This is a genomic window from Pontibacter rufus (genome assembly GCF_015694705.1).
GTDB lineage: Bacteria > Bacteroidota > Bacteroidia > Cytophagales > Hymenobacteraceae > Pontibacter > Pontibacter rufus.
Map to the genome: position 1 here is coordinate 287,821 of NZ_JADQDR010000004.1, position 57,671 is coordinate 345,491.

Genomic DNA, 57,671 nt, shown 5'->3' on the forward strand with positions numbered 1-57,671 from the left:
TCCTCGATTTTAAAGCCAATGGCAGCCAGGCTTACACGGTAGATTACTACAACTGGATTTCGGCCGGCAGCCTCCGTATCGGTTTTTCCTTCCTGATTGATCAGCTCACGCTGCTGATGCTGTTGATGGTAACCGGCATTGGCTTCCTTATCCATTTATACTCGGCCGGCTACATGAGCCATGACGAAGGCATCGGCAAGTTCTTCTCGTTCCTGAACCTGTTCATGTTCTCGATGCTGCTGCTGGTGATGGGCTCTAACTACGTGATGATGTTCGTGGGCTGGGAAGGCGTGGGACTTTGCTCCTACCTGCTGATTGGTTTCTGGAACAAGAATACCAACTATAACAATGCCGCCAAAAAAGCCTTCATCATGAACCGCATCGGCGACTTAGGCTTTCTGCTGGGCATCTTCCTCATTTTTATCACTTTTGGCAGCGTAAGCTATCCACAGGTATTTGCCGAGGCCAGCAAACTGACAGGACTGGATACGCCGGTAATGATTGGCATTACGATGTTCCTGTTTATCGGGGCGATGGGTAAGAGCGCACAAATTCCGCTGTTTACCTGGCTGCCCGATGCGATGGCAGGCCCGACGCCGGTTTCTGCCCTGATACACGCCGCTACGATGGTAACGGCCGGTATTTACATGGTAATCCGCTCCAACGTACTCTTTATACTTGCCCCTACTACGCTGGAAGTGATTGCCATTATCGGTGCGGCTACGGCCCTGCTGGCAGCTACCATTGGTCTGGTGCAGAATGACATCAAAAAGGTGCTGGCTTACTCTACCGTTTCGCAGCTGGGCTACATGTTTCTGGCGCTGGGCGTGATGGCCTTCTCCTCTTCTATGTTCCACGTGCTGATGCACGCGTTCTTTAAGGCGCTGCTTTTCCTGGGTGCGGGTTCTGTGATTCATGCCATGAGCAACGAGCAGGACATGCGCCGCATGGGCGGTTTGCGCAAAGCGCTGCCTGTTACATTCATTACTTTCCTGATTGGTACGCTGGCCATTTCCGGTATTCCGCCGTTTGCCGGTTTCTTCTCTAAAGATGAGTTGCTGGCGCACGTATTCGAACATAACAAAATTTTGTGGGGCGTAGGCGTACTGGCATCTTTCATGACGGCTTTCTATATGTTTCGTGCTTTGTTCCTGACTTTCTTCGGTAAATTCCGTGGCCCCGAGGAACAGAAGCATCATCTCCACGAATCGCCTGCTGTGATGACGGTTCCGCTGATTGTGCTGGCCATACTTTCTACCATTGGTGGTTTCCTGGGCATTCCGGAAGTGTTTGGGGCAGAACATGTGCTGGGCGATTACCTGGCACCGCTTTATACTTATGCACGCAGCATCAACCCGGCAGCTTTTGAAACAGGTGCGGTTTCGCATGAACTGGAGTTTATACTTATGGCCGTTTCGGTAGGCGTGGCGGTACTGGCGATTATTATTGCCTACTTTATGTACATCAAAAAAGAGGAAGTGCCTGCTGAAGAAAATGCGCGTCTGGCTCCTGTGCACAACCTGCTATACCAAAAATATTATATCGACGAGTTGTATAACTCGCTGATCGTGCGCCCGGTAATGTGGCTCTCCAATGCTGTGCACCGCCTGGTGGATGTAATTGTGGTAGACGGTATTGTGAACGGCGTAGGCAGGATGGTTATACTTAGCGGCCGCACTTTACGGTATGCGCAAAGCGGCGCCATCGGGTTTTACCTGCTCGTGATGGTGTGCAGCATCGCTCTGATTTTATTTTTAAACTTCTTTATCGGATAAGGCTCTCAGAAGATGATTACAGCTCTATTACTTTTCTGGCCTGCCCTCGCTGCACTGCTGGTGTTGCTTGTAAAAGGACAAGGTGCCAAGAAAGTGGCTTTTATTGCAGCGCTTGTGGAGTTTGCCCTGGCGCTTTTCGCTACCTCGGTCTTTAACAGCCAGAGCGGCAGCTTCCAATTCGCGCTAAACGTACCGTGGGTGCCGAGCGCAGGCATCGGCTTTATCATCGGCATGGATGGTATCAGCCTGCTGCTGGTGTTGCTGACGACGTTTCTGGTGCCGTTGATTATACTTTCTTCTTTCAAGCACAATTACAAAGACCCAGGCGTTTTCTATGCGCTCATCCTGTTTATGCAGACGGGCCTTATTGGCGTGTTTGTCGCTTTGGATGCCTTCCTGTTTTACTTTTTCTGGGAGCTGGCGCTCATTCCCATCTACTTTATCTGCGCTATTTGGGGAGGTGAGCGCCGCATTCCGGTTACGTTTAAGTTCTTTGTGTACACGATTTTCGGGTCGCTCCTTATGCTGGCTGCTTTCGTGTATTTATACTTCCAGACCGGGGCCACAGCTACATCCGCCCATTCATCCAGCCTGCTGGCCTTTTATGATCTGGCGCTGAACAGCAGTGCACAGGGCTGGATTTTCTGGTTCCTGTTCATCGCTTTCGCTATTAAAATGCCCGTGTTCCCATTCCATACCTGGCAGCCGGATACTTACGCCGAATCTCCCGCACAAGGCACGATGCTGCTCTCGGGCATCATGCTGAAAATGGGTATTTACGGCGTGCTGCGCTGGCTGCTGCCGGTGGTGCCCCTTGGCGTAAGCCAGTGGACGGAAGTGGTGCTTATACTTTCCATCATCGGCATCGTGTACGCTTCTGTCATTGCCATCCGTCAGCGCGACCTCAAACGCCTGGTAGCTTATTCTTCCATTGCGCACGTAGGCCTGATTTCAGCAGGTATCTTCACTTTGAACGAACAGGGCCTGCAGGGCGGCGTGATTCAGATGCTGAGCCACGGCGTGGTGGTAACAGGTTTGTTCTTTATCATCGACATCATCTATAGCCGCACCAACACCCGCGAGATTGCGAGCCTGGGCGGCATTACGCAAACCACGCCGGCGCTTTCTATCTGCTTTATGGTGCTGATATTAGCTTCCATTGCGCTTCCGCTTACAAGTGGTTTTGTGGGCGAATTCCTGCTGCTGTCGGGTGTATACCAGTACAACGGCTGGATGGGTGCTGCGGCGGGTTTAACGATTATACTGGGAGCCGTCTACATGCTGCGCATGTTCCAGGGCGTGATGTTTGGTACAAAATCAGAAACGACCAACAGCTTTGCCGACCTGACTCTTAATGAGAAAGCCGTGCTTATTCCGCTGGTGGTGCTGGTGTTCTGGATTGGTTTGTTCCCCAACACGTTCCTGAGCATTTCGGAGCCGGCGGTGCATACCCTGCTGAATGTAATTAAGCGCTAAAAAGCGCTCGAATCAGGATAACGAGTTTTACAGGATATAAACGACATGACTTCAATCATACTTTTATCCATCTTCGGCATCATTAACCTCTTCGTGGGCTTTATGAAGTCAAAGCGGATATTGCTGCCTCTGTCGCTGCTGTTTCTGGCAGTAGTGTTTGGTGCCAACCTTTTTAGCTGGAACGAGGCGCAAAGCTATTTCAACCACATGCTCACCATCGACAACTATGCGGTGGCTTTTACAGGTATTATGGTTTTGGCTACGCTGCTGCTGCTCCCTTTCTCGCAACATTATATAGAAGAAGCGAACGAGAACCTGGCTGAATTTTACTCGTTGCTGTTGTTTTCGCTGGTAGGTGCCATTATGATGGTGAGCTACGAAAACATGCTCATGCTGTTTATCGGTATCGAGATTCTGTCTATTGCCATGTATGTGCTGGCCGGCAGCGATAAGAGACGCCTGCGTTCTAACGAAGCTGCGCTGAAATACTTCCTGATGGGCGCCTTTTTTACGGGTGTGCTGCTGTTTGGTATTGTGCTGATATACGGCGCCACCGGCTCCTTTTACCTGACTGACATTGCCGCCACTGCTGCCGTAAACGACGGCACAGTAAACGCCATGTTCACGCTGGGCCTGTTGCTGCTCGTGATTGGTATTTCCTTTAAGATATCTGCAGCGCCTTTCCACTTCTGGGCGCCGGATGTGTACGAAGGTACGCCTACGCTCTTTACCTCTTACATGTCTACAGTAGTGAAGATAGCGGGCGTGGCGGCTTTTTATAAGTTAATGGCTGCTGCTTTTGCCGCTTCTTATGCCGCCTGGTTTCCGACGCTTATTGCTATTACCGTGCTCACGCTGGTAGTTGGCAATATCGGGGCTGTGGTGCAGACAAACTTTAAACGTATGCTGGCCTACTCCAGCGTGTCGCACGCAGGTTATTTGCTGATGGCGCTGGTTGCCTTTAACGAGCGTTCAGATGCTTCCATCCTGTTTTACTCGCTCTCATACGCGCTGGCCACCATTGTTGCTTTTGCTGTACTACAGTATGTTTCAGAGCAGCGCAACGGCGACGAAACCTACGCCGCTTTTAACGGTTTAGGCAAAACAAATCCATTGCTGGCTTTTGCTATGACAGTGGCCATGTGCTCGCTGTCAGGCATTCCGCTTACAGCCGGCTTCTTCGGAAAGCTTTTCGTGTTCACCGCCGTTGTGCAGGATGCCAGGCTGATGTGGCTGGTAGTGGTTGCCGTACTGATGGCCGCTGTCGGTATCTACTATTACTTCAAAGTAGTCATTGCCATGTACATGCAGCCTGCCGCCGATGCCGCAAAAATCCGTATCGGCAGCTTCGCTTCGTTCATGCTGATTTTTATCACCGTATTTACCATCCTGTTAGGTATAGCGCCTGCACTGGTAAGCGATTTGCTGTAAAAGCGCTTCAAGTATAAATCAAAAGCGGCTGCCTTTAACCAAGGCAGCCGCTTTTGGTTTATAGCTTGCCAGACACTCGCAGGAACTGCGCACGCTGCGAGGTCTTTGATGCCACCTTCGCTCAACTCTGGGCGAGCGAAGGCGGGCAATTTATACTTCAGCTATACTTCCACAAACGCAAAAAAGCCTGCTTCCTTAATGGCAGCAGGCTCTCAGGTATAAGCTTAAAATTATTGCAGGCTCACAGTACAACCGGCCTTACCGTGGCAAATTCTTTAGGCGTATATGCAGTTCGTCCAGTTGGTCCTGCGAGATGGGCGAGGGTGCGTCTATCATTACATCACGACCTGAGTTATTTTTCGGGAAAGCGATGTAGTCGCGGATAGAATCGGAGCCGCCAAACAGCGAACAAAGCCTATCGAAGCCAAATGCAATGCCGCCGTGGGGCGGCGCGCCATACTCAAATGCATTCAGCAGGAAACCAAACTGCGCTTCCGCCTCTGCATTTGAGAAGCCCAGCAGGCGGAACATTTGCTCCTGCAACCTGCGGTCGTGGATACGGATAGAGCCCCCGCCCACTTCCACGCCATTAATTACCATGTCATAGGCGTTGGCACGCATGTTACCAGGCCGGTCGTCTATCAGTTCGATATCTTCTGGTTTTGGCGCTGTAAAAGGATGGTGCATGGCATGGTAGCGCTTGGTATGCTCGTCCCACTCCAGCAGCGGAAAGTCTACAACCCAGAGCGGAGCAAACACATTCTTATCGCGCAGGCCCATTTGAGAGCCCATCTCCAGGCGCAGTTCGCTCAGGGCTTTGCGTGTCTTATCTTTTGGCCCGGCAAGTATAAGCAGCAGATCACCCGGCCTGGCATCAAAAGCCCAGGCCCAGGCCTGCAGATCTTCAGCCGAAAAAAATTTATCCACCGACGACTTTATGCTGCCATCCTCCCCTACGCGGGCATACACCAGACCCGTAGCGCCCACCTGCGGGCGTTTTACAAATTCTGTCAGCTCGTCCAGCTGCTTCCGGGTATAGCCGGCCGCGCCTCTGGCATTGAAACCTACCACCAACTCCGCCTCATCAAACACTTTAAAACCGCGGTGCCTGGCCAGGTCGTTCAGTTCCACAAAACGCATATCAAAGCGCGTATCGGGTTTATCAGAGCCGTAGTATTGCATGGCATCGGCGTACGTCATGCGGGGCAGGCGGTCAATGTGGATGCCTTTCACCTCCTCAAACAGATGCCGGATCAAGCCCTCAAATCTTTTCAGGATGTCTTCCTGGGTTACAAAAGAGAGCTCGCAGTCTATTTGCGTAAACTCCGGCTGCCGATCGGCACGCAGGTCTTCATCGCGGAAGCACTTCACGATTTGGTAATACTTGTCGAAACCGGCTACCATCAGCAACTGCTTAAAGGTTTGCGGCGATTGCGGCAAAGCATAAAAGTCACCGGGGTTCATGCGGCTGGGCACCACAAAGTCGCGGGCGCCTTCGGGCGTGGATTTTATCAGCACAGGCGTTTCCACTTCAATAAAGTAATGGCTATCCAGGTAGTTACGCACGGCGCGCATCATGCGGTGGCGCAGTTCCAGGTTGTGGCGAACCGGCGCACGGCGCAGGTCCAGGTAGCGATACTTCATGCGCAGATCATCGCCGCCGTCGGTCTCGTCTTCAATCAGGAAAGGTGGTAATTTGGAAGGATTCAGCACCTCCAGCCTCGATACCTTGATTTCTATTTCGCCGGTAGGCATCTTATCGTTCTTAGAGAACCGCTCAATAACTTTGCCTACGGCTTTTACAACATACTCGCGGCCAAGGCTGCGGGCTTGGTCCAGCAAAGCGGGCGGCGTAATGCCCTCTTCAAAAGTAAGCTGCGTAATGCCGTAACGATCGCGCAGGTCAATCCAAAGCATGCCGCCTTTGTCGCGCAGGCGTTGTACCCAACCGGTAAGTATAACATCTTCGCCTACGTTGTAGATACGTAGTTCGCCGCAAGTATGAGTTCGAAGCATAGTATAATTTCTATTGATGTATGAGGCACAAATTTAATAAAATAAATAGCTTAGAAATGAGATTGCGCCGGCAGCCTGCATTTGTTTTGTTTACGGCCAGAGCATCAGGTTCCCGGGCAGGCATGCCGCACCTGTCTTCCTCCTGTTTCCCACCCGTTTGTTGTTGTTCTCCAATGTATAAACTGTAAAGTGTGGGCTTGTGTTTTTAATGTTGATACCAAGTAGCTTACTTTGATAAAAAATCACGACGATAAATGATAAAACACATGACACCCTGACAAAGATTTTCAGGCATAAGCAACTGAATGCAAGTAGCTTTTACATTCATCGGACTTCATTTATACTTCAGGCTAATTTCCTCCTTATACTTACCATTCAAAACACAGCAGCAGGCGCGTTTGTATCTATAGATGAGGCAGCGCTGTTTTGTAACCTGGTGCAGGCGTAGTAAACCGAATTGATACAGAACCAAACAACCCGCTTTATATGAAACCACGCATAGAAACTTTAGCCGAAAAGAAATTAATCGGGAAACGAATGGCAATGTCTTTTTCCGATGATAAAACAGTTGAACTGTGGAAAAGCTTTATGCCGGGACGAAAAGAGATTCTGCATAGTACCGGTACAGAACTTTACGGGATGCAAGTATACGAACAGTCGTATTTTAGTGATTTTAACCCAAGCCGGGAATTCGAGAAATGGGCGGCCATTGCAGTAGCAGACTTTGACATCGTACCTGACGGCATGGAGCCCTTTATTTTGACAGGCGGACAATATGCTGTTTTCATACACAAAGGAGCAAGCACAGATAACAGCACGTTCCGGTATATTTTTACAAGCTGGCTGCCTCATTCAGACTACCTGTTAGATGACCGGCCACATTTGGAAGTATTGGGAGAAAAGTATAAAAATGGCGATCCAAACTCTGAAGAAGAAGTATGGATACCCATTAAACCGAAACCATAACTTCCGCTCCTGGCAAGTCGCGGCAAAATGGCAGCCGGCATATCAGCCAGGAAGCCATACTTGCTAAGTATGGCTTCCTGGTTTTTATACATTGCTATTTATCAGCTACTAAAAAAGTCCGCCAAGCTTATCCCCCAAACCGCCGGGCAGTTTATCTTTCAGGCTACCACCCAGCATGCCCATTATATCCGACTGTCCCAATCCTTCGCCGCTTACTTTACCGCTCAGTTTGTTCATGATAAAAGTGATGACAAAAGGGCCCGCCTGGTTGGCTATACTTGCCGGAATGCCCAGTTTGGTTGTCAGATCGCTTACATAGCTGTTAATCATACCGTTTATGCCCGAGCTGTCCATAGGGCCTTTGTTCCCTTTCAGCACATCCATAATGCCGCCCATGTTGCCGCTGGTTGCCTGCTGCTTGAGGCCCTCTTTTACGTGCTCCTGTGCCAGATCTACCGATTTGCTGGCTGTATCGGGCTGTAACTGAAATTTGTTCTGCAGCTCACCGGTAAGTTGTCCTTTTATACCGTTAATTAATTGCTCTAACATATCTTTATACTTAGGTGATGGCGCTGCTTACTTGCAGCACCTTATCTGATATAACGGCAAGGGAGTTGAATAAGATACTGCCGCAGACACCGCACAGGAAAGTATCGCTATACCGCAGATTTGGCAAAATAATTGTACCTGTGGCTGAAACCGGATTTTTTGTTTCAGAGTTTTATAGCTTTACCGATTGAAAACTTACATATGCGATATTTAACCTTTTTAGCTTTTTTCTTGATTACGGGTGTGGCGCCGGCACAATCCAGGCTCCGCAAAGTAGAGATCAGTAAAGAGATCAGCGCCATGTTGCCCCAGGATTTTACGCTGCTGTCTGACGACTGGATTGCCCGCAAGTACCCTGCTCCTGTTAAGCCACTGGCTGTATACTCAGATCCAAACGGCCGGATAGACTTTAGCGTAACCCAAAAGCCATCGCAGTTTAAGCCACAGGATTTAAAAATGCTCCTCGCGTTTTACAAGGCCAACCTCCTGGAAACTTTTACCAAAGTAGATTTTATCCGCCAGGAAGTAACCCAGGTAAAAGGAAAGGATTTTATCGTTTTTGAGTTTGTGTCTACGCTGGCCGATGAGCGTGCAGGCAGCAGCCTGGCGCCGGTGCAGAAGTATAGCATCATTGAATACACCATCCAGAACGGCCAGCTGCTGATATTTACGCTGCACACGCCCCTGAATATGAAAAATGAGTGGCAAAATACCGTCCGCGACATCATGGCATCTGTGAAAGTACAGTAGCAGTACTGCCTGTTTATAGCTTTTTCAGGAAGCCTCTCCTTTTTTGGGAGAGGCTTTTTTTATACCTTGGAGCTAGGTATCACTTAAATATGGAAATAAGACAAGCAACTTATCAGGATGTTGAAGGAATCATAAAGCTACAGTTGGAAGTCGCTGAATACCATAGAAAGCTGGATTCGGTATATAAGTTTCAGGATGATATAGCTGAACAATTTCGCATTTATGTTACTTCATTGATTAACAATGAAAAGTCTGCTGTATTTATAGCCTTCGCAAAGGAAGAAATAGTTGGATATGGAATAGCTGCTATAATAGATGAAAATCCATTGTTTAAATATCCAAAGTATGCCATGATTGAAGAGATGGGCATTTCAGAAAATTTCAGAAGCAAAGGATGTGGTCAGATGTTATTGGAAAGTATTTTCAACTGGCTTCATCTGCACGAAGTTGAAGATGTTAGGTTGAAGGTGCATAACAGAAATAAAGGAGGAATAAACTTTTGGGAGAAGGTAGGATTTAAAACAGAAATGTATAACATGAAAATGTCTTTGAATAAGAGGTAGTGCTAAAGAAGTAATGCTATGCCCTCGTCCCTGCCTCTGCCGGGATGTGCATTATCGGGAGGCATCCCGCCTCGTTTAATACCTGCTGATTACTCCAGCGGCCAAAGGCCGTCTTATACCTCACACCCTGATGGCTATCGGGACGAGAGCATAGCACTACTTCTTTAACACTATCGGAAAATGAAAGCTAAACAATTAATAAGTGGTATTTATAAGTATAGGGACAAAAGACCTAAAGTATAAAAATCATTGTGAATCGATGTGCTATACTTGTTTTGAACTTCCTTTCATACTTATGCCTGATTCCGTACGGCTACTTACTTATAACAGAATTCATACTTTAAATTAAGGCCTGAACTCCGCATTAGAACCATATTTTATACTTATACTAAGCAGCTGAACAAAATCAAATAGATGTAATGTATGATCATCTGAAAGTTAGCACATCAGCACATTACTAAATTAGCACATTAACTTATGGCTACAGACTTTTTATCTATCTACAGCGACGACCATTTTATGCAGCAGGCATACCTGCAGGCTCAGTATGCCTTTGAGGAAGGCGAGATTCCGGTTGGGGCCGTAATTGTAGCCAACAACCGCATTATTGCCCAGGCCTATAACCAAACCGAAAAGCTGAACGATGTAACCGCCCATGCCGAAATGCTTGCTTTTACAGCCGCTGCCGAGTACCTGGGCAACAAATACCTGCACGACTGCACCCTGTACGTAACCGTGGAGCCCTGCGTGATGTGCGCCGGGGCCAGCTACTGGGCGCAGCTAAAGCGGGTGGTTTTCGGAACATCGGAGCCCAAGCGCGGTTATAGAAGAGTAGGCAACCTGCTGCATCCCAAAACGGAGATGGTGAGCGGCATTATGGCCCAGGAATGTGCCGATCTGATGGCTTCGTTCTTTGCAGGTAAAAGAAATTAACTAACTTTGATACCAAGACGTACAACTTAGTAACATGTACGAACATCAATTTTCTTACTTATAAACCTATAAAACTATGGCTTTCGAACTTCCGAAATTACCTTACGCTTACGATGCTCTGGAGCCGCACATTGATGCGCGCACCATGGAAATCCATTATACAAAACACCACAAAGCCTATACTGATAACCTGAACAAGGCCATCCAGGGCACCGATTTGGAAAACAAATCCATTGAGGAAATTATGCGCAGCGTGGCCGGAGACAACAAACCCGTGCGCAACAATGGCGGCGGTTATTACAACCACAATCTCTTCTGGACCATTCTTTCGCCTAACGGCGGCGGTCAGCCATCCGGCGAACTGGCAAATGCCATTAACGAATCGTTTGGTTCTTTTGATCAGTTTAAAGAGAAATTCAACGCTGCTGCGGCAACGCGCTTTGGTTCGGGCTGGGCCTGGCTGTGCGTAAAAGATGGCAAACTGGAAATATGCTCTACCCCTAACCAGGACAACACCCTGATGCCATTTGCAGAAGGTTGCGGCGGACAGCCCATTCTGGGACTGGATGTGTGGGAGCACGCCTATTACCTTAACTACCAGAACCGCCGCCCCGATTACATCAACGCTTTCTGGAATGTGGTAAACTGGGATGAAGTAACCCGCCGCTACAACCAGGCGAAGTAGTCTTATTCAGTCACCAGGCTGTATACATCAACTGCTAAATTCCTGAAGCAGGCAAACAAAAAGCCCTGCCGTTAATTAACGGCAGGGCTTTCTGTTTATTAAAACTAGTGGCTATGAAGAGTTCCTGGAGCAGCTTTATATTTCTATAAGTTATACTTACTGCACCTTATCGTGCGTGGCTTTATATGCTGCCAACCCGGCATCCAGAAACTGCACGAAGTTGTTTACACTTAAATCGTAAGCAATGGGCGTAACGAGCACATCTTCCTGCGCATCCATCAGCACATAGTATGGCTGCGCGTTTACATTGAACTTTGTGATCTGGTAGTCTGCATACTTCTTGCCGATAGTGGTTTTCTCTTTCTGATCGTAGGTACTGGTATAGCGTTCGTTCTGCGGCAGCTCGGTTTTATCATCCACATACAGTGCAGCAATAATGTAGTTGTCGCGCAGGCGCTGCAGCACTGCCGGGTCCGACCATACGTTGGCTTCCATCTCGCGGCAGTTCACGCAGCCATGGCCTGTAAAATCAATAAAAATGGGCTTGCCTTGTGCAGCAGCACATTTTTTGGCCTGCTCTAAATCAAAATAACCTTTCAGGCCATGGGGCAGCTCAAAGATATCGCCATACTTAGGTGGGTCGCATAGTTCGCTGGCGCTGGCTGCAGCGCCACCTCCCCCGTTCTGGCGGATAATGGTATTCAGATCGAAGTCGTTGCTGGACTGCGGCGGCAGGTAACCCGAAAGCGCTTTGAGCGGTGCCCCGAACATGCCCGGCACTAAGTATACCACAAAGGCGAAGGTAGCAATGGCTAAAAACAGCCGCGGCACACTTATATACTTCAGGTCGGAATCGTGCGAGAACTTGAGCTTGCCCAGCAGGTAAAAACCCATCAGGGTAAAAATTACCACCCAGAGCGCAATGTACACTTCCCGATCCAGAATGCCCCAATGGTATACCTGGTCGGCTATACTTAAGAATTTAAGCGCCAGCGCCAGTTCAATAAAGCCCAGCACCACTTTCACCGCATTAAGCCAGCCGCCTGATTTAGGCAAGCCGCTCAGCCACGACGGGAAAATGGCAAAAAGCGTAAATGGCAGCGCAAACGCCAGCGAGAAGCCAAACATGCCTGCAATTGGCCGGATGGTTTCGCCTCCGGCAGAAGCCACCAGTATGCTACCTACAATCGGGCCGGTGCAGGAGAAGGAAACCAGCGCCAGCGTAAAAGCCATAAAAAACACGCCAATCCAGCCGCCTTTATCTGCCTGGGCATCTACTTTGGTCAGGAAAGAGCTTGGGAGCGTAATCTCGAACAAGCCGAAAAACGACATGGCAAAGATGATGAAGACAAAGAAAAAAAGCAGATTGGGCAGCCAGTGCGTGCTGAGGAAATTGGCGCCATCGGCTCCAAACAACCGCGCGACAACTGTACCGATAATGGTATAAATGGCAATGATGGAGAGGCCGTAAAACAGCGCTTTGATGATAGCCTGACCACGGGAACTGCTGCTCCCGGTAAAGAAGCTTACTGTCATGGGCACCATTGGGAACACGCAGGGTGTAAGCAGTGCCACCAGGCCCGAGCCAAAGGCGACGAGCATAAAAGCCCATAAGCTGCCGCTGTTAATATTTGCTTCGGACATAGCAACAGAAGCAGCTAATGTTGCTGGCGCTGCACTTACTGCGGTACCAGCAACTGTATCGGCCAAAGGGGCTACGGTTTGCGTTACTGTGTCCTGAGTTTCAGCGGCTGCACTTTCTTCTGTAACAGCTGGCGCAGCATCAGGCGCGTCGTCCTGATTCGTTTGCTGCGGTGTTGCCGCAGGCATTTTTTGCGCGGGCACAGGCGGGGCCTGTGTTTTGGATGGCTGTGCTGCACCCGTTACTGTTATCTGCTTGTTTGTGAACGAGAATTCGTCATCAAACGGAATACATTTGCCGTCTACGTCGGTACATACCTGATACTCGTAAGTTCCTTTTACCTGCAGGTCAGGCTGCAGCACCCTTATTTTTTGCCGGAACTGCGCCGTGCCGGTAAAGTACGTATACTCCCCGCCCCACAGGTCATCATACTTCTTTTTGGGATGCACCGGCACAATTTTGCCCACCAGCTCATACGACGGATCTTTGGCAAACTTAAACTCCGTTACCATTGGGCCCAGTTCCGGGTCGAAATCAGAAGAATACAGGTACCAGTCTTTGTCGATGCGGACGTTAAAAATAAGTTCTACCTCCTCGCCCACCGCTACCTGCTTTTTAGATACGTCGTAGCTCCAGGTGGCGGGTTTCAGTATCTGCGCCTGCGCGGCTACTGCGAGCAGCCAGCACAACAGTACGGTTAGTACAGGCCTCATTGTATTATTTAAGTGCATGCTTTGTTGCTTCTGTCAAAATTACTGCAGGCAAAAGCGCTGCAGCGGGTTTTATGCTTGTATGTACTGCAAAAGTATGGAATTTTAGTGTGATACAGCACCCATACCTTTCTGTTGTATCATGGCTACAGGACAAACAACCGCTGGTGTATGCCTGATGTCGCCTTACCTGTTACAGAAAAATACATTACTACCTACCATGATGGCTTTTGCTTAACAATTCTATAGTTAAAACAGTGCAATTATAAAAAAGCACTGATATAAAGTATTCTACCCCTCATCGGGGATGTTCTGAGAAAGTTGAAGCAGGTAGCAGTGCCTGCTATAACACCGATTTACTCCAGATCAAAGACAACAGCACAATGGTATGATTTGTTTATTTTCCGGCACTTTTCCAGCTGTATCGTCTTAGCAGACTGACACTTACCAGGTGCCTATACGCCAACAGTTTCTCTCTGCCGCTTGCCTGGTATAGGAGACAAACCCAACTAAAAGTTAATATTTTAAAATTTTTATATAAAAACATTCAAATTGTATAATATATATTGTATTTATTCTTACTTTTGCCACACTGTAATATTTAAAGTTTTATTTAGGTTATACTTTCATCCCTGCAGAACAAGATTTTACTTCTGTAACGGGGCGGCTTACAAAACAACAGCCTTGGCAAACGCCGCACAGGCATGTATACTTTACCAGAGAAGCAAACGCATTAACAGGATTATACTTACTAATATGGAGAACTTTTACACAAAAGAGAATCAACTGATGTTAAGAACAGAGTGCGGCAGGGAATACGCCAACATGTTTAAAGCAACCCAACTGATACGCGACGAGCGCCATACTTTTCATGTGGTGTACCGTACGTATGCTGACGAATACATTTACTCTTTCTGCAATCCTTTCCAGGACACGGGCTCAGACAATACGTACCGCCTGATTTCTGAAGAAGAGGCAAAACGCATTTTTATGCAGCGTCTCTCACAGCAAAATGCCCGCGAATTGTTTAATTCTTATCAGCCTGGCGCCCATACAACCAGGGCATAATTTCCCATTCACCTGTTTGCCCTATTTAGAAAGCGCCTGATGGCGCTTTTTCTTTTTGCCCTTTCTGCACCAAATGACATAGAAAACCGATATATTTAAGTGCCGCAGCAGCAGAGGCAGCGCACCGGTATATCCAGGTCGCCTCCGGCAAAGCATACTATTACTGCAAAAGCACGTACTTTAGGTTAACTTTACACCGTGCAGGTTAACAATCCCGATCCACTCTATGGCTTTAGACATCTTAATTACCATACTGCTTGTATTGCTCAACGGCTTTTTTGTGGCCGCCGAATTTGCCCTTGTTAAAGTCCGATCTTCTCAGATTGAGCTGCGGGCGCAGGCAGGCAACTCGATGGCCAAGATGGCTCAGAACATGCTCACGCACCTCGACGCGTATCTTTCTGCCACACAGCTGGGTATTACGCTAGCGTCGCTGGGCCTGGGTTGGATTGGAGAGAGTGTGGTGTCGCGGCTCGTTCTCAATGTAATGGACGTTTTTGGCTATAAGGGCGGCGAAGCGCTGGCCCATAGTATAGCACTGCCTATCTCGTTTGCCATTATTACGGTGCTCCATATCGTGTTCGGAGAACTTGCGCCTAAATCGCTGGCCATACAGCGTTCAGAATCTACAGCGCTGGCAGTATCTTTTCCCTTACGCTTCTTTTATATTGTATTCAGCCCCTTTATCTGGCTGCTCAATGGCTTTGCCAATGCAGTAGTCAGGATGATGGGCATACAACCCGCACATGGCACCGAGGTGCACTCAGCAGAAGAACTGCGCCTGCTGTTTGAGCAGAGCGTGGAAAGCGGCGCCATACAGGACTCACAGCATGAGCTCATCGAAAACGTGTTTCAGTTTAACGAGCGTATGGTGAAGCAGATACAGGTGCCCCGCACCAGGATGGTGGCCATTGATGTAAACATTCCGGAACAGGAGCTGATGGAAGTAATCTTTAACGAAGGCTATTCGCGCCTGCCTGTGTACGGCGGCAACATCGACAACATCGTGGGTATCCTGTATGTAAAAGATATTCTGAGTATCATGCGCCTGGGCGAGCCGATTGTAATTGAAAAGCTGATACGCCCCGCATACTTTGTGCCCGAAACAAAAAAAATCAACCTGCTGCTAAAGCAGTTTCAGCGCCGCCACATGCACATGGCCGTTGCCACCGACGAATTTGGCGGCGTATCCGGCATCGTCACCATCGAAGATATAATTGAGGAACTGGTGGGCGAGATACAGGATGAGTATGACGAGGAACCGCCTGTTGTGGAAGAGGTCGGGGAAAACGCCTATAAAGTAAACGGCTCCGCCGCTATCTCAGATGCCAACGACTTTTTGCCCTACCCGCTGCCCGAAGGCGAAGATTACGAAACAGTTGGCGGCATGGTAAACGTGCTGTACGGCCAGATTCCGGAGGACATCAGTGAAGCGGCGCAGTTCCACGAATATGAGATAAAGGTACTTGAGCGCTCGGAGCGCAAAGTGGAATGGGTGCTGCTAACGGTGCGCCACCCGGAGGAAAGCGAGGAAAACAGCAGCCGGTAATGCCGCGCGGCAATTTTATACTTCTGCCGTAAACCAGCTGCTATACATTACATAATTGCCGGCTACCCTGCTGAGCCCTTCTACCTGCTCCGGGCTCAGTTGCTTTACTTTCCGGGCAGGTATGCCTGCATAAATCCACCCCGATTCGCATACGGTGTTCTCCAGCACGATAGCGCCTGCCGCTATAATGCAGTGCTGCTGCACCAGCGCATTATCCATCACAATCGAGCCCATTCCTACCAGCACATTATCCTCTATAGTGCAGCCATGCACTATGGCGTTGTGCCCCACAGATACATTATTGCCAATGGTGGTAGCAGCTTTCTGGTAGGTGCAGTGGATCACGGCCCCATCCTGGATGTTGGTTTTGTCACCGATGCGGATGCTGTTCACGTCGCCCCGGATTACGGCGTTGAACCACACAGAGCAGTCGTTGCCCAACTGCACATCGCCTACCAGCGTGGCGTTTTCGGCAATAAAACAATTTTCACCCATCTGCGGCTTCACGCCTTTTACTGGAAGTATAACTGGCATCTTTTTGAATTACGAATGAATAATTACGAATTACAAATGAATTTCTGCTGGCGCAGGTCTTAAGCGCAGCCTCACTTGTGTCTTTTAATATTAGCAAGTCTTCAGACTTGCGTAAGCCAACCACATCAGCAGATGCAGGTTAATTTATACTTGCGTAGTATACTTAAAACAGATTCCTATACTTGCACTAGCTCCAATCATAGTTTCGCCAGTCTGAAGACTGATGAGCATACATGAAGCACAAGTGACGCTGCGCTGAACACTTGCGCCAGCAGAGGTTTTGAATTACGAATTAACAGCATCTCCTCCTTCAGCCTCAGCAATACTTAAGGGCAAATTTTAAAGTCTGGCATCTAACGTCTAAAATCTAGTTTCTAACCAGCAACCGCTTCCAGGTGCCTTTGTATAAATTGTACCTGAGTGTGCCGGGCAGGGCTTTCCAGAAGTATTTATTTACCTCAACGGCAAAGCTGGGCTGCATGTAGCAGTTGATCGTGCAGCCTTCGCAGGCCGGCAACCGGCCTTCCTGTTGCTTCAGTGCCGCTACTTCCCGGCTTAAGTATAACTCATACAGTTTGCCATTAATCGGAAAGCTTTTGGTACCCAGGTGGTAGCAGGGCAGCACCAGATCGTTCTCCGGCGAGATAACCAGCGTAGTACTGGCAGCTTTGCAAACCGGCTTGTCTGTGTGGTTGCCCCCGTCGCGACGCAGTTGTATAAATCCTTCGTTCAGGTATACCTGCTTTCGTTTGCCAAACGCGCTCAGGTAATCCAGTTCTGCTTCTGTCAGCCTATCGCCGGTAGCTACGGTGTTATACTCAAAAGCCGGGTTAACAATCAGCAGCAGCTTGTTCGGAAGTATGATTTCCCGGTATACTTTCTCTAACTGGTGCAGGTTGCTCTTAAACACGGTAAACAGGATATCGGGCCGCTCTCCCAAAGCCTTTGCCACCCCGATCGACTCCATCACAAAATCAAAACAAGCCACGCCCCGGCCGGCATCATGCGCCGCCTTCTCTGCCGAGTCCAGCGAAAAGTGCAGCATGTCTACTTTGCCCTTCAGTCTTGCAGCCATTTTAGGGTACAGCAATCCGTTGGTAGTAAGTGTTGTAATAAAGCCCATGTCATGCGCCATACCGAGCATCTGATCCAGTTGGCGGTGCAGCAGCGGTTCGCCGCCCGTAAAATCTACCACCTGCACGCCCAGCCGTTTGAGGTCGCGCAGGTTTTGCGCCACATCCGCTAACGTAATGTAAGGCGATGGTTTCTCCCAGATATCGCAGAATGCGCACTTAGCGTTACAGCGATAGGTAACGTAATAATTGCAAAGTACAGGTCTGGACCGGAGGCGCATGGCTGGGAGTAGTGATTTCAAAAGTAAGTATTATAAAGAAAGTATCAGTACAAAGACGGCGGTTTCCTTAGCTTTTTATGCTCCCTGCAAGTATAAGTATAGATACTACAACGGCAATATATCACCAATAGCTTGTATACAACATACTTCTCAGAAGAAAAATACGTTACCAAAGCACCCTGGCCTGATGCTTGATAGCAAAATCACCAGGTACAAAGCGTGCTGCTTATCTCTATAACCATGTATAACTGTAATCACTGAAAAACGATGAAAAAGTCTCTCCTCCTCTTGCTTTTGCTGCTGACCACAGGCATCGCAGCGAAAGCACAATTTTTTACAGCCGGTGTAAAGGCTGGTGTCAGCTCTTCCAGCATCGACGTAGATAACATCGAGAATAACATCACACAATTTAAAGAAGCTGATAACATCACCGGCTATCATGCCGGCGCCTTTCTGAGATTCAAGAGCGGCAATGTTTTCGTACAGCCCGAAGGCCTGCTTACGTACACAGGCGGCAAGGTTGAAGTAAGCGACGATCCCAACAGCTCGGATGTACACATAGAGAAGTTTAATTTCAGCAGGCTGGATGTGCCCATTCTGCTGGGTTACAGTTTCTTTAAGGTCCTCCGCCTTAATGCCGGGCCGGTTGCCTCGGTGCTGCTGAATGGCAAGTTTGAAGGCGAAAAGATAGATCAGTACCTCGAAGATACGGAATGGGGATGGCAGGCAGGTGTCGGCCTCGACATCGGCAACCTCACGGCAGATGTGCGCTACCAGACCCTGCAGAGCAGCTACAAGAACGATGCGCAAAACAGCGGCTTTGACATAGAAAACGGGCAGATCATGCTGAGCCTGGGCATAAAAATTATAGGCAAGTAATAGCCGGGCACTTACAGCAGCAAACAACAAAGCGCCGGTTTCAGGGTTAAGCTCCTGGCCGGCGCTTTTGCTTTTGGCATACTTGTCGTTAAAATTTATACCTTCGCTCTCAGCAAAACAAGTATAAACCATGATCCCACCCCTTCGCCCCGGCGACAAAATAGCCATCATCGCCACTGCCCGTAAAATCACCCTACCCGAAATAGAGACTGCCATCCGGACATTTATGGACTGGGGCCTGGAAGTGGTAACGGGCCGCACCATTGGCGCCGACTATAACCAGTTTGCCGGCGATGATGCCCTGCGCCTACAGGATCTGCAACAGGCGCTGGACGACGATAGTATAAAAGCCATTATCTGCGCCCGCGGCGGCTACGGCACCACCCGCATCCTCGACGAGGTGGATTTTACCGGCTTCCAAAAGCACCCGAAGTGGATCGTGGGCTTCAGCGACGTAACCGCCCTGCTCGCTCATGTGCAAAACCTGGGACTGGAGAGCATACATGCCATCATGCCGGTGCTGTTCCCTAAGCCTGGAACTGCCGATTCTGTAGACACTCTGCGCCGTGCACTGTTTGGGGAGGAATTATACTACGATGTTGCGCCGCACCCGTTTAACCGCACCGGCACCGCCACCGGTCAACTGACAGGCGGGAACCTGTCGATGCTGTACACGCTTACGGGCACCCGTTCTGCTGTGGACACTACCGGCAAAATCCTGTTTCTGGAAGATCTGGACGAATACCTTTACCACGTAGACCGCATGCTGGTGCACCTGGATCGCAGCGGCAAGCTGGCTGGTTTGGCGGGTCTCCTGGTCGGCGACATGAGCGACATGCGCGACAATGCTGTGCCCTTCGGCAAAACGGCTTATGAAATCATCCTGGAACACACCGGCAAGTATAACTATCCTGTGTGCTACGGCTTCCCGGTTGGCCACGAGCCGCTGAACCTGGCGCTGGTTTGCGGTCGTGAGGCACAGTTGGAGGTAAATGAGGCTGGGGTAAAGCTGAGGTATGTATAGGTATGGCTTGATAAGCTATAGTTTATGACTATATTAGCTAAAGTAAATACAGGAAAGGCTGCGGTTCTGCACGGCAAAGGTGAGAAACTCAGATAAAAGCTAAGTAGCTCCATAGATAGAGCAGATAAACTGAATAGACTTCCGGTTATACAGTAGTTATCTAAAAAATATAAGACAAATGGTTGTAAGACTTTTATTCGTTTTTCTGGTTACACTACTTACAACTAGTACCTATGGACAGACAAAAGTCTTGACAGGAAGAACCATCGACGAGCATTTTCAACCCCTTTCCAATGCAGCGATACATACTATAGATTCTACTTTCACGACTAGAGCGGACGAAGACGGGTATTTTAGAATTGAAGTTCCAGTAAATACATCAAAGTTAGTCGCTTGGTATGTGGGATTAGAAACTGACACATTCAACATTGAAAGTAAATGCTATATCAACATGTTACTTCTAGACGATATAAAAATAGAGTTTCAGACAGTAGAAGAAGCAAAAAAGTTTGATAAGAAAAGAAAGAAGCACAAAAAACCACTCTATAAAGAAGCAATAAAGAAAGGTATCTTAAAAGAAGAAAAATTCTGTAGCTAACATAGTTTATACTTTATGCTGCGCCTGAAGGCTGGCACAAAGTATAAACGAAGCCGTTGGCGATAATCCTGAGGTAAACATCAAATTCACTGAAACAAGCGTTATATTGGGAAAAGAGAAGAAGTATATGACAAGGCAAATTTTGATACAACGAACCATAGATAATCTTTCCAAGCTTCCTGACCAAAAATTGAAAGAAGTATCCGACTTTGCTGAATTCCTATTGAGCAAGTTAGAAGACCAACTCCTGACAGAGGGAATGCAAAAGCTGGCATCGAACTCAAAATCATTCCAGTTCTTAGAAGATGAGGAAGATTTGTATTCAGAGGCTGATTTAAAAGAGAAGTACAAGTGAGAAAAGGTGATATTCTGCTTATCCCGTTTCCTTTCACAGATTTAACCGGACAAAAGAATCGGCCTGCCTTGGTTTTAGCTACAACAGACACGGACATCACAGTGGCTTTTATCACTTCTCAAATAAAGTGGCAGGAAGAGCACGATTTAAAACTTGAACCAACCGCTGAAAACGGGATTAAAAAGACATCCTTAGTTCGGCTTAGCAAATTAGCCACAATTGATAATGAGTTGGTGATTGGGAAGTTAGGTAATCTGGTGAAGGCAGAGATCCAACAGTTGAATAAAAACTTAATAAGGCTGCTTCAACTCGACAAGTAGAACCACCGCTAACAAAATCTTTACGTCAGGCAGGTTTCACCGAAGTAAATGAATTAGCTTTCTAAAACAGTTACAGCAAACAGGACGGCAGCTACAGGCTAGCCCCCTTAGGCTTCGCCTCCACCAGGCCGTCTCGCTGCATCATACTTCCCTATATTTACTCTGCTTCATCAATTCCCTTTTCCCGCACATCCTGGTAGTAGTTGCAGATGCCGTTGAGCACGCATTTCCCGCATTGGGGACTGTAGTAAGTGCAGATGCGCTGGCCATGCCAGAGCAGGTGAATATGGTAGTTGTACAACACAACCGGATCGGGCGGCAGCATCTGCAGTAATATTTCGTGTGCTTTGTTGGCCGTAACTTTAGCGCCCAGTATGCCTACCCGCTGGCTTACCCGGAACACATGCGTATCCACGGGCATCACAGGTTTGTGAAAGTTAAAGAGCAGCACCAGTGTTGCCGTTTTCAACCCGACGCCCGGCAGCTTCGTCAGCCAGTCTATGGCTTCCTCCACGGGCAGGTCTTTCAGGAAATCTATACTTATCTCGCCCCGCTCCTCTTTTATCATGTGCAGGGTTTGCTGTATCTGGGGCACTTTCTGGCCGGGGTAGCGGGTTGTTTTAATAGCATCGGCCAGGGCATCAAAGTCTGCGTTCATCACGCCCTCCCAATCACCGAAGCGCTCCAGCATGGTATAGTAGGCTTTTTCCTCATCGGCGTGGGTCGTGCGGTGCGAAAGCATGGTCGAGATAAGCTCATGCATTGGCTCACGCCTGTTTTCAAGCTTCAGCTTTTTATAAGCCTGGTTCAGCAGTTCCTGCGTCAGCAGTATTTTTTCTTCAGCCGATAGTGTGTGCGCGTCCATAAGCATTTTAGCATCTACTGCTTTACGCACACCTTTCCGAACAGTTGGCCACAGCTACCAGAGCAAGCAGCCTAATGGTGTTGCCAGGCTGTCAAAAATCCAAACGCAATCCCCATTATATTAAATAAATAAGAATGTAATTTTACATACAACCATTTATAGTTTTTCGCGCTATATGTTTTGACTTAGGTACTTACGCTCAGGCAAAGGCACGACAAATTATACTTATGCAGATTAAATTTTTAGGTACAGGCGGCGCCTTCGACACAGATTATCTGAACTCGGCCGCTCTTTTATACTTCAGGGATGTCCATCTCCTGATTGATTGCGGCTTTACTGTTTTTCCTGTCCTTATTAAAAAGAACCTGGTGCATAAAGTAGATCACATCATCCTGACACACCTGCACAACGACCATTGCGGCAGCCTGGCCAACCTGCTGCTCTACAAAAAAATTATAGAGAAGAGCAAACCACCTGTTATACTGTATCCCTCTGAGCAGTTCAGGCAGCAACTGTATACGTTTCTGGAGATACAACTTAAACATCCCGACAAGTATGCCGAGTTTGTGCCTCTAGATCATTTTGAGGGCATTACCTGCGTCGACACGTATGGGCAGCACTCTGAGGGCTACCAAAGTTATGCTTATATTTTCGACAATGATTACCGCATTGCTTACTCCGGTGATCTGGGCAGGCCGGAAGCGCTCTTTGATAAGTTGCAGCGCATGCCCGACAAGAAAACCCTTGTTTTCCATGACATTACTTTTACAGCCGCCAACACCAGCCATACTTATTACAAAAAGCTGCTGCCCTACATGAGCGGCGTGGACATGTACGGCTATCATTGTGACCCTACCGAAAACCCGCCTGACAACCCTATCCGGCTGGTATTTTACCAACCGGAGCTAATGGCTTAATGGCTGATTGTTGACGATCTGGTGTTAAATGGCTGTAAGTATAGGTACGGCATTTTACCTGTAAGTCCCGCTACCAGATAGCCTGCCCCTGTTTGGTATGCCTGGGCATAACCGCCTTTTAATTACAGGTATAAACCCGGCAGTTGTGCTTGTGAATAGCCCTGTTAAAACAAAAAGAATAGCAGGATACGCGAACAAGTATAACATCATTGTGTTATTGCCCTAACAAACCACACCATCAACCCCAGTATAAGTTAAATGCCGACTACAGCAGCTCACCGGGTGCCATACCTGCAAAAGCCCCTACACCTGATTTACAGCCTGCTCTTCCTGACTTTTTGGGTGTATACTGCCTGTACCACGCCCGATTTGCTCAACTGGATAACCGAAAACACGCTGACATTGTCGTTTCTGATTTGCCTGATAGCCTTTTACAATATTTTCCGTTTTTCCGACACCAGCTATACCCTGATTTTCCTGTTTCTGATGCTGCACGTGTATGGCAGCCAGTACCAGTATGCCGAGAATCCGCTGGGCGAGTGGCTGCAGCAAATCTTCCATTTGCAACGCAACCACTACGACCGGCTGGTGCATTTTACGTTCGGGCTGCTGCTGGCCTACCCTATGCTGGAGACTTTTATTTTTGCTTTTAAGGCAAAGCCGCTGTGGAGCTACCTGCTGGTAATACAGACAACGCTGGCGCTGGCAGCACTCTATGAACTGGTAGAATGGGCGGTGGCAGACCTCGTGTATGGCGGCAACCGGCAAGCGACGGATTACCTCGGCATGCAGGGCGACATCTGGGATGCGCAGAAAGACATGGCGCTGGCCTTGCTGGGTGCAGCCCTGGCGATGACAGCGGTATACCTGCTGCAGCGCTTCCGCAGGTTTTAACCTGTATCTGATGATTAGGACGCAAAAAAACAGCCGCACCATACGGCGCGGCTGTAAAAATCATCTGTTTTTCAATATAATTACTGATACGGTATTATAAATCACCGTTCTCAGCTGCCTTCTTCATCTTCTCGTTGGCAAAAATGGCAATCTCCACCCGGCGGTTCTGGCGGCGTCCGGCTTCTGTAGAGTTGTCGGCAACAGGCTGGTCAAAGGCATATCCTTTGGTTGTCATACGGCTGCGATCAACACCCAAAGAAGCAGCATAATCAGCAACAGACTGCGCACGCTCCTCAGAAAGGCGCTGGTTCAGTTCACGCGAACCCGTATTGTCGGTGTGGCCTTCTATCAGGATGTTGGTATCCGGGTACTTCTTTAGCGTTTCAGCAAGCTGTGCAATATCTGTCTGTGCTGCCGGTTGCAAAGCCGCGGAACCTGTCTGAAACAGAATGCCGGAATCAAATGTAATTTTGATTCCTTCCCCTACACGCTCTACTTGTGCGCCTTCCAAATCGCGGCGAAGTTCCTCAGCCTGTTTGTCCATATGCCGGCCGATAACGGCACCGGTAGCCCCGCCTACAGCAGCACCGATGATGGCACCTGCGGCCGTGTTGCCGGTCACTCTGCCGATAACGCCTCCCACCACGGCCCCGGAGCCGGCTCCGATGATACCACCTTTTGCGGTCTTGCTCATGCCGCTGCCATTACCGCCTGTGCCCGTCTGGCTGGTTGTACATGATGAGGAAAAGATACCCAGTATGGCGAAGATAAATAAATAGTTTCTAAGATTTCTCATGGTTATCAACTTAAAGTCTGTGTTAAAGAATCGTCAGATCCAGTGCTTATTACTCCAAAAATCTCAAAAGGTTGGTGTTGTATGTTGTTGCCTGCAGCTGATTTGCCCTGCTGATGCTTGCAGGGATTACCTTGTATTGCTCACGCCCGGCACCATATACACCTTATCCTATATCTTATACTTTATACTTAAACGACCGGAAGAATGCCCGGGTTTTTAACAGGTAGCTGCGCATAGGATTGTGCTGCGCAGGTTAAGACTGGCCTCTAAGTATAAAGCGCCTGCCCGGATATACCAGGCAGGCGCTTTATACTTATAATTACAGGGAAATTTATTTTACTTCTCCGTTTTCGGCAGCCTGCTTCAGTTCATCGTTTGCTACCACAATTATCTCTACGCGGCGGTTTTGCTGGCGACCTGCTGCGGTGCTGTTATCCGCGATAGGCTGATCGTAGCTGTAACCTTTTGCCTGCAGGCGTGAGCCGTCTACACCCAGGCTGCGGGCATAAGCAGCAACGGCCTCAGCACGGCGCTCCGACAATTTCTGGTTTAATTCATAAGAACCGGTATTGTCGGTATGGCCTTCTATGATAACGTTGGTACCTTCATACTTCTGCAGCGTTTCAGCAAATTTCTGAATATCCTCTTTCGCCTTCGGGCTTAATTCTGCAGAACCTGTCTGGAATAAGATACCGGAATCGAAGTTGATACGGATGGCCTCGCCTACGCGCTCCACTTTGGCGCCTTCCATACTCTTCTCCAGTTCCTCGGCCTGCTTGTCCATACGGCGACCGATAACGGCTCCGGTAGCCCCGCCTACGGCAGCACCGATGATGGCGCCGGCGGCAGTATTGCCCAACCTGTTTCCGATAATACCACCCAGCACAGCGCCGGAACCCGCTCCGATAATGCCGCCTTTGGTGGTTTTCTTCATTCCGGTATTATTGTCGTCCTGCTTTGGCTGGTCCACCACTGTTCCGTCGTTTCCTACGCCGGCCACGGGCTTGGAAGACTGGCAGGAAGAAAACAAAAGTGTAACTGCCAGCAATGGGGTAAGTGACATCTTGATAAGTTTCATAATTTCTGTGTTGGTAAATGTTTGAATGTTGTTGTTTGTTTTTAAAATTAAATTCCGGCACATGCAGGCCTGTTTACACGTGCTAACGCAATACTGATGCCAAACTTATATAAACTATCCGCTATATGCTGAAGTTATGATTTAAATGCTGCAAAATAGGCATAACATACTATACCTTAATTTCCGGGGCCGATACCAGACGGTTGCAAGCAAACATAAAAGCTCCTGCCTGATGTACTGGCAGGAGCTTTTATGTTTGTATCGGGCCGGGATGCCTTTATGACACCTTTGCTGCCTTTCCGTTTTTAGATTTCAGGTTATCTTTGCCGTCAGATTCGGGACGCAGCATGGCCAGCAGGTCGCTTAGCTGCTGTTTCAGTTCCTTGCGATCCACGATAAAATCCAGGAACCCGTGCTCCAGCACAAATTCGGCACTCTGGAAGCCCTTGGGCAAGTCCTTGCCAATGGTTTCTTTGATAACGCGCGGGCCGGCAAAACCAATTAAGGCACCAGGCTCTGCAATATTAAAGTCGCCGAGCATGGCATAAGAGGCGGTTACGCCACCCGTGGTTGGATCGGTGAGCAACGAAATATAGGGCAGTTTATCTTCTGCAAGCAGCGCAAGCCTAGCAGCGGTCTTAGCCATCTGCATCAGCGAGAAACCAGCCTCCATCATGCGTGCGCCACCCGATTTTGAAATCATCAGAAAAGGTGTGCGCGTTTCGCGGGCATGATCAATGGCGCGGGCAATCTTTTCGCCCACCACCGAACCCATGGAACCACCAATAAACGAAAAGTCCATACAGGAAATGGTAATAGGCTGGCCGTTCATGGTACCGTAGGCCGAGCGCACGGCGTCTTTCAGGCCGGTAGCTTTTTGGGTAGCGGCAATGCGCTGCGGGTATGGCTTCGTGTCGGTAAAGTTCAGCGGATCACCGGAAACAAGGTCTGCGTCCAGTTCGGTAAACTGGTTGTCGTCAAACAGAATGGCAAAATATTCACGGGAGCCGATGCGGTCATGGTAATTGCATTTCACGCAGGTGCTCAGGTTCTTGCGGTGCTCGACCATGCTGGTTACCGTTTTGCAGTCGGGGCACTTGTACCACAGTCCGTCCGGCGTCTCTTTCTTCTCTTCCGTTGGGGTATGAATTCCTTTTTCTACTCTTTTAAACCAAGGCATCATAGTTAAAAGCGTGCTCGCCGCACTTTAAAGTTTTGTGAGTATACCCTGATCTGGCAAGGTATAAATATAGTGGCCTGCCTCCTGCCGGCACCTGTAGCGGCTCCGGAAAAAGGCGGGCTGCAAAAATAGGCAATTATCAGCAGTTGTACTACAAATTATGCTATCGTAATAATTTTAAGAGATGCTGCAGGGTTAAATTTATGAAGCCCTTCTAATGTCTTGCTCTTTTCTTGAGCACACCTCCGGCTGCCTCTTTTATCGTATTGGTAAATATAAACGCTTTGGGATCAATTTCATGCACTACATTCCGCATTCTTCTGACTTCCAGGCGCGTTATCACTGTAAAAACAATATCGCATGGCTGGCTGAAGTTAAAATTATCTTTTAAGAATCCCCGCTCCCCTTTGTAAACCGTTATACCTCTGCCTAGTTCCACTACGAGTTTTTCCTTTATCAGCTGGCTTTGTCCCGAAATAATGGTTACGCCCGTATACTCTTCCAATCCTTCAATAACGAAGTTTATCGTCCGTGAGGCAGTATAATAGGTTAAAATCGAGTATAAGGCGGTTGGCAGGCCCAATTGCAGCGCTGCAATCAGAAATATAACAATGTTGATTCCGAAAATGATCTCGCTGATGGTAAGGCCGCTACGCTTCAAAGTATAAAGCGCCAGCACTTCGATGCCGTCCAGGGCGCAGCCGGCACGCATTGATAGCCCGACGCCCAGGCCCATAAAAACGCCGCCGAATATAGACACCAGCAACTTATCGGAAGTTATAACAGGATAAGGCACAAACAGCAAACACACAGCCAGGCCAACGATGCAGCCAAACGTTTTCCAGGCAAAGCTGCGGTTAACGTGATAGGCGCCCATGATGATAAACGGCACATTAGCCAGTATGATAACGTAAGCAATATTTATGTGATATATTTCATGGATAAGAAGTGAGATACCCGTAACGCCGCCATCAAAAAACTGATTCGGAACCAGGAACCCTTTTAACGCAAAGCCGCAAAATAAAATACCCGTAATAACGTACAAAGTATCTATCGCCGCATCAGAGAAATCGATTTTTTTTGCTTTCATTATCGTATAAAACACAAGTACCGGAAATACCGGATAAGAGACCTCCAAAGTATAAAATCCTGCTCGTCAAGCACATCTGCACCGTTGACAGCCGACATCCCGCCTCCGGCAGTTCCTTAGTCAATATACACTGCCCGCTTACAACTTAATCTTTCATAATGACAGTGCATACATGCGGGGTATACTCCAACAGATCTTCATCGCAGAGCACGATATCAGCAGCTTTGTCCTTCTCCGGTGAGCCCACGCGCTTCTCCTGCCTGATAATTTTTGCCGGTGTGCTGGTGATGGAAGCCTGGCCCGCCATTCATCGCCTGCCGATTTCATACAAAAGGCTAAAGTAAACCGTTGGTTTAATTTAGCCCCTCAACTTAGGTATTTTATACCTGAAATAAAACAGCCGTTCCTCTTATAGCCCACTCTCTCATTATTGGTATACTTGCCTGCCCCTTTGCTGCAGCCGCCACCAGCCGGGAAAGTACCCTATAGCTATTTATCACCGCTGTTAATTATATATACTTATCTAAATCTCTATGAATGATGAAAGTAGGCATAGAGATTTTTTTACCGACAGCTTACGTATGCTATTCGGAAAACAACCCGGTAAAATAAAGAACAAGTATAAAAAGAACGTGGCCGCTGTTGATACAGCGGCCACGTTCTTTTTATACTTGTTCTTAGATATCAATAATCAAGGTTACTCATTATACAGTACGTGCAACATGGTCTGGCCAACGGCTTTCAGGGTTCTGCGGCTGATGATGTCCATGTTGTCGGTGTGGCGATGGTGATAGGGGCCAAAGTAATCTCCGTCGGCAGCGCCCATGTTGTATTCTATCACGTCTATCATCCGTATGTTTCCCCAGTCGTTTACGTATGTATGGTCGTCCGTAATGGCTGGCGCATTCACATACTTAAAATAGTCGGAGTAGCCGATGTGGTTGGCGGCTTTCCATATTTTGTCTACAATGCCTTTGGCGTACTGCATGGAGGTTCCTTCGCGGGCAAACTTCGCATTTTCGGCGCCCACCATGTCCAGCAACACGCCGTAGCTGGCTTTATAGTTGGGCACATGCTTGTTCTTGCTCCAATACTGCGCCCCCAGGCACCAGGTATCTGCTTTATAAGGCATGCCGCTGTTGTCGGGCTGGCCGTAATCCTCGCCGTCAAAAAAGATCATATCCACCCCTACACCTGGTTTTTGCTCTGCTTCATGTATGGTGCGGGCCATTTCAAGCAATATGCCTACGCCGCTGGCGCCGTCATTGGCGCCGTCGCTCGGCGTTGCCGGATTTTTTTCGTCTTTGTCGGCAAAGGGGCGCGTATCCCAGTGAGCAGCAAATAGCACACGGTCAGCAGCCTGCGGGTTATAAGAGGCGATGATGTTGCGCAGGTTCAGCATCTTGCCGTCATAGGCGCGCATCTGAAAGTTCTGCACCTTTACCTCAGCCCCATAGTCGCGCAGCTTTTGTATAATCCAGTCGCCGGTGTTTTGTGCAGCCGGCGAGTTGGGTATGCGCGGCCCGAAAGCAACTTGCTTTGCTACGAATTTGTAAGCCGAATCGGCGTTAAACTCCGGCGCTTTTACGTCTGGCACGGTTTCCTCAACCTTGGCCTGCCGGCTGCCGCTGTTTCCGGCCGAGTCGCAGCTATACGTGGCCAGCGTACCGGCAAGCAACAGCATAGGCAGCATTATTTTATTCTTCATAAGCCCAGTCAATTCCTGTTTTTAAATCTTTAATGGTGATGCCCTGCTTTTTCAGCTCCGCCCGAATCAGGTCTACTTTGTCGTAAGCTTTGCCTTCTTTCGCCTCCCTGTAAAAAGAAAGCACCAAATCCAGCATCTCTTCTGTATCACCGATCGGCTCCTCCCGCAAGCCCAGCACATCTAGCACCAGCCGGGTATAGGTGTTCCGAATCGTATCGAAAGTGCCGCGCGTGAGCGAGCTAACCGGAAGCTGCCCTAAGTATAAGCTGTTTACTTTTTTGAGCAGGTTGAACAGGGCCGCAATGGTGCGCGCCGTGTTCATGTCATCGTTCATCCCCCGGAAGCAATCCTCCGTCAGCTTCAGCAGTTCTTCGTTCAGCTTCTCGTCCGGCGTGCCGGCCTCCTTGGGATATTGCAGCTTTTCGAGTATGCGCAGGCCGTTCATCAGCTTGGTGTAGCCTTTGCGGGCCGCCTGCAACGCTTCGTTGCTAAAGTCGAGGGTGCTGCGGTAGTGCGCCTGCAGAATAAAGAAGCGGATCGTCATGGGCGAATACTTCTCTTCCAGCAAAGCATGGTTACCGCTGAACAGCTCGCTCAGGTTGATGAAGTTGCCCAGCGATTTGCCCATCTTCTGCCCGTTCACGGTAATCATGTTGTTGTGCACCCAGTATTTGGCGGCATCTGTGTGGTTGTCGCTGGCCTGACTTTGAGCAATCTCGCACTCGTGGTGCGGAAACATCAGATCCAACCCACCGCCATGTATATCAAAAGTGGTGCCTAAGTACTTGCGGCTCATGGCCGAGCACTCCAGGTGCCAGCCCGGAAAGCCGTCGCTCCAGGGCGAGGGCCAGCGCATGATGTGCATGGACGAGGCTTTTTTCCAGAGCGCAAAATCAAGCGGCGATCGCTTTTCCTCCTGCCCTTCGGTGGCGCGGGTATTGGCAATCAGGTCATCTATGTTGCGGCCCGAAAGCTTTCCGTAATGGTGGCCTTCATTATAAGCCGGCACATCAAAGTACACGGAGCCGTTTACCTGGTAAGCCAAACCGTTTTTCAGTATTTCCTGAATCATCTCTATCTGCTCGATGATGTGGCCGGAGGCGCGGGGCTCGATATCGGGGGGCAGCACGTTCAGCTTGCGCATTTCGTCGTGGTAGATGTTGGTATAATGCTGCACCACCTCCATCGGCTCCAGGGCTTCCAGTTTGGCCCGCTTCTGAATTTTATCTTCCCCTTCATCGGCATCGTTTACCAGGTGGCCTACATCTGTAACGTTGCGCACATAACGCACGGTATAGCCCAGGTACCTGAGGTAGCGGTAGAGCACATCAAAGGTAACGGCGCTGCGGGCATGGCCCAGGTGCGGCTCGCCATACACCGTAGGCCCGCACACATACATGCCCACAAAAGGCGCGTGCAGCGGTTCGAATACTTCTTTTTTGCGTGTAAGCGTGTTATAGAGGCTGAGTGCTTGTTGCATAGTATAATTAAGATGTATAATCCGGAGCGGTTTATACTTGTGTTTTTAAGTATCCGTGTTTAATGTGCTGATGGGTTAAGTATAAGTATGACTGACCTTGCTGCAAGTGCCTGATATCTGTATCCTGATTCAGACAAACAACAATTAACAATCAACTCTTTCCTGCCTCAAAATTATACATATCGTCTTCTATCTCCTAATCCTGCTTTTCTGCGTCTTGCTGCTCCAGCACATACTTTACCGAAACCGGGAAGTGGTCAGAAAGCCCCATCTCGTAATGCGTTTCATACTCGTAAGCTTTCAGGCCGTCGCTGTAAAACTGGTTATCGATACGCAGAAACGGCAGCGGGCCATTGTACGTGGCGCCCACGCCGCTGCCGGCCTGCACAAAAGCGTTCTGCAACTCATCTGCCAGCCGGCTGTACGTATAACTGAACGGAATATCATTGAAGTCGCCGCATACAATAACCGGGTAAGGTGCGGTTTCTATTTGCTCCAGCAGCAGTTCTACCTGGTGCCCCCGAGCAATAAAGCCCTTGCGCAGTCGCCGGGCCACATTGCGGCCTTCCTTCTTAAAACTCTCTTCGTTGCCGATGGCATAGTACGTATTTTCGATGTCTTCAGATTTGATACTCATGGATTGCAGGTGCGCATTATAAATCCGGATGGTATCGCCTTTTACATCAATGTCTGTCCAGATAACGCGGTTGGGGCTGGATTTACCGAAGTTGATAAGGCCCTTATTCACGATAGGATACTTTGAGAAAATAACCACGCCAATGTCGCCCTTTTCGCGGTCGATGTTTGCCACAGAAAAAAACCTGAACTTGTTGTAGCGGATGCCTATTCTGCTGATAGTATTGTATACGTTGGAGTGGCGCTTGCTATAAAACTCCTGCAGGCAATACACGTCGGCCGGATGCCTTGCAATCCAGTCAATCATTTCTGCAGATGCCGGTGCTTCGCTTTTGTTGCTGGCCAGGTACGCGTTAAACATGTGGGTATTGTAACTGAGCACTTCCAGCGTTTTGGCGCCTGCCGGCACTTCCTCATCGCCAAAGTTAAACGACACCAGGCGTGCATAGTAGTTCCATCCGAACAGCAGCACTGCCAGCGGCAGCACCACAATCCAGGAGCGCCGCAGTGCCCAGTACAGCAAAAACAGGAAGTTGAGCGCCAGTGCACCCGGCAGCGAGAAAGCAATAAAACCGGCCGGCCAGAACTTGTAGGGCGGCACCTGCAGGCACAACACGCCCAGCACTACCCAGAGCACCACCCCGATATTCAGGATAAGCCAGATTCGCCTTCTTATTCTCTTAAATGTTCCCGACATTGTAGCAAAATTACAAATAAAGCGCTTACCTATCCCACGCCCGCAGCAAATATCTGCCTCATCCGCAAACGCCACAAGGTGCTTTAAAAGCCGAAGAACTTTTACGCAGCAGGCTGCGTTTGTATTTTACATGCTTACCTGGGGTATAATCGGCTTTAGTGGCAGGCCCGGTTATACTTAAACTCAATTTAATAGTAGCCTCAAACAAAGACTGTTGTATATATAATGTTTTTGTCGTAAATTTGTGGCATTATTTCCAGGGAGCTGAGGGGACATGAAGTCCCCTTCTTTATTTCTTAAAGTTACTTATGGCACTAACTGCGGCAATCATACGTGAGATGGCGGAAGCCAGCCTTCCGGAATCTGACCTGTTTATAGTGGATGTGACGGTATCTGATACGCCTGTCCGGCCTAAGATAACGGTGCTGGCAGACGGCGAGCAGGGCATTACCATCGATCAATGCGCTACCATCAGCCGCCGCATCAACGCAAAAATTGTGGAGGTATTTGGCGAAGAAATAAGCTATGTGTTGGAAGTAAGTTCGCCGGGCGTGGATTTCCCACTTACGCAGCCCAAACAGTACCAGCGCAACGTAGGCCGCAGCCTGAAGGTAAAACTGCAGGACGGCGCCGAAAAAACAGGCAAGCTGGAAGAAGTAACTGAAAGCGGCATCGGCCTGCTGGAGGAGGTTAAACAGAAAGGCAAAAAGGCAACGCATGTGCCTGTGCAAATACCTTTCGGGGAAATTGTGAAAGCAAATGTTGTAATATCTTTTAAATGATAAAATAATGAACAGTTCAGTCCTGATCGAGTCGTTCGCGGAATTTGCGAAATTCAAGAACATAGACCGCCCGACCATGATGCGCATCCTGGAGGATGTGTTCCGCACCATGATCCGTAAAAAGTGGGGTACCGACGAGAACTTTGACATCATCCTGAATGTGGAGAAAGGTGACCTGGAGATTTGGCGTAACCGCGAAATTGTGGACGACAACTCCGAAGACATCTGGGACTATGACAAGATCAGCCTGTCGGATGCCCGGAAAATAGAGGCTGACTTTGAGGTAGGCGAAGAAGTATCGGAAGAAATACAACTTGAGGATTTCGGCCGCCGCGCGGTGCTCACAGCCCGCCAGACGCTTATCCAGCGCATCAAGGACATGGAAAAGGAGTTGCTGTTCCAGAAGTATAAAGATCAGGTAGGCGAAATCATTTCCGGCGAAGTATACCAGGTATGGAACCGCGAGGTACTGCTGCTGGATCAGGAAGAAAACGAACTGCTTATACCTAAAGCCGAGCAAATACCCAAAGACCGTTACCGCAAAGGCGACCAGGTACGCGCTGTGGTGCAGCGGGTAGAAATTGTGAACGGTAACCCGAAAATCATACTTTCGCGCACGTCGCCTGCTTTCCTGGAGCGCCTGTTTGAGAACGAGGTGCCGGAAATATTTGACGGGCTGATTGCCATTAAGAAAATTGTACGGGAGCCGGGCGAACGCGCCAAGGTAGCTGTAGAATCTTTTGATGACCGCATTGACCCGGTAGGCGCCTGCGTAGGCATGAAAGGCTCCCGCATACACAGCATTGTGCGCGAACTGGAAAATGAAAACATCGACGTTATAAATTATACCGAAAACCTGGAACTCTACATCCAGCGTGCGCTCAGCCCTGCTAAAATAAGCAGCATGAAGATTGACGAGGAAGGCGGCCGCGTATCGGTATTCCTGAAGCCGGACCAGGTGTCGCTTGCCATTGGAAAAGGCGGCCAGAACATCAAGCTCGCCAGCCGTTTGGTCGGGTATGAAATTGACGTGTTCCGTGAGTCTGAAACTTATGAGGAAGATATTACCCTGAATGAGTTCTCGGATGAAATTGAAGGATGGATAATTGACGAACTCCGTCGCATTGGCCTCGATACCGCAAAAAGTGTACTGGCCGTGAGCAAAGAAGACCTGCTGCGCCGCACAGAGCTGGAAGAAGAGACCATTGACGACGTGCTCTCTATCCTGCGTGAGGAGTTAGAAGAAGAAGACAATAATCAATAGTTGTGAGTTGTGTCCCTATGATATAATTTTGTAACAAATTTATGTCGAAGCACAGCTCCGGTGCCTCTATCCAGGCAGCTATACTTTAACAGAAGCATAAAAAGACAGCATATTAGAAAATGGCAGAAGAAATAACAAAGAGGCTTAAACAGGTTGCAACCCACTTAAACATTGGCACTTCCACCATTGTAGATTACCTGTCTGCCAAAGGTTTTGATGTGGAAAACAAGCCCACAACCAAAATCACGGCAGATCAGCTCAGTATGCTGGAAAAAGAATTTGCTTCCTCCAGACAGGACAAGCGCGAGGCAGAGGATCTCAACATTGGCAAAAAACCGCAGAGCAATCAGGTTATTGAGTCGGCAGCACAGCCGCATGAGGCCAAAAAGCCGGCCGAGCCTGAACAGGAAGTGCTGATTACATCGGTGCACCAGCCTAAGCCCCAGGCAACACAGCCCAAAGCCCCGGAAGCACCAAAAGCGCCGGAAAGAGCGATGCCTGTTGAAGAGCAAAAGCTGCGTGGCTTTACAGTAGTAGGCAAGATTGAACTGGATGCAAAAGGCAACCCAATCCCGAAAAAGGCAGAACCGAAGGCGGAAGCGCCAGCACCGGCTGTTACAGCACCAGCTCCTGCACCAACAGTGGAGAAGCCTGCTGCGCCGGCACCACCGGCTACGCCAAAAACAGAACAGCCTGTAGCCGAACAACCACCTGTAGCACCGCAGCCTGAAGCCAAGGCACCGGAAGCGCCTGCTGCTCCTAAACAAGAAACACAAACACCAGCTGCGCCACAAGCAGAAGCGCCAACGCAACCGGCTGCCGCCGAAAAGCCAGCTGAGAAACAACCGGAGGCGCCTAAGCAGCCTGCACCTGTACAAACGCCTGAAGCCCAGGCGCCGGCGCAACCAGCAGCAAATACACCTGCAGATAAAGAACAAGGACCAATAGAAACAATTACAGCAAAAGCCGACCAGCTGAAAGGCCTTACGGTGCTTGGCAAAATAGAATTGCCAGTAGAATCCCGTAGAAAAGGTTCCAAGCCGGTAGCATCTTCCGACGAGAAGAAAGGCAAAAAGAAAAAGCGCAAGCGTATTATGGTGGCCACAGAAGGTAGCCAACCCGGACAAGCAGGGCAGCAAACGCAGCCTGGCCAGTCGGCGCAGCAGGGCAACAACCGCCCTATCCGCCCGATGGTACAACGCGAACAGAAAGGCGGCAGGCCTGCAGGCGCAGGAGGTCCGGCCAGAGGCGGACGTCGTGATGTGGCACCGGCCCGTGCAGATAAGGCGGAAGTAACAGACAAGCAGATTCAGGAGCAGATTAAGGCTACACTGGCGAAACTGAGCGGTGGCAAAGGCGCTGGTGGCAACCGCGCCAAGTATCGCCGGGAGAAGCGTTCAGCCATTGCAGATGCTACTGAGGAGCGCCGCATGGCAGAGCAGGCCGAATCAAAAACACTGCGTGTTACCGAATTCGTGTCGGCCAACGACCTGGCTTCGCTGATGGATGTGAGCGTAAACGACGTTATCAAGGTATGTATGCAACTGGGCATGTTCGTGTCCATCAACCAGCGCCTCGATGCCGAAGCCATCACCATTATTGCTGATGAATTTGGCTACGATGTTGAGTTCATCACTTCAGAAGATGAGCAGGCCCTGGAAGATGTTGCCGAAGAGAACGAGGAGGATTTGGAAGAGCGTGCGCCGATTGTAACCATCATGGGCCACGTTGACCATGGTAAAACATCGCTGCTCGACTACATCCGGAATGCCAACGTAACAGCCGGCGAGGCAGGCGGTATTACACAGCACATCGGGGCTTACAAAGTAAAAACCGAAAGCGGCCGTACCATCACCTTCCTCGATACGCCAGGCCACGAAGCCTTTACGGCTATGCGTGCCCGTGGCGCCAAAATAACGGACGTGGTTATTATTGTGGTAGCCGCTGACGACGCAGTGATGCCGCAGACAAAAGAGGCCATCAACCACGCACAGGCAGCAGGCGTGCCGATTATTATTGCCCTGAACAAAGTGGATAAGCCAGCCGCCAACCCGGACAAGATTCGGGAAGAACTGGCCCAAATGAATATACTGGTAGAAGAATGGGGTGGCAAGTACCAGTCGCAGGAGGTATCGGCTAAGTCTGGTTTAGGCGTGCCGGATCTGCTGGAGAAGGTGCTGCTCGAAGCCGAATTACTGGAGCTCAAGGCAAACCCTGATCGCCAGGCTGTAGGCGCCGTTATCGAGGCGTCGCTGGACAAAGGCCGTGGTTATGTAGCTACTGTACTGGTTCAGACAGGCACCCTGCATATTGGCGATGTGGTACTGGCCGGCTCTCATTACGGCAGGGTAAAGGCAATGACCGACCACCGTGGCAAGAAAATGAAAGAAGCCGGGCCGTCCACGCCGGTGCAGTTATTAGGCCTGGAAGGTGCGCCGCAGGCAGGCGATAAATTCCTGGTGATGGATTCGGAGCGCGAGGCGCGTGAAATTGCTTCTAACCGCTCCCAGGTACAGCGCGAGCAAAGCCTGCGTACCCGCAAGCACATTACGCTTGATGAAATTGGCCGTCGTTTGGCAATCGGTTCGTTTAAGGAGCTGAATGTAATTGTGAAAGGCGACGTGGATGGTTCCGTAGAAGCGCTGTCTGACTCTTTGCTGAAGTTATCGACCAATGAGGTGCAGGTAAACATCATCAACAAAGGGGTAGGTGCTATCTCAGAATCTGACGTGCTGCTTGCATCGGCCTCCGACGCTATTATTATCGGTTTCCAGGTACGTCCTTCGGCCAATGCCCGTAAGCTGGCAGAGCAGGAGCAGATTGATGTGCGCCTGTACTCTATCATCTACGATGCCATCAACGAGGTGAAAGACGCCATGGAAGGTATGCTGGCGCCGACCCTGAAGGAAGAAATTACAGGTAATGCAGAGGTGCGCGAAGTATTCAGGATTACCAAAGTGGGTACCATTGCCGGTTGTATGGTTACAGACGGAACAATACAGCGTAACGCGAAGGTACGCCTGGTGCGCGACGGCATTGTGGTGCACGACGGCGAGATTCTGGCGCTCAAGCGTTTCAAAGACGATGTAGCCGAGGTAAGACAAGGATACGAGTGCGGTATCAGCCTGAAAGGTTTCAACGAAATCCAGGAAGGCGACGTGATTGAGGCATACGTGGAAAAAGAAGTGAAGCGTACGCTATAAGTATAAATGCTGCAAGTATAAATTAGTATATAAAAAAGTCCCCGGCCGCGAAAGTAGCCGGGGACTTTTTTATATACTAAGGCGCTATTAAAGGTTGAAGGAATAAAATAAAGCGAACAAGGGCGCAGAGTATAAATTCTTCTATATATTTATAAGACATAGTGCTATACCAATAGCTACTTCATATACAGTGCAGATAAAAGCGTATGTTCACGTTAAGCAGATAGTTAGGTGCCACTTATTGAATGAAAACAAAAGCTGAAAGGTATATTATAATATTCTTCGCGTGTTTCCTGCTTTTATGGGGATGTGAAGAGATATTGAGAAGAAAGATAGGCGGCTTTGCTGGTAGTTATCCATATGTAGAATACTGGGACATAAAAGCAACTTAAGAAGAAGTTCTTGAAGCTATAAAAGAAGTAAAACAGGAGAATCCTTCATTGCAGCCTCCATATCAAGAGGAACTTGTGCCAATGAGAAACTCAGAATATGATTGGGACTCTCCAGAAATGATAGAATATAATAAAAAGTTTGACATAGATTCACTAACTCCTCTTCCTCCAAAAACAAAGGCAAATACTAAGGAGGGGTACTGGTTATATGTAGACTTCTATTATACTGACACAGGAGAAACAGTTCATACTTGGACAAGGCCTAGTTTTGACAGTACAACAACATTTGCTTTGGTAAGTCTAAATGATAGACTTATAAACCGGGACTATTGGTACCTAGCGAATAAAAGAGAAATCAAGAAGTTTAAAACAAGAATTGTCGATAAAATAAAAGATAAAATTAAACAAAGAAGAAAAAGCGGCACCTAACCCTGCACAGGCTTCATACTCAACTGCGCCTCGTTCGCAGCCTGTACTAACCGTCCGCAGCAATTTAATGACACACCTCTAAGCCGGAAATTCCAACTGACATTCTTTTAATTCGAAAAAAATTTGCGAAACCGAATAGTTGCACATATATTTGCAACCGATTGGTTTCATAAACTGAAATTTAAATAATATGAGACGAGACATTTTTCAGGCAATAGCCGACCCGACCAGGCGGGCGATTATTACCTTGATTGCATTGCAGGCAATGACACCGAATGCCATTGCCGACAACTTCAACACCACGCGGCAAGCTGTTTCTAAACACCTTCGCATTTTAACAGAGTGTGAATTGGTAAAACAGGAACAACAAGGCAGGGAAATTTACTACTCCCTTGAAATTGAAAAAATGAAAGAGATTGATAAGTGGTTAAACCAATTCAGAGAAATTTGGGAAACCCGGTTCAATCAACTTGACGAAGTATTAGCAACAATTAAAAAACAGGAAAAATGAAAAACGATTTGCTATTTGATTTTACCGTCGACAAAACAACAAAAACGGTATTCTTTAACCGAGAATTTGCCGCCGGTCTTTCGCTGGTATGGGATGCTTTTACCAAACAAGAAATTCTCGACCAATGGTGGGCACCTAAACCCTGGGCCTCAAAAACAAAATTCATGAATTTTGAAGTCGGCGGACGAAGATTTTATGCGATGGTAAGCCCGGAAGGAGAAGAGCGCTGGTCCATTCAGAAATATACTTCCATTAGTCCAAAAACTAATTTCAAAATGACGAATACTTTTGCAGACAAAGATGAAAACCCTGATTTGCCCGGTTCTGATTGGGATTTGAATTTCAGCGAACAAAACGGAAAAACAAAAGTCAGTATTAGTATTTATAATGAGTCGCTTGAACGCTTAGAGAAGATGATTGAAATGGGCTTCAAGGAAGGATTTGCTATGACAACGAACAACCTGGAAGAATTATTGGCAACTTTATCGCAACGACAGTAGAAAAACTGCTACTAACGGAGCCAGTATATCAGCCTTTGATACAATACAGCAAAGCCATAAAACAAGTATAAGCAAACAGGCTGCCGCGACAAAGGCACAGCAGCCTGTTTGCTTATACTTGTTTAAACCTGCCCGTTCTGGCCGGCTCCGGTTTTAATGCTTCGCCCGCTTGCGTTTCAGCCTTTTCTTGTCGCGCTTGTGCTTCTTCATCATATCTTTTTCTTTCTTCAGAATGGCTTTCATGCGCTTGCTGTTTTTGATGTTCTCCTTAGCAAAGCGGCTGCGTTTGCCATCTTCGTACGCATTCCAGCGCGCATCAAGGCCTTCGCCGCGTTTGCCCACTGCATCTGCCGAGGCGCCCCTTGTTTCGGCTTTGGAGGTTCCCCAATATTTATCTTTTGATGTCCCCGTGCTGCTTTGCGTGGTTTGTGCCGAAGCCTCCGAAAAACAAAGCATACCGCCAAAAGCCAGCATTAACAAAAATAATTTCTTCATATCAACAGATTACGATAACACTTACAGAACGCACATATACTCCTAAAGTATACATTGCGGCAATAACGATGCCCGATATTTTAAAGTTCGTTTAATTAAATTTATAAGAGAGCCCGATGCCAAGCACTTCCTTTGTTTGCAGGCGGGGCCCGCTGCTGTCAATCTTCCCGTCCTCGTTGCTGTCCACTGCTATATTCACGTCATCATCATAAATCAGGTGCACAAGCAGGCTGGCCGAAATAAAACTGTTTACCTTGAAATTCAGCGCATTCTCCCAGTTCACGTCTATATTTTGCGGATCATTCAGGTAATTCGTGAAGAGATCAAGCTTGGACTGGAGCGTAACGTTTTGCAGGATTTCCTGCTTGTAGCGCACATTTACGTAGCCTCCAAACTCCTTCCGCAGGTGCTTGCCCGTGCCGGGAATAAGATTTCCGGATGCATCTCTTGCAGCGCCCTTTACGCCAAAAGCGCCCCTGTCTGCCAGCATCTGGCTTTCTACAATGGTGAGTTTGCCTGTTAAGGGCGAGATAAAGACCGAAAGGTGATCATTGGGCTTGTAATCCATACCCAGCGAGAGAAGCACAAAAGCCGGCGACATAAAACTGGAAATCAGTGTATCGCGGGTTTCGGTATAGGTAGGTGTCAGCTGTGTTTTCAGGTTTAGCTGCGCAGAGTAAAACCACCGCTCCGATGCTTTGTAGCCATACTTTACATTCAGTTCCAGCTTGTCGTCGCTCTTGCGTACCTGCTGGTTTTCGAGTTTCACCATGCCATAGGTTATATCCAGCGTGTTGTTCCAGCTACTTGGGCCGTGTTTATAGTTGCCGTATAGGTTCGCCACACCGAGCACCGAAAGAGCGTTCTGTCCGCCGGAAGCCCAGTTACTGAGGCTAATCTGGCTGAAATTAACGGTGCCTTCGCCTCCGAAATCCCAGATGTCAGTTGTGTCAGCAGGCGCTGCCTCCTGGGCCATACCTGGATTTAAGCAAAAAATAAATGAAATAGAAACAAGGGCAGCTACGCGTAAAAATAAAGGCATGTCATGTAAAAGCGTGAAACATCAAACTGTTTTATCTCTTGGGGAGGCAGGAGCAATGGTGTCGCCTTTCAGCAGGTCACGGATTTCGGCCAGCAGCACTTCCTGCTTGTTAACAGCCGGCGCCGGCTTGGCTGCTTCGCGCTCGCGCAGGCGGTTAATGGTGCGTACCAGCAGGAAAATGGCAAAAGCGATGATGAAAAAGTTAATTACCGTTTGTATAAAATTACCATAGTTGATGGATACAGCGGGCTGCAATATTTCGCCATTTTCCACCACAGCGTCCTTCAGGATTATCTTCAGCCGCGAAAAATCCACATTGCTGATGAGCAGGCCCAGCGGCGGCATAATGATATCATCCACCAAAGACTTGGTAATACCCCCAAAGGCAGCACCAATTACGACGCCGACTGCCAGATCGATAACATTGCCTTTTACAGCAAATTTTTTAAACTCTTCAAAAAAGGCCATAACAGTAGGGTTTAATGTTATAAAAGAATTTGTTGTATAAACAGGTAACAGCAGTATGTAAAACTTACTTCTACGGCCATTAGGCCACCAATCAGCAGCCTTGCTAATTAGCTGTTCAAGGATGTAACTAAATCATTATATTTGTGCCTGAAAACAGAGTTTAACCAGATCTGAAAGTCGAAATGTCTATATACGAAAACCTGCTGCTTGATCTGAACAACGGCATTCTAACGATAACGATTAACAGGGCCGATAAGCTTAATGCCCTAAATATAGATACAATCCGGGAGATAAAAAACGCAGTGCAGCAAGTATACGACGAGCCCTCTGTGAAAGGCGCCATACTGACAGGCGCCGGTCCGAAGGCATTTGTAGCAGGCGCCGACATCGCCGAGATAGCAGAGCTGAGTGAAGTAAACTCCCGCAACTTTGCCGAGCGCGGCCAGGAAGTGTTTGGCATGATTGAGCGTTGCAATAAACCTATTATAGCAGCGGTAAATGGTTTTGCGCTGGGCGGTGGCTGCGAACTGGCCATGGCCTGCCACATGCGTGTAGCCAGCGACAATGCACGCTTTGGCCAGCCGGAAGTAAACCTGGGCCTGATACCCGGCTATGGCGGCACACAGCGTCTCACCCAATTGATAGGCAAAAGCAAAGCCATGGAACTGCTGATGACGGCCGATATGCTTTATGCAGAAGAGGCCAGGCAACTGGGCCTGGTAAACTATGTGGTGCCACAAGAGCAACTGCTAAACAAATGCAGGGAACTGCTGGAGAAAATCATGAGTAAAGCCCCGCTAGCTGTCGGCCTGGTAATAGAGTGCGTAAATGCGGTGTATGACAAAGAGGAGAACGGCTACCAGACCGAAGCCAACGCCTTTGCCCGCTGCTGCACCTCCGAAGATTTTATTGAAGGCACAAACGCTTTTCTGGAAAAGCGCAAGCCTGTTTTTAAAGGACAATAATTTCATTTTGCATTACCCAACCCTGAGACGTACCCCATGAGTATAGCCAAGAAACTGGTTGGGCAAACGGCTGCCTATGGTTTAAGCAGCATTGTGGGCAGGGCGCTTAATTACCTGCTCGTACCTATCTATACCGCTATTTTCCTTCCCGCGGAGTATGGTGTGGTTTCTTATCTCTACGCTTTTGTCGGCTTCTTTAATGTGCTCTATACGTATGGTATGGAGACCACTTATTTTCGCTTCGCTACCAAGACGGGTGCCGACAGACAACAACTCTACAACCAGGTACTCACGATGGTGGGCAGCACCAGCCTGCTGTTCTCCGGCATACTTATACTTGCCTCCGGTGCCATTGCCCGCTATATCGGCTACCCGGACCAGCAGGAGTATATTACCTGGCTGGCTATTGTGCTGGCCATTGATGCTATTGTTAGTATACCTTTTGCCAAACTGCGGCTACAGAACAAGGCGGTTAAGTTCGCCTCCATCAAACTAATCAATATTTCCGTAACGGTGGGCGCTAACATGTTTTTCCTGGTGCTCTGCCGTGACATTTACAGGGGCGAATACCTGCAGGAACTGCGCCCGCTGGCAATGCAGCTGTACAATCCCGCCTTCGGTGTCGGCTATATCTTCCTTATCAACCTGGTGGCAAATGCTTTGCAGATCCCGATGCTTTGGAAAGAACTAGTCAGTTACCGGTTCGAGTTGAACAAAGAACTGCTGCGCCCGATGCTGGCTTACTCCTATCCACTGTTGCTTATGGGTATAGCAGGCGCAGTAAACGAACTGTTCGACCGGATTCTGTTGCAGGAATGGTTGCCGGAAAATTTTTATCCGGGTATGAGCAATATGGCAGCTGTAGGCGTGTACAGCGCCTGCTACAAGCTGTCTATATTTATGTCGCTCACCATACAGGCTTTCCGTTATGCGGCGGAGCCGTTCTTCTTCTCGCAGGCCGAAGACAAGAACTCCCCCCAGACTTTCGCTTTTGTAATGAAGTGGTTCGTAATCGCCTGCGCTTTTATTTTTCTGTTCATATCAGCTAATCTGGAGGACTTTGCTTTGCTGCTGCGCAGCGCCGCTTACCGCGAGGGCATCATGGTAGTGCCTGTATTGCTGCTGGCTAACTTGTTTCTGGGTATATACTATAACCTCTCGATCTGGTTTAAGCTCACAGACAAAACGAAGTATGGCACCTACATCAGCTTTGGCGGGGCGGCTATCACCATCATCTTCAACCTGCTGCTTATACCGGTGCTGGGCTACATGGGCTCGGCCATTGCCACATTTGTCTGTTACTTCGGCATGGCACTGGTAAGTTACCTCCTGGGCAACCGTCACTACCCGATCCCCTACCCTGTTAAAGCTATCCTGGGGTACATTCTGTTTGCAGTAGTGCTGGTTTGGCTGGCTTTAAATGTGCCAGTTGCCGATTTCTGGCTGCGGCATGCTTTCCACCTGATGCTTTGCCTGGCTTTTGCAGCTGTTGTATGGTTGCGCGAACGGCCTCGCTTCCTTCAGTTTTAATTTATATCTTTAAGGATGAACAACATCACGGTCAACGTCATTAACCAATCAAAACATGCGCTGCCCTCGTATCAGACATTACAGTCGGCGGGCATGGATTTGCGTGCCAATTTAGAGGCAGCCGTTACTTTAAAGCCGCTGCAGCGCGCACTTATACCTACCGGCTTGTTTATCGAACTTCCGGAGGGGCATGAGGCGCAGATACGCCCGCGCAGTGGCCTGGCCTTTAAGCATGGTATCTCCATCGTCAACAGCCCCGGCACCATCGATGCCGATTACCGCGGTGAGATAAAAGTGCTGCTCATAAACCTGTCGGATCAGGAATTTGTGGTGGAAGACGGCGAACGTATTGCCCAGATGATCGTGGCGAAGTATGAGCGCGTAGCATGGCAGGAAGCAGAGGAGCTTTCGGATACTGAACGGGGCAAAGGCGGCTACGGCAGCACCGGCACCAGATAAATATATTCAGATTCATCTATCTTTTAATCACTTTTCCCGTAAGCGAAACCAATTCTGAAGTATAAATAAGTATAACAATCATACTTCAAGTATAAATAATCAATTTTTAACAGCTGCAGCAACGACAAACCTGCAGCTTCACATTTAAAAACAAATCAACAGCTATGAGGATAATCATACCGATGGCAGGAATGGGCAAACGCATGCGCCCGCACACTTTAACTGTTCCCAAGCCACTTATTCCGATTGCGGGCAAACCCATTGTACAGCGCCTGGTAGAAGATATTGCCAAAGTATGCCAGGAGCCCATTGAGGAAGTAGCTTTTATCATCGGCCATTTCGGCGATAAAGTGGAGCAGGATCTGAAAAGTATCGCCCAATCGGTGGGCGCCAAAGGCAGCATTTATTACCAGGAGGAAGCACTGGGCACGGCCCATGCCATACTTTGTGCCCAGGATTCGCTGGAAGGAAAGGTAGTGGTTGCTTTTGCCGACACGCTGTTTAAAGCAGATTTCCAGCTCGACACCAACGCCGACGGCACCATCTGGGTGCAGCGCGTGGAAGATCCGCGTCCGTTTGGTGTTATTAAACTCAACGACCAGAACCAGATTACCGACTTTGTAGAAAAGCCGGTGGAGTTTATTTCCGATCTGGCCATTATCGGCATTTACTACTTCCGCGACGGCGAGTACCTGCGCCATGAGCTGCAGTACCTGCTGGATAACAACATCCTGGACAAAGGCGAGTTTCAGCTCACCAACGCCCTGGAAAACATGAAGAACAAAGGCACCATCTTTATACCTGCCGTTATTACCGAGTGGCTCGACTGCGGAAATAAAAACGCAACCGTTTATACTAATCAGCGCTATTTAGAGTATATAAAAGACGAGGAAGGCCTGGTGGCTGACTCTGCGCAGTTGGAGAACAGCGTGATTATACCTCCTGTATTTATCGGTGAGAATGTGCGCATCAACAATTCGGTGGTGGGCCCGCACGTTTCCATCGGCGACAATACAACTGTTGACAACTTTGTGGTAAGCAACTCTATCATACAGGAAAATACGGCGCTTAAAAACGGCAACGTAGCAAACTCTATGCTCGGCAACTTTGTTGTGTACGAGGGCCGCCCGTCTGACCTCAGCGTTGGCGACTACAATACCATTATCGATTAAGATGACATGACCAGATTCAGAAACATTGTTCTTGCCTCCTGCTGCCTGGCTATACTTGCTGTAGCGCCAGGCTTTGCGCAGTCTTCTAAAAAGAAAGCCAGAGCCGCAAAAGAGGCCGCCGCGCCAACTCCTCAAACGCAGGAGCCGTCGGAGCGCGACAAGCAGATAAGCGAAGCCCTGTTTCTGGATGGTCTGAAATATTATATGCTGGAGGACTATCAACAAGCCCTCCAGCTTTTTCAGAAAGCCTATACCGTTACCCCTGACAACGGTGGCCTCAACTATAAAATTGCGGAAACATACATGGCGCTACAGGACGCAAAGTCGGCAATGCCTTTTGCACAGGCTGCTGTAGCCCATGACAGCAAGAATGCCTATTGTTACCTGCTGCTGGCCCAAACCTTTGCGGAGCAGAAACAGTTCGACGCCGCAGCGCAAACCTACAACGATCTCATCAAAAACGTGCCGGACTCGGAGGAATACCTCTTCAACCTGGCCGATTTATACTTATCGCAGTCGCAGTACGATAATGCCCTGAAGACGTACGACCGCATTGAAAAGCAGTTTGGCCCGCTGGAGCAGTTGCTGGTAAACCGCCAGCAGATATACCTGCGCCAGAAAAATACGGACAAAGCCATTGCCGAAGGTGAAAAGCTGTTAGCCGCCAACCCTACCGAAGTGCGTTATTTCCTGGCACAAGCTGAGCTGTACAATGCCACGCAGCGAACCGACGAGGCCATTGCAACACTGAACAAAGCACTCCGCCTGGAACCCGGCAATCCCTTCGCGCACCTGATGCTCTCGGATCTGAACCGCCAGAAAGGCAACCTGGCCGAATCAGAAAAAGAAGTTAAGATTGCCTTTGCCAGCCCACAACTGGATATTGATACCAAAGTGCGCATCCTGGTGGACTTTATACGCCAGCTGCCGAACCCGGAACTGGAGAAAACCTCACTGGAACTGGCTGACCTGACCATACAAGCACATCCCGAAGAAGCCAAGGCCTATGCTGTAGCCGGTGATCTGCAAACCATAGTTGGCAAGAAAGAAGCTGCCCGCGACAATTACCTGAAAGCAGTAAAGCTGGACGATTCCCATTTTAAAATCTGGCAGCAGCTGGTATTGCTCGATGCGGAACTTACGCAGACAGCGGCCATGGTAGAGCACTCAGAGCAGGCGCTGGAGTTGTTCCCGAATCAGGCTATTTTCTGGTTCTACAACGGCACCGGCCACCTCATCGAGAAAAACTATGACAAAGCTGCCAAGGCGCTGGAGCGCGGAAGAATCCTTTCAAACGGCCAGCAGGAACTGGTTATGCAATTTAACATGCAGCTCGGCGACAGTTACAATGCTTTAAAGGATTACAAAAAATCAGACGAGGCCTACGATGCGGTGCTGGCGCAGGATGCTGACAACGAGCACGTGCTCAACAACTACAGTTACTTTCTGTCGCTGCGCAACGAGAATTTACCGAAGGCCAAAACGATGGCAGAGCGCCTCGTCACAAAATTCCCCAACAATCCTACCTATCTCGATACCTACGCCTGGGTGCTTTATAAAATGGGTAACTATACCGAAGCCCGCAAATACCTGGAGCAGGCGGTTGCCATCTCTGATGACGCCACCATGGTAGAGCATTACGGCGACGTACTGTATAAGCTGGGTATGAAAGAAGAGGCTGTCAGCCAGTGGCAGAAAGCAAAGCTCAAAGGCGAAACCTCGGCTTTTATCGACAAAAAAATAAAAGAGAAAAAGCTTTATGAGTAAATACCTGCTGGGGTGCCTGCTTGCTGTGCTGTTGCTGGCTGGTTGTAAAAAAGAAGTTATACCTGCCACCGCCTCTGTCAACACCAAAACCATCGGCAAAGTAACCGTAAACAACCTTGACTTTAATTACCTGACGGCCAAAAGCCAAATCAGTCTCAGTAACAAAGGCAACCAGTTAACCTCCGGTTTGTCGCTGCGCATGAAAAAAGACAGTGTTATCTGGGTGTCGGTGCAGCCAGGCCTCGGCATAGAAGCAGCCCGCATGATGCTGACCCAGGACTCGGTTTATATCATGGATCGCCTGAAAAGGGAGTACACCGTTGCCGGTTATACTTTCCTGCGCAACAAGTTTCAGGTGGATGTCAGTTTCGAGGTGCTTCAGGCCTTGCTGCTGGGCAACTATCAGGCACAAGGTGAAGAAAAAGTAATAGATGCCGAAGGCATGCAGCATGTGCAGCAAATGCGCCAGAACCTCCTTTTTGATTATTTTATCGGTCTTCAGAATAACAAGCTGCAACGGCTGGACGTGCAGGACAAAAACACAGGCAACACCATTGCCGTGAAGTATAACGACTTTCAGGAGGTAGGCAGTGTGCCGTTTGCTTATACTTTGGCAGCGCAGGTCCTGCAACAAGGAGGCACCTCCTCCTTCACCCTCAACCACAGCAAAGTAACCGTTACCGACGAAATTCTTTCCTTCCCTTTCAGCATTCCTGACGGCTATACGCGCCTTGCATTGAATTAAATCCCGGAGCGGGTTGGTACTTCACTTATAGATTTGCCATATTTGTACACCAAGTATAGAAGAACCAAACCTATTGATGAAGGCCCTTTATAAATTAGCCTTTTTCTTACTGCTATTGTCTTTCCCGCTGGCTACCCTGGCCCAGAAGCAAAAATCGAAAGCACAACTGCAGAAAGAGAAAAAGGAAAACCTCAACCGCATTAAAGAAGCCAACCGTATTCTGCAGCAAACCAAGGTGCAGAAACAGGCCTCTATTGGCCAGCTAAATGCTATTAAAGAAAAGATAACGGTTCAAAAAGGCGTTATCCGCAACATCTCCAAAGAAATCAACTACATCCAGTCGGATGTAGAAGAAACGGAGGACAAAGTAACAGCGCTCCAGAACGACCTGGATAAGCTTAAAAAAGAGTATGCCGCCATGGTATACGCGGCTTCCAAAACGGCCAACAGCTACAACAAACTTATGTTTGTGTTTGCTTCCGACTCTTTTAACCAACTGGTGATGCGCCTGCGCTACCTGCAGCAGTATTCCGAAGGGCGCAAAAAACAGGTAGCACAGATCAACAAAACACAGGCTGTGCTCACCGACCAGCTTAACGTCCTCGAATCAAAAAAGAAACAAAAAGAAAGCCTGCTCAACAAGCAGCTCGCTGAAAACAAAAACCTCCAGGGCCTGAAAGTGCAGCAGGACAGCGTGGTATCCAAACTCAGCAAGCAGGAGCAGAACCTAAAGCAGGAAGTGGCGCAACGGCAGCAATCCGTCAAAAAGCTGGACAAGCTGATTGCCGATATTGTGCGTGAAGAAATTGCCCGGGCAGCCCGGGAGGCGCGGGCTGCCGGTAAAGCATCAAGCGCAGGCGCAGGCAAAGTTACTCTTACGCCCGAAACAGCGCTTATCTCCTCCTCTTTTGCCGGTAACAAGGGGCATCTGTCGTGGCCGGTGGAGCGCGGCTTTATTTCGCAGGGCTTTGGCCGCCACAACCACCCGGTACTAAAAGGTGTGGTAACAGAAAACCGCGGCATTGATATCCAGACAACACAGGGCGCCACTGCCCGGGCTATTTTCGAAGGCAAGGTGTTGACTGTAGCCAGCGTACCCGGCATGAACAACATTGTGATGATACAGCACGGCGAATATTTTACAGTTTATGCCAAGCTAAAGACTGTCAGCGTATCGCCTGGCCAAACGGTAAAGCTAAAAGACGTTATCGGCACCGTATATACCGACCCGAACGGAACGACAGAGCTTCAGTTTCAGGTATGGAAAAACAGCGCGAACCTCAACCCGGCTACCTGGCTGCTGCATAAGTAAAAGTAAGTAGCAGGACAAAACAAACCTGGCGATCGACAAGAGGCCTTCAGGTATAAGCTATTGGGAGCAAACAGCTTATACCTTTCCTATACCTTGATTATACTTTAAGTTTATTCCCGCCTCATACTTATATCAACGGTAGTATAACTTGCCCAGATCCGGGTGGCAGACGGCGTGTTTGCTGCCCGGTTGCTTTTTACAGGTATGTCGGATTAAGCAGATAGCTGCCTGTCAGGCACAATAAGCTGATTAGGGCCAAAGTATGGCGCAAAAAAAACACCCCACAGTGCAGGGTGCCTTTCCAAGCTATGAAAACAAACTTAATACATTTATAATAAACAAATGTGCCGGGTGTTACAGCAATACATCTGCTTTAATTTCTGAATCTAATATACAACTTTGGCAGCAAACATGCAACTGCCTGCAAACTTAAAGCTTTATTCCATTATTATATCTATATACTTAGTTTTATAGATATAAGTTGCGTAAAATCTAATTAAATATTAAATAATGGACAAATATTTTCCTGTTGCCGGCTTTAAGCGCTTTTCGCAGGAAAGTTCAGCTAAATAGCATAGCGCAAAGTTACCATAACCCATTTACAATGCGAGGCCAAAGTTAAGGAATTTCACAACATCCTGAGTAACAAGATGAAGAAAATTATTGTACCTACATCAAAATCCCTGCCTTGGAAATAATTTCCAGGACAGGGGAAACGTTTACTTTATTGCACCAGCGCGTCAGACAGACTTAACTAGCTGGAGATTTATTTAAGCAGGAAGCACAAAATACATCGTGCAAGTTGTTGATTATACAGGTGCCTGCCTCAACAGGTATCCAGGTAATTGGCCTTTAAAGTATAAGCTGCTTCATTTACAAAAACAGAAACTTATCCGGCTTAAAGTATAGCACTGATGCTGGCCTACACCGTAGCTTTACCCGGAGAATATAGATTCCTGCTTACCAATCTGACACCGGGGCTGCATCGTAAATAAGCTACAACCTCACAGCACATTAAACTTATCTGCGCTGTTGCGGGTTTATTTAAAATATAACTCCTAATTTTGTACTAACACTCAAAAGATTTAAACCATGGGTACTACCAACATTTTCGCATTAATTGGCGGCTTAGGCACCACAGAAATTTTATTGATTCTGCTCGCTATTCTGCTACTCTTTGGCGCTAAGCGTATTCCGGAACTGGCCAGAGGTATGGGCAAAGGCATCCGTGAGTTTAAAGATGCTTCGAAAGATGCTAAAGATGAGTTTGAAGCGGCCGCCAAAGAGGATCCGCGCGTTAAGTAACAACTTACTTTATCTGATATGCTTTTAAGTAATGTTTTCCTTTTCCTGGGGGATCTGGGAGGAGGCGAAATGATGGTTATTTTCTTAGCGTTCCTTCTGTTGTTTGGCGCTGATCGCATTCCGGGCATTGCCCGCTCCCTTGGCCGCGGCATACGTGAATTCAAAGACGCTACGAACGAAATCAAAAATGAATTAGAGCGTTCTGTAAAGGACGATGACAACAAGCCGAAGATAGGTTGAAACAGTATAACTCACTACGCGACGTTCGCACGGACTTAACTAACGGTGAGGTTACGTGCAGGCAATTGGTAGAACAATACCTCCGGAATATAAACGAGAAGGCAGAACTGAACGCTTTCCTGGAAACTTTTGACGAGGAAGCCCTTGCTCAGGCAGATGCCGCCGATCGCAAACTAGCCAACGGCACCGCCGGCAAACTGGCAGGTATGGTAATTGGTATTAAGGACGTGCTGGCCTACCAGGGCCACCGCCTGCAGGCATCAAGCCAGATTCTGGACGGGTTTAAGTCGCTTTATACTGCTACAGCCGTGCAGCGCCTGCTGGCCGAAGATGCTGTAATTATTGGCCGCCAGAACTGCGATGAGTTCGCGATGGGCGCTTCAAACGAAAATTCTTCCTTTGGCCCGGTACTAAATGCGGATGATCACAGCCGCGTGCCCGGCGGTTCGTCGGGTGGCTCGGCAGTGGCCGTACAGGCGGATTTATGCCTGGCTTCCATTGGGTCCGACACCGGCGGCTCTGTGCGCCAGCCGGCTTCTTTCTGCGGCGTTGTAGGCTTCAAACCCACTTATTCCCGCATTTCACGCTACGGCCTTATCGCCTATGCTTCCTCCTTCGACCAGATTGGCATTATTTCTAAAAGCGTAGAAGATGCCGCTTTGCTGCTGGAAGTAATGGCCGGCCCCGATGCATACGACAGCACCGTAAGCCAGCGCGACGTGCCTGCTTACAGCGGGTTGCTGGCTACAGACACCAGGTATAAGATCGGCTACATCCGCGATTGCTTTGAAAGTGAAGGGCTGGACGCCGAAGTAAAAGACAGTATTTTAAGTATAAAAGATATGCTGCGCGAGGCTGGGCATACCGTGGAAGCGGTCGATTTCCCCTACCTCGATTATATTGTACCAACCTATTATATCCTGACAACAGCAGAAGCCAGCTCTAACCTGGGCCGCTACGACGGGGTGAAGTATGGCTACCGCACCGATAACGCAACCGACCTCTCCTCTATGTATAAAAAAACAAGGGCAGAAGGTTTTGGCCTGGAGGTGCAGCGCCGCATTATGCTGGGCACTTTTGTGCTGAGTGCGGATTATTATGATGCCTATTATACCAAAGCGCAGAAGGTACGCCGTCTGATAAAGGAAAAAACAGACGAGTTGCTTCAGACATACGATTTTCTTATCTTGCCTACCGCTCCCACCACAGCTTTCAAACTGGGAGAGAACACAGCTAATCCGTTGGCTATGTATCTGGCCGATATCTTTACGGTTCAGGCGTCGCTTGCAGGCGTACCGGCTATCTCTATTCCGGTCGGGCGCGATGCCAACGGCCTTTCCATTGGGTTACAGCTGATGTCCCGCTCATTCGGGGAGCCTGCTTTGCTTGCTTTTTCGAATTATATCCTGGATAAGATAACCGTTGAAGCATAACCGTTACCCATGACTTATACAAAACTCTTTACAGTACTTGCGGCTGTAATCTGTAGCGTTTCCGCTTATAGCGCGAAAGCTGCCGATTACAGCCGTTTGCATGAAAACCCTTCTGCAGAGGATTCCCTTAAATTTAAAGTTGACGCTCCCCTGCTTACCCCGGAGGAACTGGCTTTGCTCGTGGAATACATTCCCAACGAGCCAAACGAAGTGATTGCAGACCGCCTCAGTTGTATTGAGGCCACCATCCCCCTGACATTCAACAGCTATGTAAGGAGCTTTATTGATTACTTTACCATTCGCAACCGCAAGTATACACGCAACATGCTGACGCGGGAGAATGTATACTTCCCGCTCTTCGAGAAATACCTGGCCAAGTATAACATGCCCCAGGATCTGAAATACCTCTCTATTGTAGAATCAGGCCTTTACCCCAAAGCAGCCTCGCGTGTAGGGGCCGTAGGGCTCTGGCAGTTTATGCCCGGCACCGGCAAAGATTACGGCCTGAGCCAGAATCAGTATTTTGATGAGCGTATGGATCCGGAAAAGTCCACGGAGGCCGCCATGAAATTTTTGCGGCGCCTGTATAAGATGTACGACGACTGGGAACTGGCAATGGCAGCTTACAACTGCGGCCCTGGAAACGTAAACAGAGCTATCCGCAAAGCAGGCGGCGGAAAAAAAACTTTCTGGGAAATTTTCCCTTACCTGCCCAAAGAAACGCGCGGCTATATTCCGTCCATGACGGCCGTTATCTATGCTATGAAGTATGCCCCGGAACACAACATCTTCTCCGACTCCATACTTTATGCCACCGAAGTAGACACGATGCTGGTGAGCCGTTCGCTGGATCTGGAAAAGCTGGCAGTTGAGTTGCAAATGGAACCCGAAGCACTGCTGGCCCTGAACCCGGAAATAAAAAAAACCGTATTGCCTGCTCATGTCCGCAAATATCCGTTACGGATTCCGGCGCAGCGCATGGCCCTTGTTGCCAAAGACAGAAGCTGCATTTTGTTGGCAGCCGCCCCTGCTTCGGCACCAGTCATAGAAACCAGTCCTGAAAAACCGCCCGTTTTACTTGCCACCGCTAAGGGAACCCGGAAAGAAGCTGCAGCCACCCCTGCCGCAACGCCGAAGAAAAAAGCATACCTGGTGCAGCGTGGCGACAACCTCCTCCGGATTGCCGACAAACACCATGTAACAGTAGCCCAACTGAAAGAATGGAACCACCTGAAGGGCAGCAACATTCGGGCAAATCAGGAACTGGTGATATATCAGGCAGAAGAGGCTGAGGCAACGGCACTGCTTGCTTCTAACACAACAGCGCCGGCAGAAGCAACAGCCGGCAAAGATGCTGCCTCACAAAAAGCAGTTGAGCCCCTTAATAAAAATCCGTCCGTTTACCACGTACAACCCGGCGACACGCTCTGGACCATTTCGCAACGCTACAAGGGTATGACAGTGGAGCAACTCAAAAAGCTGAACAAGTTAAAATCAAACGAAATAAAGCCGGGGCAAAAGCTTATCGTCAGCTAGCTGTCCTGTTATAATACACATAAAAGCACCTTCCGGAAAGAAGGTGCTTTTATGTGTATAGCTGTCTATATGCAGCTTCCGGGCCGTGTCTGTTAAAGAAATCATACTTTCTGCTTCAAGTAGCGCTTATAGATCTTATCTTTGAGGCCTGCATTTTGATTAACCACAATTTCTTATGAAATTGGTCTTTAGCGCAGTTATGCCCGGGATAAGACAAAAAAATACATTAACCAAACTGCAAAACAACAGCACAAATACCGCATACAATGACCAAAGTAAACAAACAGGACGCGTTGAACTATCATGCTGACGGGAAGCCGGGGAAGATAGAGGTAGTTCCGACCAAGATGGTGAGCACCCAGCACGACCTGGCGCTCGCCTACTCACCGGGCGTGGCCGAACCTTGCAAAGAAATAGCCGCAGATAAAGACAACGTTTACAAGTATACGGCCAAAGGCAACCTGGTAGGTGTTATCTCGAACGGCACCGCCGTGTTGGGCTTAGGAAATATCGGTCCGGATGCCTCCAAGCCTGTAATGGAAGGCAAAGGCGTACTGTTTAAGAAGTTTGCCGGTATAGATGTTTTTGATATTGAGATAGACTGCACAGATCCCGAAGAATTTATCCGGATTGTGAAATCGCTGGAGCCAACGTTTGGCGGCATTAACCTGGAAGACATCAAAGCGCCCGAAAGCTTTATAATTGAGATGGCGCTGAAAGAGCAGATGAACATCCCGCTGATGCACGACGACCAGCACGGCACAGCTATTATCTCATCGGCTGCGCTGCTGAATGCCCTGGAACTGACCGGCAAGAAGTTCAACGAGGTTAAGATGGTGATAAATGGCGCCGGCGCCGCTGCCATTGCCTGCACCAAACTATACGTGGCCCTGGGTGCGGACATTAACAATATCGTGATGTTCGACAAAGATGGCATCCTCCGGCCTGAGCGCAACGATCTGGATACTTACATGGCGCAGTTTGTGACCACCCGTAAAATAAATACACTGGCAGAGGCAATGGAAGGCGCTGATGTGTTTATCGGCTTGTCGGCCGGTAACGTGCTGGCGCCCGAATTAGTAAAGCGCATGGCCCCGGATCCGATTATTTTTGCACTGGCTAACCCTGATCCGGAAATATCTTACGAGCTGGCCATGGCTATGCGCGAGGATTTGATCATGGCCACCGGCCGCTCCGACCATCCGAACCAGGTAAACAATGTGCTCGGTTTTCCCTACATCTTCCGGGGTGCTTTGGATGTGCGTGCCACCGAGATAAACGAGGCCATGAAACTGGCTGCCGTACACGCGCTGGCCACGCTGGCCAAAGAGCCGGTGCCTGATCTGGTACTTAAAGCTTATGGCGACAATACTATTAACTTTGGCAGATTTTACCTGATACCAAAACCGCTCGACCCGCGCCTGATAACGAGGATATCACCGGCGGTGGCCGCAGCCGCCATGCAAAGCGGGGTAGCACGCCGCCCTATTACAAACTGGGAGGCCTATGAGCAGGAGTTGCAGGAACGCATCGGTCTGGATCAGAAACTAATGACGCGCATCACCAACCAGGCGAAAAAAGCCCCTAAAACGGTGGTGTTTGCAGAGGCAGACCACTTCAAAATACTGAAAGCTGCCCAGATTGTCCGCGACCAGCATATTGCCCATCCTATTCTGCTGGGCAACCGCAGCCGGATTGAGGACATCATCAAAGAGAACCACCTGGAACTGGAGGGCGTTACCATCATGGACCCGTTTGAGGAGGATGCTGAGCGGGAGAAGTTTGCCCAACTGCTGTATAAAAAACGCCACCGCAAAGGCCTTACGCTGTTCGATGCACGCAGCCTGGTGCGTGATCGGAACTACTTCGGGAGTATGATGCTGGAAACCGGCGCTGCCGATGCACTTATTTCCGGCCTTACCCGCGATTACTCCAAAACCATACTGCCGGCCCTGCAGGTAATCGGCGTAGAAGCAGGCGTTAACAAGGTAGCGGGCATGTATATCATCCTGAATAAAAAAGAGCCATACTTTTTTGCAGACACTACTGTAAATGTGAACCCAACCGCAGATGAATTAGTTGACATCATTGGTCTGACCGCCCGTACTGTCCGCTTCTTTGATACCGAGCCGCGGGTGGCCATACTATCATACTCTAACTTTGGATCTGTGCGCGGCGACATACCGAATAAGGCTGCCGAAGCCGTACGAAAAGCAAAAGCACGTTACCCGGGCCTGATAATCGACGGGGAAATGCAGGCTAATACAGCGCTTAACCGCGACCTGCTGCGCGAGCACTATCCGTTCAGCGAACTGGCAGAGAAAGGGGCGAACACGCTTGTTTTCCCAACGCTTACTTCCGGCAACATCGCCTACAAAATTCTGCAGGAAATTGGCGGCGCTGAAACCATCGGGCCGGTACTGATGGGTATGCGCAAGCCGGTGCACATTTTACAGCTGGGTAGCTCTATCCGGGATATTGTAAATATGGTAACCATTGCCGTTGTAGATGCGCAGAACCATACAACGCAGCATATATTAAATGTATGATAGCCTACATCGACGGCAAGCTGGCCTATAAAGACCCGACCTACGTCATCATTGATGTGCATGGGGTGGGATACCAGATTAAAATACCGCTGAGCACTTATTCCGCACTGCCCGCCGGTGAGCGCTGCAAACTGCAGACTTACCTGCACATCAAAGAAGATGCGCATACGTTGTATGGCTTTACCACAGCTGCCGAAAAGGAAATATTTCTGCTACTGATATCTATTTCCGGCGTTGGGCCCAATACCGGGCTGATGATTCTCTCCTCATTGTCGGTGGACGAGATACAACAAGCCATTGTTCGGGAGGATGTACGCACGATACAGCAGGTAAAAGGCATTGGAGCCAAAACAGCCCAGCGTGTTATACTGGAGCTGAAGGATAAAATAAGAAAAGAGGTGCTGACGACAGATGCCCTGTCGGCGCCAGCAAGGGTGCACAATACGATAAGGGCTGAAGCGTTATCAGCGTTAGTGACGCTGGGCTTTGCCAAAAATGTAGCCGAAAAAACGCTGGACAGCATTATTAAACGCGAAGGAAGTAACCTGAGCGTAGAGGAGCTGATAAAATTTGCGTTGAAATCTTCTTAAGAGCATATAACCTTTTGATTCGGAAAAGTAAAAAAAACGGCCTGCTCCTTGCCATGGTTGCAGGTATTTCCATGCTGGCGTGGTTATCGCATGCGGCAGCATTGCGCGTACCTGGCCGGTTTAAGCTTACGATGCTGCAAAATCTGGTCCTGCAGGATACAGCTAAAATAGACTCCACCAAATTACAACCATACATTCCGAGCCGGCGCCCTACGTTTGTGCCTTCTGATCGGCGTGGCAGCCCATTCAGCACCCGCCCGAGTTTATCCCCCCTGCTGCTGGGCCCACCCAGCAATCTGAAGCTGAACGTGGTTCTGGATGACAGCCTGCAACAATATAACATTACAGAAACATTAGGCGATGTAAACTATCGCACGCCTTCGTCTATGACGATGCAGCAATATTCGGAATGGCAGCAGCGGGAAGCTATCCGGAGCTACTGGCGCGAAAAATCAGCAGGGTTG

Annotated in this window: 54 protein-coding genes (2 of these 54 only partly in view); 37 read left to right on the forward strand and 17 right to left on the reverse strand. The window is 48.9% G+C overall.

The genetic code is table 11. From position 1 onward, the window contains the following. The 3 genes in view from nuoL to I2I11_RS09240 are tightly spaced (at most 45 nt apart) and all read left to right on the forward strand, a layout consistent with a single transcriptional unit that may run on beyond the window. Window positions 1-1,775, forward strand: the 3' portion of a protein-coding gene (gene nuoL / locus I2I11_RS09230; protein WP_230679998.1) for an NADH-quinone oxidoreductase subunit L. The gene continues 184 nt to the left of window position 1, outside the view; 1,775 of the gene's 1,959 nt are visible here — the last part of the coding sequence; the start codon falls outside the window, past its left edge; the stop codon is at window positions 1,773-1,775. Between the two features lie 12 nt (window positions 1,776-1,787). Continuing rightward, window positions 1,788-3,251 carry a complex I subunit 4 family protein gene (locus I2I11_RS09235; RefSeq protein ID WP_196267397.1) on the forward strand — a complete coding sequence of 488 codons (1,464 nt, stop codon included), beginning with the start codon at window positions 1,788-1,790 and terminating at the stop codon, window positions 3,249-3,251. A 45-nt stretch (window positions 3,252-3,296) separates the two neighbouring features. Next, complete coding sequence (locus tag I2I11_RS09240) at window positions 3,297-4,682, forward strand: NADH-quinone oxidoreductase subunit N (RefSeq protein ID WP_196267398.1); 1,386 nt, start codon at window positions 3,297-3,299, stop codon at window positions 4,680-4,682. Between the two features lie 258 nt (window positions 4,683-4,940). Here the strand turns inward: I2I11_RS09240 and aspS are convergent, their stop codons facing one another. Further along, window positions 4,941-6,698, reverse strand: a complete 1,758-nt coding sequence (aspS, locus tag I2I11_RS09245; protein WP_196267399.1) for an aspartate--tRNA ligase — start codon at window positions 6,696-6,698, stop codon at window positions 4,941-4,943. A 486-nt stretch (window positions 6,699-7,184) separates the two neighbouring features. Between aspS and I2I11_RS09250 the strand changes: the two genes are divergently transcribed. Further along, complete coding sequence (locus tag I2I11_RS09250) at window positions 7,185-7,664, forward strand: GyrI-like domain-containing protein (RefSeq protein ID WP_196267400.1); 480 nt, start codon at window positions 7,185-7,187, stop codon at window positions 7,662-7,664. 108 nt (window positions 7,665-7,772) lie between these two features. Here the strand turns inward: I2I11_RS09250 and I2I11_RS09255 are convergent, their stop codons facing one another. Continuing rightward, complete coding sequence (locus I2I11_RS09255; protein ID WP_196267401.1) at window positions 7,773-8,213, reverse strand: hypothetical protein; 441 nt, start codon at window positions 8,211-8,213, stop codon at window positions 7,773-7,775. A 201-nt stretch (window positions 8,214-8,414) separates the two neighbouring features. On the opposite strand from I2I11_RS09255, the gene I2I11_RS09260 reads away from it, so the two are divergent. The 4 genes from I2I11_RS09260 to I2I11_RS09275 all read left to right on the forward strand — a co-directional run bounded on the left by I2I11_RS09260 (window position 8,415) and on the right by I2I11_RS09275 (window position 11,144). Continuing rightward, entirely contained in the window at window positions 8,415-8,963 is a 549-nt protein-coding gene (locus tag I2I11_RS09260; protein WP_196267402.1) for a hypothetical protein, read from the forward strand. Between the two features lie 89 nt (window positions 8,964-9,052). Beyond that, complete coding sequence (locus I2I11_RS09265) at window positions 9,053-9,526, forward strand: GNAT family N-acetyltransferase (protein WP_196267403.1); 474 nt, start codon at window positions 9,053-9,055, stop codon at window positions 9,524-9,526. A 477-nt stretch (window positions 9,527-10,003) separates the two neighbouring features. Further along, a complete protein-coding gene (locus I2I11_RS09270) occupies window positions 10,004-10,459 on the forward strand; it encodes a nucleoside deaminase (protein ID WP_230680000.1) in 456 nt (151 codons plus the stop codon). Window positions 10,460-10,535: 76 nt separating this feature from the next. Further along, window positions 10,536-11,144: a superoxide dismutase gene (locus I2I11_RS09275; RefSeq protein ID WP_196267404.1), complete on the forward strand. Its 609-nt coding sequence runs from the start codon at window positions 10,536-10,538 to the stop codon at window positions 11,142-11,144. Between the two features lie 156 nt (window positions 11,145-11,300). Here the strand turns inward: I2I11_RS09275 and I2I11_RS09280 are convergent, their stop codons facing one another. Next, the gene (locus I2I11_RS09280; protein ID WP_230680002.1) at window positions 11,301-13,499 is read right to left on the reverse strand and encodes a cytochrome c biogenesis protein CcdA; all 2,199 of its coding nucleotides are present in this window, start codon (window positions 13,497-13,499) and stop codon (window positions 11,301-11,303) included. A gap of 753 nt (window positions 13,500-14,252) precedes the next feature. Here I2I11_RS09280 and I2I11_RS09285 point away from each other — a divergent pair. Together I2I11_RS09285 and I2I11_RS09290 are read left to right on the forward strand one after the other, a co-directional pair. Further along, window positions 14,253-14,564: a hypothetical protein gene (locus I2I11_RS09285; RefSeq protein ID WP_196267406.1), complete on the forward strand. Its 312-nt coding sequence runs from the start codon at window positions 14,253-14,255 to the stop codon at window positions 14,562-14,564. Window positions 14,565-14,790: 226 nt separating this feature from the next. Continuing rightward, the gene (locus I2I11_RS09290; RefSeq protein WP_196267407.1) at window positions 14,791-16,113 is read left to right on the forward strand and encodes a hemolysin family protein; all 1,323 of its coding nucleotides are present in this window, start codon (window positions 14,791-14,793) and stop codon (window positions 16,111-16,113) included. Window positions 16,114-16,128: 15 nt separating this feature from the next. Here I2I11_RS09290 and I2I11_RS09295 read toward each other — a convergent pair whose 3' ends face one another. Beyond that, window positions 16,129-16,647, reverse strand: coding sequence for a gamma carbonic anhydrase family protein (locus I2I11_RS09295; protein WP_196267408.1), 519 nt, complete (start codon window positions 16,645-16,647; stop codon window positions 16,129-16,131). 367 nt (window positions 16,648-17,014) lie between these two features. Beyond that, window positions 17,015-18,001, reverse strand: a complete 987-nt coding sequence (locus I2I11_RS09300) for a radical SAM protein (protein ID WP_196267486.1) — start codon at window positions 17,999-18,001, stop codon at window positions 17,015-17,017. A gap of 267 nt (window positions 18,002-18,268) precedes the next feature. Here I2I11_RS09300 and I2I11_RS09305 point away from each other — a divergent pair, with 267 nt between their 5' ends. The 5 genes from I2I11_RS09305 (at window position 18,269) to I2I11_RS09325 (ending at window position 21,177) form a co-directional block, all read left to right on the forward strand. Beyond that, window positions 18,269-18,880 (forward strand): porin family protein, encoded by a 612-nt coding sequence (locus I2I11_RS09305; protein ID WP_196267409.1) that lies wholly within the window; start codon window positions 18,269-18,271, stop codon window positions 18,878-18,880. Window positions 18,881-19,010: 130 nt separating this feature from the next. Then, window positions 19,011-19,904 carry a S66 peptidase family protein gene (locus I2I11_RS09310; RefSeq protein ID WP_196267410.1) on the forward strand — a complete coding sequence of 298 codons (894 nt, stop codon included), beginning with the start codon at window positions 19,011-19,013 and terminating at the stop codon, window positions 19,902-19,904. 178 nt (window positions 19,905-20,082) lie between these two features. Continuing rightward, a complete protein-coding gene (locus I2I11_RS09315; protein WP_196267411.1) occupies window positions 20,083-20,502 on the forward strand; it encodes a carboxypeptidase-like regulatory domain-containing protein in 420 nt (139 codons plus the stop codon). 106 nt (window positions 20,503-20,608) lie between these two features. Further along, window positions 20,609-20,857, forward strand: coding sequence for a hypothetical protein (locus tag I2I11_RS09320; protein ID WP_230680004.1), 249 nt, complete (start codon window positions 20,609-20,611; stop codon window positions 20,855-20,857). Next, on the forward strand, window positions 20,854-21,177 hold the full coding sequence (locus I2I11_RS09325; protein ID WP_196267412.1) for a type II toxin-antitoxin system PemK/MazF family toxin: 324 nt from the start codon (window positions 20,854-20,856) through the stop codon (window positions 21,175-21,177). The genes I2I11_RS09320 and I2I11_RS09325 overlap by 4 nt, the downstream gene beginning before the upstream one ends. Before the next feature lie 157 nt (window positions 21,178-21,334). Here I2I11_RS09325 and I2I11_RS09330 read toward each other — a convergent pair whose 3' ends face one another. Then, a complete protein-coding gene (locus I2I11_RS09330; protein WP_196267413.1) occupies window positions 21,335-22,042 on the reverse strand; it encodes an endonuclease III domain-containing protein in 708 nt (235 codons plus the stop codon). A gap of 227 nt (window positions 22,043-22,269) precedes the next feature. Between I2I11_RS09330 and I2I11_RS09335 the strand changes: the two genes are divergently transcribed. Then, window positions 22,270-22,959 (forward strand): MBL fold metallo-hydrolase, encoded by a 690-nt coding sequence (locus tag I2I11_RS09335; RefSeq protein WP_196267414.1) that lies wholly within the window; start codon window positions 22,270-22,272, stop codon window positions 22,957-22,959. A 258-nt stretch (window positions 22,960-23,217) separates the two neighbouring features. Then, complete coding sequence (locus I2I11_RS09340; protein ID WP_196267415.1) at window positions 23,218-23,853, forward strand: DUF2238 domain-containing protein; 636 nt, start codon at window positions 23,218-23,220, stop codon at window positions 23,851-23,853. A gap of 94 nt (window positions 23,854-23,947) precedes the next feature. On the opposite strand, the gene I2I11_RS09345 is transcribed toward I2I11_RS09340, so the two are convergent. From I2I11_RS09345 to I2I11_RS09380, 8 genes are all read right to left on the reverse strand, one after another. Then, window positions 23,948-24,649 carry a YiaD family glycine zipper/OmpA-like lipoprotein gene (locus tag I2I11_RS09345; protein WP_196267416.1) on the reverse strand — a complete coding sequence of 234 codons (702 nt, stop codon included), beginning with the start codon at window positions 24,647-24,649 and terminating at the stop codon, window positions 23,948-23,950. A 331-nt stretch (window positions 24,650-24,980) separates the two neighbouring features. Next, a complete protein-coding gene (locus I2I11_RS09350) occupies window positions 24,981-25,727 on the reverse strand; it encodes a YiaD family glycine zipper/OmpA-like lipoprotein (protein ID WP_230680006.1) in 747 nt (248 codons plus the stop codon). 277 nt (window positions 25,728-26,004) lie between these two features. After that, window positions 26,005-26,907 carry an acetyl-CoA carboxylase, carboxyltransferase subunit beta gene (gene accD, locus I2I11_RS09355; protein ID WP_196267489.1) on the reverse strand — a complete coding sequence of 301 codons (903 nt, stop codon included), beginning with the start codon at window positions 26,905-26,907 and terminating at the stop codon, window positions 26,005-26,007. A gap of 214 nt (window positions 26,908-27,121) precedes the next feature. Beyond that, window positions 27,122-27,997, reverse strand: coding sequence for a YitT family protein (locus I2I11_RS09360; protein ID WP_196267417.1), 876 nt, complete (start codon window positions 27,995-27,997; stop codon window positions 27,122-27,124). A gap of 145 nt (window positions 27,998-28,142) precedes the next feature. Further along, on the reverse strand, window positions 28,143-28,304 hold the full coding sequence (locus I2I11_RS09365; RefSeq protein ID WP_196267418.1) for a hypothetical protein: 162 nt from the start codon (window positions 28,302-28,304) through the stop codon (window positions 28,143-28,145). Between the two features lie 390 nt (window positions 28,305-28,694). Continuing rightward, on the reverse strand, window positions 28,695-29,705 hold the full coding sequence (locus I2I11_RS09370) for a M28 family peptidase (RefSeq protein WP_196267419.1): 1,011 nt from the start codon (window positions 29,703-29,705) through the stop codon (window positions 28,695-28,697). Next, window positions 29,695-31,185, reverse strand: coding sequence for a cysteine--tRNA ligase (cysS, locus tag I2I11_RS09375; RefSeq protein WP_196267420.1), 1,491 nt, complete (start codon window positions 31,183-31,185; stop codon window positions 29,695-29,697). Before cysS ends, I2I11_RS09370 begins: the two co-directional genes overlap by 11 nt. 196 nt (window positions 31,186-31,381) lie before the next feature. Next, entirely contained in the window at window positions 31,382-32,518 is a 1,137-nt protein-coding gene (locus I2I11_RS09380; protein WP_196267421.1) for an endonuclease/exonuclease/phosphatase family protein, read from the reverse strand. Between the two features lie 308 nt (window positions 32,519-32,826). Here I2I11_RS09380 and I2I11_RS09385 point away from each other — a divergent pair, with 308 nt between their 5' ends. The 6 genes from I2I11_RS09385 (at window position 32,827) to I2I11_RS09410 (ending at window position 39,599) form a co-directional block, all read left to right on the forward strand. Continuing rightward, a complete protein-coding gene (locus tag I2I11_RS09385; RefSeq protein WP_230680007.1) occupies window positions 32,827-33,300 on the forward strand; it encodes a ribosome maturation factor RimP in 474 nt (157 codons plus the stop codon). Window positions 33,301-33,307: 7 nt separating this feature from the next. After that, window positions 33,308-34,564, forward strand: coding sequence for a transcription termination factor NusA (gene nusA / locus I2I11_RS09390; protein ID WP_196267422.1), 1,257 nt, complete (start codon window positions 33,308-33,310; stop codon window positions 34,562-34,564). 119 nt (window positions 34,565-34,683) lie between these two features. After that, window positions 34,684-37,767 carry a translation initiation factor IF-2 gene (gene infB / locus I2I11_RS09395; RefSeq protein WP_196267423.1) on the forward strand — a complete coding sequence of 1,028 codons (3,084 nt, stop codon included), beginning with the start codon at window positions 34,684-34,686 and terminating at the stop codon, window positions 37,765-37,767. A 473-nt stretch (window positions 37,768-38,240) separates the two neighbouring features. After that, on the forward strand, window positions 38,241-38,588 hold the full coding sequence (locus I2I11_RS09400; RefSeq protein WP_196267424.1) for a hypothetical protein: 348 nt from the start codon (window positions 38,241-38,243) through the stop codon (window positions 38,586-38,588). A gap of 190 nt (window positions 38,589-38,778) precedes the next feature. Beyond that, window positions 38,779-39,099 (forward strand): ArsR/SmtB family transcription factor, encoded by a 321-nt coding sequence (locus tag I2I11_RS09405; RefSeq protein WP_196267425.1) that lies wholly within the window; start codon window positions 38,779-38,781, stop codon window positions 39,097-39,099. Continuing rightward, window positions 39,096-39,599 (forward strand): SRPBCC family protein, encoded by a 504-nt coding sequence (locus tag I2I11_RS09410; protein WP_196267426.1) that lies wholly within the window; start codon window positions 39,096-39,098, stop codon window positions 39,597-39,599. The genes I2I11_RS09405 and I2I11_RS09410 overlap by 4 nt, the downstream gene beginning before the upstream one ends. 153 nt (window positions 39,600-39,752) lie before the next feature. Here I2I11_RS09410 and I2I11_RS09415 read toward each other — a convergent pair whose 3' ends face one another. The 3 genes from I2I11_RS09415 to mscL form a co-directional block, all read right to left on the reverse strand. Then, window positions 39,753-40,094 (reverse strand): hypothetical protein, encoded by a 342-nt coding sequence (locus tag I2I11_RS09415; protein WP_196267427.1) that lies wholly within the window; start codon window positions 40,092-40,094, stop codon window positions 39,753-39,755. A gap of 91 nt (window positions 40,095-40,185) precedes the next feature. Then, complete coding sequence (locus I2I11_RS09420; RefSeq protein ID WP_196267428.1) at window positions 40,186-41,070, reverse strand: DUF3078 domain-containing protein; 885 nt, start codon at window positions 41,068-41,070, stop codon at window positions 40,186-40,188. A gap of 87 nt (window positions 41,071-41,157) precedes the next feature. Beyond that, entirely contained in the window at window positions 41,158-41,604 is a 447-nt protein-coding gene (gene mscL, locus I2I11_RS09425; protein ID WP_196267429.1) for a large-conductance mechanosensitive channel protein MscL, read from the reverse strand. Between the two features lie 182 nt (window positions 41,605-41,786). Here mscL and I2I11_RS09430 point away from each other — a divergent pair, with 182 nt between their 5' ends. From I2I11_RS09430 to sov, 14 genes are all read left to right on the forward strand, one after another. Next, complete coding sequence (locus I2I11_RS09430) at window positions 41,787-42,569, forward strand: enoyl-CoA hydratase/isomerase family protein (RefSeq protein WP_196267430.1); 783 nt, start codon at window positions 41,787-41,789, stop codon at window positions 42,567-42,569. A 36-nt stretch (window positions 42,570-42,605) separates the two neighbouring features. Beyond that, entirely contained in the window at window positions 42,606-44,099 is a 1,494-nt protein-coding gene (locus tag I2I11_RS09435; RefSeq protein WP_196267431.1) for a lipopolysaccharide biosynthesis protein, read from the forward strand. Between the two features lie 24 nt (window positions 44,100-44,123). Then, on the forward strand, window positions 44,124-44,558 hold the full coding sequence (gene dut, locus I2I11_RS09440) for a dUTP diphosphatase (protein WP_370582957.1): 435 nt from the start codon (window positions 44,124-44,126) through the stop codon (window positions 44,556-44,558). A 164-nt stretch (window positions 44,559-44,722) separates the two neighbouring features. Further along, on the forward strand, window positions 44,723-45,730 hold the full coding sequence (locus I2I11_RS09445) for a sugar phosphate nucleotidyltransferase (RefSeq protein ID WP_196267433.1): 1,008 nt from the start codon (window positions 44,723-44,725) through the stop codon (window positions 45,728-45,730). 6 nt (window positions 45,731-45,736) lie between these two features. Continuing rightward, window positions 45,737-47,497 (forward strand): tetratricopeptide repeat protein, encoded by a 1,761-nt coding sequence (locus I2I11_RS09450; RefSeq protein WP_196267434.1) that lies wholly within the window; start codon window positions 45,737-45,739, stop codon window positions 47,495-47,497. Continuing rightward, window positions 47,490-48,242, forward strand: a complete 753-nt coding sequence (lolB1, locus tag I2I11_RS09455; RefSeq protein ID WP_196267435.1) for a lipoprotein insertase outer membrane protein LolB1 — start codon at window positions 47,490-47,492, stop codon at window positions 48,240-48,242. The genes I2I11_RS09450 and lolB1 overlap by 8 nt, the downstream gene beginning before the upstream one ends. Window positions 48,243-48,318: 76 nt before the next feature. Beyond that, a complete protein-coding gene (locus I2I11_RS09460; RefSeq protein WP_196267436.1) occupies window positions 48,319-49,554 on the forward strand; it encodes a murein hydrolase activator EnvC family protein in 1,236 nt (411 codons plus the stop codon). A 1,092-nt stretch (window positions 49,555-50,646) separates the two neighbouring features. Further along, a complete protein-coding gene (locus I2I11_RS09465; protein WP_196267437.1) occupies window positions 50,647-50,859 on the forward strand; it encodes a Sec-independent protein translocase subunit TatA/TatB in 213 nt (70 codons plus the stop codon). Window positions 50,860-50,877: 18 nt separating this feature from the next. Next, window positions 50,878-51,099, forward strand: coding sequence for a Sec-independent protein translocase subunit TatA/TatB (locus I2I11_RS09470; protein ID WP_196267438.1), 222 nt, complete (start codon window positions 50,878-50,880; stop codon window positions 51,097-51,099). Next, a complete protein-coding gene (gene gatA, locus I2I11_RS09475) occupies window positions 51,096-52,532 on the forward strand; it encodes an Asp-tRNA(Asn)/Glu-tRNA(Gln) amidotransferase subunit GatA (RefSeq protein WP_196267439.1) in 1,437 nt (478 codons plus the stop codon). Before I2I11_RS09470 ends, gatA begins: the two co-directional genes overlap by 4 nt. Window positions 52,533-52,541: 9 nt before the next feature. Then, complete coding sequence (locus I2I11_RS09480) at window positions 52,542-54,068, forward strand: lytic transglycosylase domain-containing protein (RefSeq protein WP_196267440.1); 1,527 nt, start codon at window positions 52,542-52,544, stop codon at window positions 54,066-54,068. Between the two features lie 266 nt (window positions 54,069-54,334). After that, window positions 54,335-56,617 carry an NADP-dependent malic enzyme gene (locus tag I2I11_RS09485; protein WP_196267441.1) on the forward strand — a complete coding sequence of 761 codons (2,283 nt, stop codon included), beginning with the start codon at window positions 54,335-54,337 and terminating at the stop codon, window positions 56,615-56,617. Then, the gene (gene ruvA / locus I2I11_RS09490) at window positions 56,614-57,207 is read left to right on the forward strand and encodes a Holliday junction branch migration protein RuvA (RefSeq protein ID WP_196267442.1); all 594 of its coding nucleotides are present in this window, start codon (window positions 56,614-56,616) and stop codon (window positions 57,205-57,207) included. The genes I2I11_RS09485 and ruvA overlap by 4 nt, the downstream gene beginning before the upstream one ends. Before the next feature lie 14 nt (window positions 57,208-57,221). After that, window positions 57,222-57,671, forward strand: partial view of a T9SS outer membrane translocon Sov/SprA gene (gene sov / locus I2I11_RS09495; RefSeq protein WP_230680009.1) — the beginning only. 6,735 nt of this gene lie beyond the right edge of the window; the window shows 450 of its 7,185 coding nt (coding positions 1-450); its start codon is at window positions 57,222-57,224; the stop codon falls past the right edge of the window.

Coding starts and splice junctions, on each gene's coding strand:
- I2I11_RS09275 (WP_196267404.1), top strand. CDS start 10,536: ATGGCTTTCGAACTTCCGAAATTACCTTACGCTTACGATGCTCTGGAG.
- I2I11_RS09240 (WP_196267398.1), top strand. CDS start 3,297: ATGACTTCAATCATACTTTTATCCATCTTCGGCATCATTAACCTCTTC.
- ruvA (WP_196267442.1), top strand. CDS start 56,614: ATGATAGCCTACATCGACGGCAAGCTGGCCTATAAAGACCCGACCTAC.
- I2I11_RS09265 (WP_196267403.1), top strand. CDS start 9,053: ATGGAAATAAGACAAGCAACTTATCAGGATGTTGAAGGAATCATAAAG.
- cysS (WP_196267420.1), bottom strand. CDS start 31,185: ATGCAACAAGCACTCAGCCTCTATAACACGCTTACACGCAAAAAAGAA.
- nusA (WP_196267422.1), top strand. CDS start 33,308: ATGAACAGTTCAGTCCTGATCGAGTCGTTCGCGGAATTTGCGAAATTC.
- I2I11_RS09255 (WP_196267401.1), bottom strand. CDS start 8,213: ATGTTAGAGCAATTAATTAACGGTATAAAAGGACAACTTACCGGTGAG.
- lolB1 (WP_196267435.1), top strand. CDS start 47,490: ATGAGTAAATACCTGCTGGGGTGCCTGCTTGCTGTGCTGTTGCTGGCT.
- I2I11_RS09430 (WP_196267430.1), top strand. CDS start 41,787: ATGTCTATATACGAAAACCTGCTGCTTGATCTGAACAACGGCATTCTA.
- I2I11_RS09305 (WP_196267409.1), top strand. CDS start 18,269: ATGAAAAAGTCTCTCCTCCTCTTGCTTTTGCTGCTGACCACAGGCATC.
- I2I11_RS09360 (WP_196267417.1), bottom strand. CDS start 27,997: ATGAAAGCAAAAAAAATCGATTTCTCTGATGCGGCGATAGATACTTTG.
- I2I11_RS09415 (WP_196267427.1), bottom strand. CDS start 40,094: ATGAAGAAATTATTTTTGTTAATGCTGGCTTTTGGCGGTATGCTTTGT.
- I2I11_RS09330 (WP_196267413.1), bottom strand. CDS start 22,042: ATGGACGCGCACACACTATCGGCTGAAGAAAAAATACTGCTGACGCAG.
- I2I11_RS09315 (WP_196267411.1), top strand. CDS start 20,083: ATGGTTGTAAGACTTTTATTCGTTTTTCTGGTTACACTACTTACAACT.
- I2I11_RS09465 (WP_196267437.1), top strand. CDS start 50,647: ATGGGTACTACCAACATTTTCGCATTAATTGGCGGCTTAGGCACCACA.
- I2I11_RS09400 (WP_196267424.1), top strand. CDS start 38,241: ATGAGAAACTCAGAATATGATTGGGACTCTCCAGAAATGATAGAATAT.
- I2I11_RS09380 (WP_196267421.1), bottom strand. CDS start 32,518: ATGTCGGGAACATTTAAGAGAATAAGAAGGCGAATCTGGCTTATCCTG.
- infB (WP_196267423.1), top strand. CDS start 34,684: ATGGCAGAAGAAATAACAAAGAGGCTTAAACAGGTTGCAACCCACTTA.
- I2I11_RS09470 (WP_196267438.1), top strand. CDS start 50,878: ATGCTTTTAAGTAATGTTTTCCTTTTCCTGGGGGATCTGGGAGGAGGC.
- I2I11_RS09405 (WP_196267425.1), top strand. CDS start 38,779: ATGAGACGAGACATTTTTCAGGCAATAGCCGACCCGACCAGGCGGGCG.
- I2I11_RS09365 (WP_196267418.1), bottom strand. CDS start 28,304: ATGGCGGGCCAGGCTTCCATCACCAGCACACCGGCAAAAATTATCAGG.
- I2I11_RS09460 (WP_196267436.1), top strand. CDS start 48,319: ATGAAGGCCCTTTATAAATTAGCCTTTTTCTTACTGCTATTGTCTTTC.
- I2I11_RS09370 (WP_196267419.1), bottom strand. CDS start 29,705: ATGAAGAATAAAATAATGCTGCCTATGCTGTTGCTTGCCGGTACGCTG.
- I2I11_RS09485 (WP_196267441.1), top strand. CDS start 54,335: ATGACCAAAGTAAACAAACAGGACGCGTTGAACTATCATGCTGACGGG.
- I2I11_RS09435 (WP_196267431.1), top strand. CDS start 42,606: ATGAGTATAGCCAAGAAACTGGTTGGGCAAACGGCTGCCTATGGTTTA.
- I2I11_RS09335 (WP_196267414.1), top strand. CDS start 22,270: ATGCAGATTAAATTTTTAGGTACAGGCGGCGCCTTCGACACAGATTAT.
- aspS (WP_196267399.1), bottom strand. CDS start 6,698: ATGCTTCGAACTCATACTTGCGGCGAACTACGTATCTACAACGTAGGC.
- I2I11_RS09285 (WP_196267406.1), top strand. CDS start 14,253: ATGGAGAACTTTTACACAAAAGAGAATCAACTGATGTTAAGAACAGAG.
- I2I11_RS09445 (WP_196267433.1), top strand. CDS start 44,723: ATGAGGATAATCATACCGATGGCAGGAATGGGCAAACGCATGCGCCCG.
- I2I11_RS09350 (WP_230680006.1), bottom strand. CDS start 25,727: ATGAAACTTATCAAGATGTCACTTACCCCATTGCTGGCAGTTACACTT.
- accD (WP_196267489.1), bottom strand. CDS start 26,907: ATGCCTTGGTTTAAAAGAGTAGAAAAAGGAATTCATACCCCAACGGAA.
- I2I11_RS09345 (WP_196267416.1), bottom strand. CDS start 24,649: ATGAGAAATCTTAGAAACTATTTATTTATCTTCGCCATACTGGGTATC.
- I2I11_RS09340 (WP_196267415.1), top strand. CDS start 23,218: ATGCCGACTACAGCAGCTCACCGGGTGCCATACCTGCAAAAGCCCCTA.
- I2I11_RS09290 (WP_196267407.1), top strand. CDS start 14,791: ATGGCTTTAGACATCTTAATTACCATACTGCTTGTATTGCTCAACGGC.
- I2I11_RS09385 (WP_230680007.1), top strand. CDS start 32,827: ATGGCACTAACTGCGGCAATCATACGTGAGATGGCGGAAGCCAGCCTT.
- I2I11_RS09260 (WP_196267402.1), top strand. CDS start 8,415: ATGCGATATTTAACCTTTTTAGCTTTTTTCTTGATTACGGGTGTGGCG.
- I2I11_RS09450 (WP_196267434.1), top strand. CDS start 45,737: ATGACCAGATTCAGAAACATTGTTCTTGCCTCCTGCTGCCTGGCTATA.
- I2I11_RS09300 (WP_196267486.1), bottom strand. CDS start 18,001: ATGCGCCTCCGGTCCAGACCTGTACTTTGCAATTATTACGTTACCTAT.
- I2I11_RS09310 (WP_196267410.1), top strand. CDS start 19,011: ATGATCCCACCCCTTCGCCCCGGCGACAAAATAGCCATCATCGCCACT.
- I2I11_RS09250 (WP_196267400.1), top strand. CDS start 7,185: ATGAAACCACGCATAGAAACTTTAGCCGAAAAGAAATTAATCGGGAAA.
- I2I11_RS09410 (WP_196267426.1), top strand. CDS start 39,096: ATGAAAAACGATTTGCTATTTGATTTTACCGTCGACAAAACAACAAAA.
- I2I11_RS09270 (WP_230680000.1), top strand. CDS start 10,004: ATGGCTACAGACTTTTTATCTATCTACAGCGACGACCATTTTATGCAG.
- I2I11_RS09295 (WP_196267408.1), bottom strand. CDS start 16,647: ATGCCAGTTATACTTCCAGTAAAAGGCGTGAAGCCGCAGATGGGTGAA.
- I2I11_RS09420 (WP_196267428.1), bottom strand. CDS start 41,070: ATGGCCCAGGAGGCAGCGCCTGCTGACACAACTGACATCTGGGATTTC.
- mscL (WP_196267429.1), bottom strand. CDS start 41,604: ATGGCCTTTTTTGAAGAGTTTAAAAAATTTGCTGTAAAAGGCAATGTT.
- I2I11_RS09480 (WP_196267440.1), top strand. CDS start 52,542: ATGACTTATACAAAACTCTTTACAGTACTTGCGGCTGTAATCTGTAGC.
- I2I11_RS09280 (WP_230680002.1), bottom strand. CDS start 13,499: ATGAGGCCTGTACTAACCGTACTGTTGTGCTGGCTGCTCGCAGTAGCC.
- I2I11_RS09235 (WP_196267397.1), top strand. CDS start 1,788: ATGATTACAGCTCTATTACTTTTCTGGCCTGCCCTCGCTGCACTGCTG.